This window comes from Paraburkholderia sp. (genome assembly GCF_036488795.1).
GTDB lineage: Bacteria > Pseudomonadota > Gammaproteobacteria > Burkholderiales > Burkholderiaceae > Paraburkholderia.
The window spans coordinates 1-56,653 of sequence record NZ_DASXHA010000139.1 but is presented as its reverse complement, the minus strand read 5'-3'; the positions used below and the strand labels follow the sequence as shown (position 1 = coordinate 56,653).

The 56,653-nt window shown below is 63.6% G+C and carries 52 protein-coding genes and 1 pseudogene (1 of these 53 cut by a window edge); 15 read left to right on the top strand and 38 right to left on the bottom strand.

The window, feature by feature from the left end; translation table 11 throughout:
- The 5 genes from rodA to VGH41_RS20505 all read right to left on the bottom strand — a co-directional run.
- Window positions 1-861: the 5' portion of a rod shape-determining protein RodA gene (gene rodA / locus VGH41_RS20525; RefSeq protein ID WP_331599383.1), read on the bottom strand. The gene continues 288 nt to the left of window position 1, outside the view; 861 of the gene's 1,149 nt are visible here — the first part of the coding sequence; its start codon is at window positions 859-861; its stop codon lies off the left edge, out of view.
- 10 nt (window positions 862-871) lie between these two features.
- The gene (gene mrdA, locus VGH41_RS20520; protein ID WP_331599381.1) at window positions 872-3,226 is read right to left on the bottom strand and encodes a penicillin-binding protein 2; all 2,355 of its coding nucleotides are present in this window, start codon (window positions 3,224-3,226) and stop codon (window positions 872-874) included.
- A 153-nt stretch (window positions 3,227-3,379) separates the two neighbouring features.
- Complete coding sequence (gene mreD, locus VGH41_RS20515; protein ID WP_331599380.1) at window positions 3,380-3,892, bottom strand: rod shape-determining protein MreD; 513 nt, start codon at window positions 3,890-3,892, stop codon at window positions 3,380-3,382.
- On the bottom strand, window positions 3,889-5,001 hold the full coding sequence (gene mreC, locus VGH41_RS20510) for a rod shape-determining protein MreC (protein WP_331599379.1): 1,113 nt from the start codon (window positions 4,999-5,001) through the stop codon (window positions 3,889-3,891). The genes mreD and mreC overlap by 4 nt, the downstream gene beginning before the upstream one ends.
- A gap of 155 nt (window positions 5,002-5,156) precedes the next feature.
- Window positions 5,157-6,200 (bottom strand): rod shape-determining protein, encoded by a 1,044-nt coding sequence (locus VGH41_RS20505; protein ID WP_004189550.1) that lies wholly within the window; start codon window positions 6,198-6,200, stop codon window positions 5,157-5,159.
- A gap of 377 nt (window positions 6,201-6,577) precedes the next feature.
- Between VGH41_RS20505 and gatC the strand changes: the two genes are divergently transcribed.
- From gatC to VGH41_RS20480, 5 genes are all read left to right on the top strand, one after another.
- Window positions 6,578-6,877 (top strand): Asp-tRNA(Asn)/Glu-tRNA(Gln) amidotransferase subunit GatC, encoded by a 300-nt coding sequence (gene gatC / locus VGH41_RS20500; RefSeq protein ID WP_331599378.1) that lies wholly within the window; start codon window positions 6,578-6,580, stop codon window positions 6,875-6,877.
- An 88-nt stretch (window positions 6,878-6,965) separates the two neighbouring features.
- Window positions 6,966-8,453, top strand: coding sequence for an Asp-tRNA(Asn)/Glu-tRNA(Gln) amidotransferase subunit GatA (gatA, locus tag VGH41_RS20495; RefSeq protein WP_331599377.1), 1,488 nt, complete (start codon window positions 6,966-6,968; stop codon window positions 8,451-8,453).
- 2 nt (window positions 8,454-8,455) lie between these two features.
- Window positions 8,456-9,931 (top strand): Asp-tRNA(Asn)/Glu-tRNA(Gln) amidotransferase subunit GatB, encoded by a 1,476-nt coding sequence (gene gatB / locus VGH41_RS20490; RefSeq protein WP_331599375.1) that lies wholly within the window; start codon window positions 8,456-8,458, stop codon window positions 9,929-9,931.
- Window positions 9,932-10,068: 137 nt separating this feature from the next.
- Window positions 10,069-10,905 carry a PPK2 family polyphosphate kinase gene (locus VGH41_RS20485; protein ID WP_331599374.1) on the top strand — a complete coding sequence of 279 codons (837 nt, stop codon included), beginning with the start codon at window positions 10,069-10,071 and terminating at the stop codon, window positions 10,903-10,905.
- An 81-nt stretch (window positions 10,906-10,986) separates the two neighbouring features.
- Window positions 10,987-11,766: an exodeoxyribonuclease III gene (locus VGH41_RS20480; RefSeq protein WP_331599373.1), complete on the top strand. Its 780-nt coding sequence runs from the start codon at window positions 10,987-10,989 to the stop codon at window positions 11,764-11,766.
- Window positions 11,767-11,800: 34 nt separating this feature from the next.
- Here the strand turns inward: VGH41_RS20480 and VGH41_RS20475 are convergent, their stop codons facing one another.
- From VGH41_RS20475 to argB, 8 genes are all read right to left on the bottom strand, one after another.
- Window positions 11,801-13,039, bottom strand: coding sequence for a M48 family metallopeptidase (locus VGH41_RS20475; protein WP_331599371.1), 1,239 nt, complete (start codon window positions 13,037-13,039; stop codon window positions 11,801-11,803).
- A 32-nt stretch (window positions 13,040-13,071) separates the two neighbouring features.
- A complete protein-coding gene (locus tag VGH41_RS20470) occupies window positions 13,072-14,466 on the bottom strand; it encodes an AmpG family muropeptide MFS transporter (protein ID WP_331599369.1) in 1,395 nt (464 codons plus the stop codon).
- A gap of 14 nt (window positions 14,467-14,480) precedes the next feature.
- Window positions 14,481-15,089 carry a methionine biosynthesis protein MetW gene (metW, locus tag VGH41_RS20465; RefSeq protein ID WP_331599367.1) on the bottom strand — a complete coding sequence of 203 codons (609 nt, stop codon included), beginning with the start codon at window positions 15,087-15,089 and terminating at the stop codon, window positions 14,481-14,483.
- Complete coding sequence (gene metX / locus VGH41_RS20460) at window positions 15,086-16,231, bottom strand: homoserine O-succinyltransferase MetX (protein ID WP_331599366.1); 1,146 nt, start codon at window positions 16,229-16,231, stop codon at window positions 15,086-15,088. The genes metW and metX overlap by 4 nt, the downstream gene beginning before the upstream one ends.
- A gap of 259 nt (window positions 16,232-16,490) precedes the next feature.
- The gene (locus tag VGH41_RS20455) at window positions 16,491-17,066 is read right to left on the bottom strand and encodes an HdeD family acid-resistance protein (protein WP_331599365.1); all 576 of its coding nucleotides are present in this window, start codon (window positions 17,064-17,066) and stop codon (window positions 16,491-16,493) included.
- 93 nt (window positions 17,067-17,159) lie between these two features.
- Entirely contained in the window at window positions 17,160-17,873 is a 714-nt protein-coding gene (gene slmA, locus VGH41_RS20450) for a nucleoid occlusion factor SlmA (protein WP_331599364.1), read from the bottom strand.
- On the bottom strand, window positions 17,840-18,640 hold the full coding sequence (locus VGH41_RS20445; RefSeq protein WP_331599363.1) for a pyrimidine 5'-nucleotidase: 801 nt from the start codon (window positions 18,638-18,640) through the stop codon (window positions 17,840-17,842). The genes slmA and VGH41_RS20445 overlap by 34 nt, the downstream gene beginning before the upstream one ends.
- Before the next feature lie 162 nt (window positions 18,641-18,802).
- Window positions 18,803-19,702, bottom strand: a complete 900-nt coding sequence (gene argB / locus VGH41_RS20440; protein ID WP_074301089.1) for an acetylglutamate kinase — start codon at window positions 19,700-19,702, stop codon at window positions 18,803-18,805.
- A gap of 275 nt (window positions 19,703-19,977) precedes the next feature.
- Here argB and VGH41_RS20435 point away from each other — a divergent pair, with 275 nt between their 5' ends.
- Window positions 19,978-20,211 (top strand): cysteine-rich CWC family protein, encoded by a 234-nt coding sequence (locus VGH41_RS20435; protein ID WP_331599362.1) that lies wholly within the window; start codon window positions 19,978-19,980, stop codon window positions 20,209-20,211.
- Window positions 20,212-20,304: 93 nt separating this feature from the next.
- On the opposite strand, the gene VGH41_RS20430 is transcribed toward VGH41_RS20435, so the two are convergent.
- The gene (locus VGH41_RS20430) at window positions 20,305-21,939 is read right to left on the bottom strand and encodes a hypothetical protein (protein ID WP_331599361.1); all 1,635 of its coding nucleotides are present in this window, start codon (window positions 21,937-21,939) and stop codon (window positions 20,305-20,307) included.
- Between the two features lie 103 nt (window positions 21,940-22,042).
- Between VGH41_RS20430 and VGH41_RS20425 the strand changes: the two genes are divergently transcribed.
- Both VGH41_RS20425 and VGH41_RS20420 read left to right on the top strand, forming a co-directional pair.
- Window positions 22,043-23,353 (top strand): ATP-binding protein, encoded by a 1,311-nt coding sequence (locus tag VGH41_RS20425; RefSeq protein WP_331599360.1) that lies wholly within the window; start codon window positions 22,043-22,045, stop codon window positions 23,351-23,353.
- Window positions 23,350-23,892, top strand: coding sequence for a response regulator transcription factor (locus VGH41_RS20420; protein WP_331599359.1), 543 nt, complete (start codon window positions 23,350-23,352; stop codon window positions 23,890-23,892). Before VGH41_RS20425 ends, VGH41_RS20420 begins: the two co-directional genes overlap by 4 nt.
- Window positions 23,893-24,095: 203 nt before the next feature.
- Here the strand turns inward: VGH41_RS20420 and hslU are convergent, their stop codons facing one another.
- From hslU to VGH41_RS20375, 9 genes are all read right to left on the bottom strand, one after another.
- Window positions 24,096-25,442, bottom strand: a complete 1,347-nt coding sequence (gene hslU, locus VGH41_RS20415) for an ATP-dependent protease ATPase subunit HslU (protein WP_331599358.1) — start codon at window positions 25,440-25,442, stop codon at window positions 24,096-24,098.
- A gap of 15 nt (window positions 25,443-25,457) precedes the next feature.
- A complete protein-coding gene (gene hslV / locus VGH41_RS20410; protein WP_331599357.1) occupies window positions 25,458-25,994 on the bottom strand; it encodes an ATP-dependent protease subunit HslV in 537 nt (178 codons plus the stop codon).
- A gap of 381 nt (window positions 25,995-26,375) precedes the next feature.
- Window positions 26,376-26,795, bottom strand: a complete 420-nt coding sequence (gene dksA, locus VGH41_RS20405; protein WP_090680821.1) for an RNA polymerase-binding protein DksA — start codon at window positions 26,793-26,795, stop codon at window positions 26,376-26,378.
- 566 nt (window positions 26,796-27,361) lie between these two features.
- Entirely contained in the window at window positions 27,362-28,459 is a 1,098-nt protein-coding gene (locus tag VGH41_RS20400) for a GTP-binding protein (RefSeq protein ID WP_331599355.1), read from the bottom strand.
- A 175-nt stretch (window positions 28,460-28,634) separates the two neighbouring features.
- On the bottom strand, window positions 28,635-29,837 hold the full coding sequence (locus VGH41_RS20395) for a class I SAM-dependent rRNA methyltransferase (protein ID WP_331599354.1): 1,203 nt from the start codon (window positions 29,835-29,837) through the stop codon (window positions 28,635-28,637).
- A gap of 120 nt (window positions 29,838-29,957) precedes the next feature.
- Window positions 29,958-30,881 (bottom strand): tyrosine recombinase XerC, encoded by a 924-nt coding sequence (gene xerC / locus VGH41_RS20390; RefSeq protein WP_331599353.1) that lies wholly within the window; start codon window positions 30,879-30,881, stop codon window positions 29,958-29,960.
- A 36-nt stretch (window positions 30,882-30,917) separates the two neighbouring features.
- Window positions 30,918-31,631 (bottom strand): DUF484 family protein, encoded by a 714-nt coding sequence (locus tag VGH41_RS20385; protein WP_331599351.1) that lies wholly within the window; start codon window positions 31,629-31,631, stop codon window positions 30,918-30,920.
- A gap of 95 nt (window positions 31,632-31,726) precedes the next feature.
- On the bottom strand, window positions 31,727-32,590 hold the full coding sequence (dapF, locus tag VGH41_RS20380; protein ID WP_331599350.1) for a diaminopimelate epimerase: 864 nt from the start codon (window positions 32,588-32,590) through the stop codon (window positions 31,727-31,729).
- Between the two features lie 78 nt (window positions 32,591-32,668).
- Entirely contained in the window at window positions 32,669-33,553 is an 885-nt protein-coding gene (locus tag VGH41_RS20375; protein WP_331599349.1) for a lipid A biosynthesis lauroyl acyltransferase, read from the bottom strand.
- Window positions 33,554-33,825: 272 nt separating this feature from the next.
- Between VGH41_RS20375 and metK the strand changes: the two genes are divergently transcribed.
- Complete coding sequence (gene metK, locus VGH41_RS20370; protein WP_331599348.1) at window positions 33,826-35,013, top strand: methionine adenosyltransferase; 1,188 nt, start codon at window positions 33,826-33,828, stop codon at window positions 35,011-35,013.
- Window positions 35,014-35,172: 159 nt separating this feature from the next.
- Here the strand turns inward: metK and VGH41_RS20365 are convergent, their stop codons facing one another.
- A complete protein-coding gene (locus VGH41_RS20365; protein WP_331599347.1) occupies window positions 35,173-35,526 on the bottom strand; it encodes a hypothetical protein in 354 nt (117 codons plus the stop codon).
- A 425-nt stretch (window positions 35,527-35,951) separates the two neighbouring features.
- Between VGH41_RS20365 and VGH41_RS20360 the strand changes: the two genes are divergently transcribed.
- On the top strand, window positions 35,952-36,713 hold the full coding sequence (locus VGH41_RS20360) for a phytanoyl-CoA dioxygenase family protein (RefSeq protein ID WP_331599345.1): 762 nt from the start codon (window positions 35,952-35,954) through the stop codon (window positions 36,711-36,713).
- Window positions 36,714-36,834: 121 nt separating this feature from the next.
- Here the strand turns inward: VGH41_RS20360 and VGH41_RS20355 are convergent, their stop codons facing one another.
- Entirely contained in the window at window positions 36,835-37,041 is a 207-nt protein-coding gene (locus VGH41_RS20355) for a DUF3185 family protein (RefSeq protein ID WP_331599344.1), read from the bottom strand.
- A gap of 215 nt (window positions 37,042-37,256) precedes the next feature.
- On the opposite strand from VGH41_RS20355, the gene mgrA reads away from it, so the two are divergent.
- Window positions 37,257-38,300 carry an L-glyceraldehyde 3-phosphate reductase gene (mgrA, locus tag VGH41_RS20350; RefSeq protein WP_331599343.1) on the top strand — a complete coding sequence of 348 codons (1,044 nt, stop codon included), beginning with the start codon at window positions 37,257-37,259 and terminating at the stop codon, window positions 38,298-38,300.
- A 164-nt stretch (window positions 38,301-38,464) separates the two neighbouring features.
- Window positions 38,465-39,499: a fatty acid desaturase gene (locus VGH41_RS20345; RefSeq protein ID WP_331599342.1), complete on the top strand. Its 1,035-nt coding sequence runs from the start codon at window positions 38,465-38,467 to the stop codon at window positions 39,497-39,499.
- 20 nt (window positions 39,500-39,519) lie between these two features.
- On the opposite strand, the gene VGH41_RS20340 is transcribed toward VGH41_RS20345, so the two are convergent.
- On the bottom strand, window positions 39,520-39,705 hold the full coding sequence (locus VGH41_RS20340) for a hypothetical protein (protein ID WP_331599341.1): 186 nt from the start codon (window positions 39,703-39,705) through the stop codon (window positions 39,520-39,522).
- 262 nt (window positions 39,706-39,967) lie between these two features.
- Window positions 39,968-41,236: an MFS transporter gene (locus VGH41_RS20335; RefSeq protein ID WP_331599340.1), complete on the bottom strand. Its 1,269-nt coding sequence runs from the start codon at window positions 41,234-41,236 to the stop codon at window positions 39,968-39,970.
- Window positions 41,237-41,698: 462 nt separating this feature from the next.
- Here VGH41_RS20335 and VGH41_RS20330 point away from each other — a divergent pair, with 462 nt between their 5' ends.
- The gene (locus VGH41_RS20330) at window positions 41,699-41,911 is read left to right on the top strand and encodes a hypothetical protein (RefSeq protein ID WP_331599389.1); all 213 of its coding nucleotides are present in this window, start codon (window positions 41,699-41,701) and stop codon (window positions 41,909-41,911) included.
- A 69-nt stretch (window positions 41,912-41,980) separates the two neighbouring features.
- Window positions 41,981-43,009 (top strand): serine/threonine protein kinase, encoded by a 1,029-nt coding sequence (locus tag VGH41_RS20325; protein ID WP_331599388.1) that lies wholly within the window; start codon window positions 41,981-41,983, stop codon window positions 43,007-43,009.
- A gap of 45 nt (window positions 43,010-43,054) precedes the next feature.
- On the opposite strand, the gene VGH41_RS20320 is transcribed toward VGH41_RS20325, so the two are convergent.
- Entirely contained in the window at window positions 43,055-44,956 is a 1,902-nt protein-coding gene (locus tag VGH41_RS20320) for a DUF3857 and transglutaminase domain-containing protein (RefSeq protein ID WP_331599339.1), read from the bottom strand.
- 420 nt (window positions 44,957-45,376) lie between these two features.
- Here VGH41_RS20320 and VGH41_RS20315 point away from each other — a divergent pair, with 420 nt between their 5' ends.
- Window positions 45,377-46,117, top strand: coding sequence for a PepSY-associated TM helix domain-containing protein (locus tag VGH41_RS20315; RefSeq protein WP_331599338.1), 741 nt, complete (start codon window positions 45,377-45,379; stop codon window positions 46,115-46,117).
- A gap of 83 nt (window positions 46,118-46,200) precedes the next feature.
- On the opposite strand, the gene VGH41_RS20310 is transcribed toward VGH41_RS20315, so the two are convergent.
- From VGH41_RS20310 to VGH41_RS20265, 10 genes and pseudogenes are all read right to left on the bottom strand, one after another.
- Window positions 46,201-46,428 (bottom strand): helix-turn-helix domain-containing protein, encoded by a 228-nt coding sequence (locus VGH41_RS20310; protein WP_414696687.1) that lies wholly within the window; start codon window positions 46,426-46,428, stop codon window positions 46,201-46,203.
- A gap of 157 nt (window positions 46,429-46,585) precedes the next feature.
- A pseudogene (locus VGH41_RS20305) lies at window positions 46,586-46,891 on the bottom strand (type II toxin-antitoxin system RelE/ParE family toxin); the annotation flags it as partial.
- A 211-nt stretch (window positions 46,892-47,102) separates the two neighbouring features.
- Window positions 47,103-48,125, bottom strand: a complete 1,023-nt coding sequence (locus VGH41_RS20300) for an XdhC family protein (RefSeq protein WP_331599335.1) — start codon at window positions 48,123-48,125, stop codon at window positions 47,103-47,105.
- Entirely contained in the window at window positions 48,098-48,697 is a 600-nt protein-coding gene (locus tag VGH41_RS20295) for a carbon monoxide dehydrogenase subunit G (protein WP_331599334.1), read from the bottom strand. The genes VGH41_RS20300 and VGH41_RS20295 overlap by 28 nt, the downstream gene beginning before the upstream one ends.
- Window positions 48,688-49,938, bottom strand: a complete 1,251-nt coding sequence (locus tag VGH41_RS20290) for a VWA domain-containing protein (protein ID WP_331599333.1) — start codon at window positions 49,936-49,938, stop codon at window positions 48,688-48,690. Before VGH41_RS20290 ends, VGH41_RS20295 begins: the two co-directional genes overlap by 10 nt.
- Before the next feature lie 5 nt (window positions 49,939-49,943).
- Window positions 49,944-50,831 (bottom strand): MoxR family ATPase, encoded by an 888-nt coding sequence (locus VGH41_RS20285; protein ID WP_331599332.1) that lies wholly within the window; start codon window positions 50,829-50,831, stop codon window positions 49,944-49,946.
- A 144-nt stretch (window positions 50,832-50,975) separates the two neighbouring features.
- Window positions 50,976-51,773, bottom strand: coding sequence for a xanthine dehydrogenase family protein subunit M (locus tag VGH41_RS20280; protein WP_331599331.1), 798 nt, complete (start codon window positions 51,771-51,773; stop codon window positions 50,976-50,978).
- A 14-nt stretch (window positions 51,774-51,787) separates the two neighbouring features.
- A complete protein-coding gene (locus VGH41_RS20275; protein ID WP_331599330.1) occupies window positions 51,788-54,169 on the bottom strand; it encodes a xanthine dehydrogenase family protein molybdopterin-binding subunit in 2,382 nt (793 codons plus the stop codon).
- A gap of 10 nt (window positions 54,170-54,179) precedes the next feature.
- Window positions 54,180-54,692, bottom strand: a complete 513-nt coding sequence (locus VGH41_RS20270; protein ID WP_331599329.1) for a (2Fe-2S)-binding protein — start codon at window positions 54,690-54,692, stop codon at window positions 54,180-54,182.
- A 336-nt stretch (window positions 54,693-55,028) separates the two neighbouring features.
- Window positions 55,029-56,429, bottom strand: a complete 1,401-nt coding sequence (locus tag VGH41_RS20265; protein WP_331599328.1) for an amino acid permease — start codon at window positions 56,427-56,429, stop codon at window positions 55,029-55,031.
- Between the last annotated feature and the right edge of the window lie 224 nt (window positions 56,430-56,653).

Sequence of the window (56,653 nt, the reverse complement as noted above, 5' to 3'; positions counted from 1 at the left end):
CCCGAATTCCTCGGAGAACACGGCGAAAATAAAGTCGGTGTGCTTCTCTGGAATGAATTCGAGGTGAGCTTGCGTGCCCTTCAACCAGCCCTTGCCGAGCGGACCGCCGGAGCCGATCGCAATCACCGCCTGAATGGTGTGGAAGCCCTTGCCGAGCGGATCTGACGTCGGATCGAGCAGCGTGCAGATACGGTGTTTCTGATAGTCGTGCATGAGCGGCCACTGCACTTCAGGCTGACAGATCTTGTCCTGAAACACTGCAATCGAGGTGACGGCGATGACGCCCGCAATCAGCACCGGAACGATCAGCTTGAAGCTGAGCCCGGCGAAGTAGATGACGAACAGGCCAGCCGCGAATACCAGCACCGCGGTGCCGAGGTCGGGCTGCTTGGCGATCAGGCCCACCGGCACGGCGAGGATCAGCAGGCCGACCAGAAAGTCGTACCAGCGCATCACGCCTTCGCGACGCTGGTAGTACCACGCCAGCATCAGGGGTGTGGCGATCTTCATGATCTCGGACGGCTGGATGACCACGCCGACGTTGATCCAGCGCTTCGCGCCTTTGCGCGTGAGGCCGAATAACGCCACGGCCACCAGCAACGCTATGCCGAAGGTGTAGAGCGGGACCGCGAAGCGCATCAGCGTGGTAGGCGGCACGTTGGCCAGCGCCCACATGAGCACGAAGGTCAGCATGATGTTGCGCAGCTGATCTTCGACCTTGCCCGGCATGTCGAGCGTGGCGCTGTACAGCGTGACGATGCCGACGCACATCAGCAGAAACACCGCCAGTGCGAGCGGGCGGTCGAAGCCGATGAACATCTTCTTGATGCGGTCGAGCCAGGCGCGCTTGTCGAATTGCATGCCTTTCTCCTTACTCGTCGATGCCGCCGGAGACCGGCTGGCGAGGTGACGTGGGCTGAATGCTGTCGTCGCGCGACGGCGCAGCGGCGGTGGGGGTCGAGTCGCTGGCCGGGCGCGGACGATGCGGTCCGGACTTGCGCGGCACAGTCGTCTTCGGCGGCGCCGATGCAGACGTCGCCACCGTGGCCACGATAGCGGCAGAGGCGCCCGGCGCGATGACGGTGGACCCGGCAGGTGCGGCCGGCGCGACTGCGGACGCCGCCGATGCGGCACCGGCGGCGGAGGCGCCCGAAGCCGCGCCCGCGGCCGCTACATTCGACGCGGCGCCGGGTATCGGCAAGGCCGTGAAGCCGGCGGCGACCGAAGCCGGCTGGGCGATTTCAACGGCAGTCGGCGCGGAGCCGATCACCGGCGCGGAGGCATCTTCCGTGGCGGACGCGGCGGCCGCAACGGCTGCCGCTGCGGCGCCGGGCTTCTGCTTGTCGACCAGGTAATAGTCCAGCACGCGGCGTGCAATCGGACCCGCCGATTCCGCACCCCAGCCGCCGTTCTCGACGATCAGCGCGAGCGCGATCTTCGGATTGTCGGCCGGCGCGAACGCGATAAACAGCGCGTGGTCGCGCAGATGCTCGGCAACCGCGTGACCCTTGTAGTTCGCGCCCTGCAGCGAATAGACCTGCGCCGTCCCCGTTTTGCCGGCCGCCTGGTAAGGCGCGCCGATGAACAGCTTGGACGCCGTGCCGTTGGTGACCACCCCGACCATCGCGCGCTTGATGATGTCGATATCCGACTGCGCCACGTTGATGCGGCCATCGTCCTTGGGCACGGTCAGACGCGTGTCCTTGCTGATCGGGTTTTCGATTTCCTTCACGAGGTGAGGCTTCATCACGACGCCGTTGTTGGCGAGCGTGGCCACCGCGTGCGCGAGTTGCAGGATCGTGAACGAGTTGTAGCCCTGGCCGATTCCGAGACTGATCGTCTCGCCTTCGTACCAGCGCTGCTGTTCCGGCTTGCGGTAGGCTTTGCGCTTCCAGTCGGTGGAAGGAAGAATGCCCTTCGCTTCGCCGGCAATGTCGATACCGGTGATCTGGCCAAAGCCCCACGGCTTCATGAAATTGGCGATTGCATTCACGCCCAGGTCGTGCGCGAGCATGTAGAAGTACGTGTCGTTCGACACTACGATGGCGCGGTTCATGTCGACCCAGCCCTGGCCCGAGCGCACGTCGTTGCGGAATGTGTGACCGCCGAATGTGTAGAAGCCCGGATCCTGGAAGCCCCAGCTCGGCGTGCGCTTGTGCAGCGTCAGCGCGGCGAGCGCCATGAACGGCTTATACGTCGAGCCCGGCGGATAGGTACCGTGCAACGGCCGGTTCAACAACGGGTGATCCGGCGAGTTGTTCAGATCGTCCCAGGTCTGCTGGTCGATGCCGTCCACGAACGAGTTCGGATCGAAACTCGGCGCCGAGACGAACGCGAGCACGTCGCCGGTCGCCGGCTCGATCGCCACCAATGCGCCGCGTTTGCCGGCAAACGCCTGCTCGGCGACCTGCTGCAGACCGATATCCAGCGACAGCACGAGGTTGTTGCCCGGCGTGGCCTGGGTGCGCGACAGCGTGCGCACCGGACGTCCGCCGGCGGTGACTTCGACTTCTTCGAAACCGGTCTGGCCGTGCAGTTCGGTCTCGTAGCTCTGCTCGACGCCGATCTTGCCGATGTAGTCCGTGCCCTTGTAGTTGTTCGCGTCGAGACGCGGATCGTAGTGATCCGGATCGCTGTCGTTCTGGTCGCTGGCGTCGTCGATCTTTTCCTGATCGCGTTGCGAGATACGACCGATGTAGCCGATCACGTGAGCCGCGGTCGGCCCGAGCGGGTATTGGCGGAACAGGCGCGCGCGCACTTCGACGCCCGGAAAGCGGAAGCGCTGCGCGGTGAAGCGCGCCACTTCGTCGTCGGTGAGGCGCGTGCGGATCGGCAAGCTTTCGAAATTCTTCGAATCTTCCTGCAGCTTCTTGAAGCGGCGGCGGTCGCGGGCGTCGATGGTAATGACGGTCGACAGATTGTCGATCACATTGTCCAGCGTGTCGTTGAGCTTCGACGGCGTGATTTCCAGCGTGTAAGCCGAATAGTTCTTCGCCAGCACGACGCCGTTGCGGTCCGTGATGATGCCGCGGTTAGGCACGATCGGCGCGACGGAGATACGGTTCTCGTCGGCCTGCAGCGAGTACTTGCTGTAGTGCCAGACCTGCAGGAACAGGAAGCGGAACACGATCAGCCCGAAGCAGACGAACACGAACAGGCCCGCCGCCGCGACGCGCAGGCGGAACTTCGAGAGCTGTTGCTGGGTGTCCTTGAATTCTGCAGCCATGCGTTTGGTCAAATGGCCGCGAGGCGGCCGTGATAGAAGTGTGGGCCGCCGGCGGCGGCCGGAAGGCTTGAGCAGAACGGCTCGAGCCGGCCTGGCGAACACGGGTTGAGCAAGTTCAGCGTGTTCAAGGAGGGGCTCGCCGCGCGCGCTGCGCTAAATGGGACGAGTGTCGTCCGGATCGGCCGGACGGCGCTGCGGCATCAGCAGCAGCACACTCGCGATGGGCCAGAGGGCTGCTTCGACGAAACCGTCGATCAGATAGCCCCACCCAGGAAAGGCCGCGCCCATCAATAGACGGATCACGAACGGCACGAGTTGCGCGATCACGAACAGCGGCATCACCGCGAAAGTCTGCACGCCCATGGACATCCACAGCACGCGCCGGTGAATGGTGATCGCACCGTATGACAGCAGCGTATAGGCAAGCGCATGCTCACCGAGCAGGCTGGCATTGTGCACGTCCATCAGGATGCCGAGCATGAACGCGATGCCCATGCCCACCTTGCGCGGCTGATGCACATTCCAGAACAGCAGCACCAGCGCGACGAAGTCGGGCACGCCGATCAGGCGCCCCCAAGGCATCAGATTCAGCAGAAAGGCGGCGGCCAGGCTGAACGAGATGAAGTACGGATTGACCGGCTGCAGGATGTATTGCGGGCGGTTCAAGGCTTGACTCCTTGCGCGGCCGGTTGCTTCGCGGTCTTTTCGGCGGCCGGCTTCTTCTCGACAGCCGCAGGTTTCTGTGCAGCGGGCTTCGCCGCCGCAGCGGCGGACGCCGGCGTGGCGGCCCTGGCGTTTTTATCCGCGGCGGGTTTTTCGGTGGCGCCTTTCTCGGGAGCGGTTTTGTCGCCTGGCTTGGGTGTGCCCTTGGCACCCTTCTTCGCCTTGGCGTCCTTCGCGGCGCTGGCTGCGTCCGGTTCGTCAGCGGGGCGCGGCAGCACGTTATTCAGATAGTGCAGCACCAGCAACTGGCGAGCGCCGCGCACCGGCGCGACCGGCAGGCAAACCACGCGGGCGAATGCGGTATCCGCCTGTTTGTCCACCCTGACGACCTTGGCCACCGGCAAGCCGGGCGGATAGGTGCCGTCCAGCCCGCTTGTCACGAGTTCGTCACCGGTCTGCAGATCCGCGCTGATCGGCACGAAGCGAAGGTCGAGGGTATCGCCCTTCGGTGTACCGTAGATCACGCTGCGCAGGCCGGTGCGCACCACCTGTACCGGCACCGCCTGATCCTTGTCGGTCAGCAGCGTGACTTCTGCCTGCAGCGGGAACACCCGGGTCACCTGGCCAATCACGCCGTCTTCATTGACGACCGGCGAACCATTCTGGATGCCTTGCTGCGCGCCACGGCCAATGATGACCTTCTGCGTGAACGGGTCGCGCGTGTCGTACTGGATTTCAGCCGGGATCGATTGAGTCGTCATGCGCTGCGACAGTTGCAGCAGCGAGCGCAGATGGGCGTTTTCGGCATTCAGCTCGGCCGCCGTATTGGCTTGCAGGGAGAGCTGGAGATTCTTCTTGCGCAACGTGTCGTTTTCACCGCGCAGCGTGGCGCTGGTGACGGCCAGATCCGCCGCACCCATGAACATGTCGCGCGGCACCAGCGCCGCACGTTGCAACGGATAGAGACCCGTGCCGAGCACACCGCGAAGGATTTCGAGCGTCTTGAAGCGCGCGTCGGAGATCAGCAATGCGAGCGCAAGCAGCACGAAAAAAATCAGCCGTGCGAGTGCGGATGGGCCTTGCTTGAATAGAGGCGGCGGACTGTATTCCATGGTCGGCGCCGGGGGCGTGAGCGGTTGGGTGTAACGGCGGCGCGAACGGGCGCGCGCTTCAGCGCGGGGCGGCTGGGACCGCCAGCCGTAGACGGGCCGGCCCCAGGGAGGCTAGCCGTCCGATCCGCGCTGCTGACATGGAGACGAGCTCTCGCTTACTCGTACGAGAAGATGCTGCCGAGCTTGTCCATGCGCTCGAGGGCCATGCCCGAGCCGCGCACGACGCAAGTCAGCGGGTCTTCGGCGACCAGCACCGGCAGGCCGGTTTCTTCGGCGAGCAGGCGGTCGAGGTCGCGCAGGAGTGCGCCGCCGCCCGTCAACATCATGCCGCGTTCGGCGATGTCCGCGCCGAGTTCCGGCGGCGTCTGCTCGAGCGCGATCTTCACCGACGACACGATCTGGTTCAGCGGATCCGTCAGCGCTTCGAGGATTTCGTTGCTGGAGATGGTGAAGCTGCGCGGAATGCCTTCCGACAGATTACGGCCCTTCACTTCCATTTCCTTGACTTCCGAGCCCGGGAACGCGGAGCCGATCTCCTTCTTGATGGCTTCGGCGGTCTGTTCGCCGATCAGCATGCCGTAGTTGCGGCGGATGTAATTGACGATGGCTTCGTCGAACTTGTCGCCGCCGACCCGCACCGAACCCTTGTACACGATGCCGCCCAGCGAGATCACGCCGACTTCCGTCGTGCCGCCGCCGATGTCTACGACCATCGAACCGGTCGCTTCTGAGACCGGCAGGCCGGCGCCGATTGCCGCAGCCATGGGCTCTTCAATGAGATAAACCTGCGAGGCGCCTGCGCCGTGTGCCGCTTCCTTGATGGCGCGGCGTTCCACCTGGGTCGAACCGCACGGCACGCAGATGATGATGCGCGGCGACGGCGAGAACATGCGCGATTCGTGAGCTGTCTTGATGAACTGCTTGATCATCTGCTCGGTGACGGTGAAGTCGGCGATCACGCCGTCCTTCATGGGCCGGATGGCTTCGATATTGCCCGGCACCTTGCCAAGCATTTGCTTGGCCTCCTTGCCGACTGCCTGGATGGTTTTCTTGCCGTTGGGACCGCCTTCCTGGCGGATAGAAACGACCGACGGTTCGTCAAGAACGATGCCCTTGCCACGCATATAGATGAGCGTGTTGGCGGTGCCGAGGTCAATCGCCAGATCGTTAGAGAAGTAGCTGCGCAAAAAACCGAACATTCAAAATCCTGTCTCGCTTGGGGCCGGGGCCTCGCAAAAGAATGCGCAGGGCGGCAGCGGAAAAAATAACAGCTTCAACCGGGCGGATACCGCGCCACAGAGGCTTGAAGCTGCGAGGGAATCTACCGGAGGCCGAAACAAAGCCCGTTTATCTCTGAATCATTTGTGGGAAATGACCAGAAAGGCCTTGGTAAGTCGGTCCGGGTTTGGGTCGAACGCGTAATGATACCTTATAATTTTGGTTGATTTGAAGGAAACGGTAGGCACTTTTCGCCACCGCTGGCCCCTTTTTCGAGGCCTCCCTCCAGTGACGTAACCCGCTGTCGTAGCATTGTTTTTCCGCGCTGCGGCGGTCCACCACATTTTCCGGTGACTGCATGGCTCTGACCCTGACCGATGTTAAGCGCATCGCGCATCTCGCGCGGCTCGAACTGGCCGACGCCGACGCTGAACACACGCTTGCCCAGCTCAATGACTTCTTCGGCCTCGTCGAGCAGATGCAGGCCGTCGATACCACCGGCATCGCACCGCTCGCCCATCCAATCGAACAAATCGAAGACGTCGCGCTGCGTCTGCGTGAAGACGCCGTAACGGAAGTGGTGCAGCGCGAAGACTTCCAGCGTCCCGCCCCCGCGGTGCAGGACGGCCTGTATCTGGTGCCGAAGGTCATTGAATAACGTGGGTCGCGAGACCCGAGGCCGGCGCTGGCCGAACGCCTCCACGGTAGTGCTGCCCGGCGCTGCCGCGCTCTTCAGGAATAACGCAATGCATGAAAAAAGCTTGACCGAACTACGGTCCGCGCTGGCTGCGAAGGAAGTCTCCGCGGTCGAACTGGCGCAGCTCTATCTCAAGCGGATCGACGCAGCCCAAGGCCTGAACGCCTTCGTCCAGGTCGATCCCGAACTCACCCTCGCACAGGCCAAAGCGGCGGATGCGCTGTTGCACACGGGCCACGCCGGCGCGCTGGTCGGCTTACCCATCGCGCATAAGGACGTGTTCGTGACGAAGGGCTGGCGGTCGGCCGCCGGCTCGAAGATGCTCGCCAGCTATACGAGCCCGTTCGACGCCACCATCGTCGAGCGGTTGAATCGCGCCGGCATGGTGTGCGTCGGCAAGACCAATATGGACGAGTTCGCCATGGGCTCGTCGAACGAGAATTCGTACTTCGGCCCGGTGCAGAACCCGTGGGACACCAAAGCGGTGCCGGGCGGCTCGTCGGGCGGCTCCGCGGCGGCCGTGGCCGCGCGCCTCGCGCCGGCTGCGAGCGGCACGGACACGGGCGGCTCGATCCGCCAGCCGGCGTCGTTCTCGGGCATTACCGGCATCAAGCCGACTTATGGCCGCGTGTCGCGCTACGGCATGATCGCGTTCGCCTCGTCGCTGGACCAGGCCGGCCCGATGGCGCAAAACGCCGCGGACTGCGCGCTGTTGCTCAACGCCATGGCCGGCTTCGACCCGCACGATTCGACCAGCCTCGAACGCGAAGATGAAGATTACACGCGCTATCTCGGCCAGAACTGGTCGGCTGATGGCGCGGGCAAGCCGCTCGCCGGTCTGCGCATCGGTTTGCCGAAGGAATATTTCGGCGCGGGCCTCGCGGACGACGTGCGCGCTGCCATCGATACCGCGCTGAAGCAATACGAAGCGCTCGGCGCCACCCTCGTCGAGGTCTCGCTGCCGAAGACCGAGTTGTCGATCCCGGTGTACTACGTGATCGCCCCGGCGGAAGCCTCGTCGAACCTGTCGCGTTTCGACGGCGTGCGCTACGGCCATCGCGCGGCGGAATATCGTGATCTGATCGACATGTACAAGAAGTCGCGTGCCGAAGGCTTCGGTCCCGAAGTGAAGCGCCGCATTCTGGTCGGCGCGTATGTGCTGTCGCATGGCTACTACGACGCGTACTACCTGCAGGCGCAGAAGATCCGCCGCATCATCGCGAATGATTTCCAGCAGGCGTTCAGCCAGTGCGACGTGATCATGGGACCGGTGGCGCCGTCGGTGGCGTGGGATCTGGGCGCGAAGGGCGACGATCCGGTGCAGATGTATCTGGCCGATATCTACACGCTGTCGGTGAGCCTCGCGGGTTTGCCCGGCATGAGCGTGCCCTGCGGTTTCGGCGCGGGCGCGAATGCGCGGCGTCCGGTGGGCCTGCAGATCATCGGCAACTATTTCAACGAAGCCCGCATGCTGCAGGTTGCGGACGCGTTCCAGCGCGCGACCGACTGGCATCGTCAAGCACCGGCAGGAGTGTGAATATGGCTAAACAATGGGAAGTCGTGATCGGTCTCGAGACGCACACGCAACTGTCGACCGTCTCGAAGATTTTCTCGGGCGCCGCCACGCAGTTCGGCGCCGCTCCTAACACGCAAGCCTGCCCCGTCGATCTGGCGTTGCCGGGCACGCTGCCGGTGATGAACCGCGGCGCCGTGCAGCGCGCCATCGAATTCGGCCTGGCAATCGGCGCAACCATCGCGCCGCGCAGCATCTTCGCGCGCAAGAACTACTTCTACCCGGATCTGCCGAAGGGCTATCAGATCAGCCAGTACGAGATTCCGGTCGTGCAAGGCGGTCAGATCACCATCCAGGTGCCGGCCAATGAAAAGGCCGGTAAGGAAGCGTACGAGAAGACCGTCAATCTGACGCGCGCCCACCTCGAAGAAGACGCGGGCAAGTCCTTGCACGAAGACTTCGCCGGCATGACCGGCATCGACCTGAACCGCGCCGGCACGCCGCTGCTCGAAATCGTCACCGAACCGGAAATGCGCAGCGCGGCCGAGGCGGTGGCTTACGCCAAGACGCTGCATACGCTCGTCACGTGGCTTGGCATCTGCGACGGCAACATGCAGGAAGGCTCGTTCCGTTGCGACGCGAACGTATCGGTGCGACCGCTTGGCCAGGCGGAATTCGGCACACGCGCCGAGATCAAGAACCTGAACTCGTTCCGCTTCCTCGAAGAAGCGATCCAGTACGAAGTGCGGCGCCAGATCGAACTGATCGAGGACGGCGGCACGGTGGTGCAGGAAACCCGTCTGTACGATCCGGACAAGCGCGAAACGCGCTCCATGCGCAGCAAGGAAGACGCGCACGACTACCGCTACTTCCCTGATCCAGATCTGATGCCGCTGGTGATCGACGCGGCGTGGGTCGCGCGCGTAAAGGCCGACATGCCGGAGCTGCCCGTCGCGATCCAGCAGCGCCTTGTCGAGCAATACGGGCTCACGCCGTACGACGCCGGCGTGCTGACGTCAAGCAAGGCGATGGCCGCCTACTACGAAGCCGTCGTTGCCAAAGTGGGCGCGGCGCAGGCCAAGGTCGCAGCGAACTGGATGATGGGCGAGGTTTCGTCGCTGTTGAACCGCGAAGGTCTCGACATTGGCGACAGCCCGGTGTCCGCCGCACAGCTAGCGCTGGTGTTGCAACGCATCGCCGACGGTACGATTTCGAACAAGATCGCGAAGGAAATTTTCGTCGCCATCTGGGAAGAAAAGGCCACCGACGAAGCCGCTGCAGACCGCATCATCGAAGCCAAGGGTCTCAAGCAGATTTCCGATACCGGCGCGCTGGAAGCGATCATCGACGAAGTGCTCGCGGCCAATCAGAAGTCGGTCGAGGAATTCCGCGCCGGCAAGGAAAAGGCGTTCAACGCGCTGATCGGCCAGGCCATGAAGGCCACCAGGGGCAAGGCGAATCCGCAGCAGGTCAACGAACTGCTGAAGAAAAAGCTGTCCTGAATCAAGTGATGCAAAGTGCCGGAGCCTGCGCGTAGGTCAGCGCAACGCTGCGGTCTTAACGGGCTGTTGCCGGACGCAAGTGGGGCAGCGGCCCGTTTCATTTCCAACACGTCTAGGCTAATCACCGGAGGCATTGCATGGCCAGGAAGCCGGAACTCGACGATTTCCGCGTGCCGTATTTCGATACCAAAAAGATCGAAAAATTCGCGCTTGCCGATTTCGATCCCAGCGCAAAGCCGTTTTCGACTGGCTCGAAAGAAGGCGATCGGGACAGGCTCTCCCAGATCGGCGCAAAGCTCGACGCTTTGCAGGAGTGCCTGCACGCACAGCAGTTGCAGCGTGTGCTGCTGGTGCTGCAAGGCATGGACACGAGCGGCAAGGACGGCACGGTTCGCGCCGTGTTTCACGAGGTCGATCCGCTTGGCCTGCGCATCGTGCCGTTCAAGGCGCCGACCGCGAACGAACTGGCGCACGACTTTCTGTGGCGCGTGCACGCGCAGGCGCCGTCGGCCGGTGAATTGACCATCTTCAACCGCAGCCATTACGAAGACGTGCTGGTGCCGGTGGTACTCGGACAGCTGGACAACGACGCACGCGAGCAACGTTACCGCCAGATTCGCGGTTTCGAAGCGTTGCTGGCCGAAACCGGCACGACGATCATCAAATGCATGCTGCATATTTCGAAGGACGAGCAGCGCGGGCGCCTGCAAGCGCGCATCGACGATCCGACCAGGCACTGGAAATTCGACGTCTCCGATCTCGAAGCGCGCAAGCAGTGGGATCAGTATCAGGCGGCGTATCACGACGCGCTGATGGCCACCTCGACGCCTTACGCGCCGTGGTACGTGATCCCTGCCAATTCGAAGACGCATCGCAATGTGATGGTGGCGGAGCTGTTGCTGCGCACTTTCGAGGGTCTCAAGCTCGAATATCCGCCCGCGAAGGAATCGCTCAAGGGCGTGAAAGTGGAGTGAGGCCGGTGGCGTCTGGAAGTAACGGCCGCCTGCTCCAGGCCAAACCATCAATCAATAACGAATCAACCAAAAGGGAACGACATGTTGCGTGTGATTACCGCCAACCTGAACGGCATCCGCTCCGCGGCGAAGAAGGGCTTTTTCGAATGGTTCGGTGAACAGAAGGCGGATGTGCTGTGCGTGCAGGAAATCAAATGCTCGCAAGACGACATGACGCCGGAATTCCTCGCTCCGCATAATTTCACCGGCTATTTCCAGCACGCGGTGAAAAAGGGCTACAGCGGCGCGGGCGTGTACACGCGTCACGAACCGGACGAAGTGGTGATCGGCTTCGGCAGTGAAGAGTTCGATCCGGAAGGGCGTTACGTCGAGTTGCGTTTCGGCAAGTTGTCGGTGGTGTCGGTGTATGTGCCGTCAGGTTCGAGCGGCGATGACCGTCAACAGGCCAAATACCGCTTCATGGACGAGTTCATGCCGCACCTCGCCGAGCTTGCACAGGAACGCGAAGTGATCGTGTGTGGCGATGTGAACATCGTCCACAAGGAAATCGACATCAAGAACTGGAAAAGCAACCAGAAGAATTCGGGTTGCCTGCCGGAAGAGCGCGCGTGGCTGGACAAGCTGTTCGACGAGGTCGGTTATGTGGACGTGTTCCGTACGCTGGATCAACGGCCCGAACAGTACACGTGGTGGAGCAATCGCGGCCAGGCGTATGCGAAGAACGTCGGGTGGCGGATCGACTATCAGATCGCCACGCCCGGCATTGCCGGCAAGGCAAAGCGCACCGACGTGTTCCGCGACATCAAGTTCAGCGACCATGCGCCGTTGACGGTCGACTACGACCACAAGCTCAAGAAGTAAGCGGGTTTCCCGGCGCCGCCGCGCGCCGCGCGCCTCAGTCGCCGCGGCTTGGTCCGCGCCGCGGACGGCCCATGCCCGCATAGTCGGGCAGGGCATCCACCGGCTTGCCGATGGCTTTCGCGTAGAGCATCAGCATGTCCGGCAGCCGCTTCATGATGTCCTGGCGGCGCGCCGGCGTGTACGGGTGCACGTAAATGTAGCCCTGCTCATGATTGGCGCGCGTCGCCGCCGCCAGTTTGTCCCACAACGTGATGGCGGCGCGCGGGTCGTAGCCGGCGCGTGAAGCGATGTCGCTGCCGATCACGTCCGCTTCGGTTTCGTCGGTGCTCTCGTATTTCATTTCGAGCAGCTGCGAACCGATGCCCAGCGGCGCTGCGCCCAGATCGGCGAGTCCGAACAACTGGGGAATCGTCCCCGAAGAATCGAGTTGCGCGGCTTGCTGTTCACCGAGGCGTTCGCGTGCATGCTCGCGTAGCGCGTGGGCAATCTCGTGGCCGAGCAGCATGCCGAGCTCGTTGTCGTTCAGGCGCACGCGGTCCAGCAACCCGCCATAGATCACGATCTTGCCGCCCGGCAGGCAATACATGCGAATGTCGGGCGAACGGATCACCGCAATGTCCCACTTCCAGTTCTTCGCCCGCTCGTTCCACTTCAGCGAGTACGGAATCAGCTTGTCCAGAATCGTGCGAACGCGGATGACGCGCGCGTCGGTATCCGGATAAAGCCGATCGGCATGCTGGGCGCCGTAAACGATCTGCTGAAACTCCTCGGCGGCCTGCGCTTCCAGAACGGGCGACGGAATCAGATTGCGGAACACCGTATAGCTGCCGAAATGCAGTTGCTGGTTCGGTGCGTAGGAGGGTGATGGATGCGTGTCGGAAGCCGCCGCCGGTGCGCCGGCGCGTGCCGGCTGTCTGGCGGTGACCGGCGCGCCCGGCTGCGCCGTGGACGCTGCAGGTGTGGATGTGGCGGCGGGTGCACTGCTGCTGCCTGCGGCACTTGCGTTCGCGCTTGCGCCGCTAGCGGGGTTCGCTGCCGTAGAGGCGGGCGTTTCCATGCTCACGCCGTTCGACGCCGCCTTCGCCCCCGCCGGCACAGGAACCGACGCCGACGCCGACGTCGGCGCCGACGCTGACGTGCTGGCCGCGGCAGCGGGCAGCGCCGTCGCGTAGGCGGCGAGAGGCGTCGCAAGCAGGCTGCTGCCGCTGCAGAGGAGGACAAGCGCCGCGCGTAGCCCGAGGCGCGAAGCGGGCGCAATCCTGCGAGGCCGCATTAAGGCTGGCGCTCGCCGAGCCGCACCACCGCTCATGACCTCGTTCTCCACGGCGCGATGCGCAGCAACAGCAGCATGCCGGGCAGCGCCAGCGCGGTACAGGCGAGGAAATAGTCGAACCAGCCGATCTGCGCCACCACATACCCGCTCGCTGCCGAGGCCAGCGTACGCGGTACCGAGGCGAGACTCGTGAAGAGCGCAAACTGCGTGGCGGTGTAGCGCGGATCAGTCGTGCTGGCGATGTACGCGGTGAAGGCGGCCATGGTCAGGCCGGTCGCGAAGGTTTCGAGCCCGTAGACGAGCGCGAGTGCAACGGACCGCGCATCGAGCTGCACGGTCCAGTCAATGCCGAAGAGGGCCAACAGCTTTGTCACCGCCTGGCTCGTATAGACGGCGAAATCGTAGATGGCGGCCAGCCCCGGCGCTGCCGGTCCGAGATGCGCGAGCCAGGCAAAGCCGAGCGTCGACAGCATCTGCAGGAATCCGAACACCCACAGCCCGCGGCCGATGCCGATGCGCATCATCCACAGGCCGCCGATGATCCCGCCCGCGAGGCTCGCACCAAACGCGGTGGTTTTGGCGATCACGCCGATCTGCGTGCGCGAATAACCGATGTCGAGGAAGAACGAGGTCGACAGGTTGGTCGCCATCGTGTCGCCGAGCTTGTACAGAAAGATGAAGCCGAGCACCAGCAGCGCACCGCGCCAGCCGTCGCGCTGAATGAATTCGCGGAACGGTTCGACGATCGCTTCGCGCAGGTTTTTCGGCGGCGCGCCGTGCACTTCGGGTTCGCGCACGAGGAGCGTCATGATCATGCCCGGCACCATGAAGGCGGCCGTCACGATGAACACGGTGGTCCACGGCAAGTGGTCGGACAGAATCAGCGCCAGCGAACCCGGCACGAGCGCAGCAATCTTGTAAGCGTTCACGTGCACGGCGTTGCCCAGACCCTGTTCCGGATCGGTCAGCAGTTCACGCCGGTAGGCATCAATGGAAATGTCCTGGCTCGCGCCGAAGAAGGCCACCAGCGCGGTGAGGGCGGCGACGGTCCAGATGGAATCGCGCGGCGACACGAAACCGAGCGTGGCGATCGCGCCGGCGACCAGAATCTGCGTGACGAGCATCCAGCCGCGCCGGCGCCCCGGCCGCCAGCCGGGCAGACGCGGTACATAGCGGTCCATCAGCGGCGCCCAGACGAATTTCCACGTGTACGGGAACTGGATCAGCGCAAACAGCCCGATTTCCTTCAGATTGACGCCCTCGGAGCGCAGCCATGCCTGCACCAGATAGACGAGCGTGAACAGCGGCAATCCCGACGTGAAGCCGAGAAAGACGCAGATCAGCATGTGCGTGTTCAGAAATGCACGCCAGCCGGGATGTTCAACGTGAGCGGTAAGAGCGGGCGCCTCGTGCGGCGGGTTCGACATGTGATTGAGTGGCGTTAGCTTTTCTTGACGCGATAGACCGCAAGACTACCACGCCAGTTCGCCCCCCAACGCACCGCCTGGCCGCCGTGCAGCACGACCCGGTCGAGAATTTCGATGCCGACCTCCGGCGCCAGCGCCTCGAAGTCCTTGATGGTCAGCACCCGCACGTTCGGCGTGTTGTGCCACTGATAAGGCAGCGATTTCGACACCGGCATACGGCCCTGCAGCACCGACAGGCGGTGCGCCCAATAGCCGAAATTCGGAAACGAAACGATGCACTCCTTGCCGACCCGCACCGTCTCGCGCAGGATCGCCGCGGTCTGATGAATGGTCTGCAAGGTTTGCGACAGGATGGCGAAATCGAAGCTGCCGTCTTCGAACAGGCGCAAACCGTCTTCCAGATTCTGCTGAATCACGTTGACGCCGTTTTTGGTGGACGCGAGCACGCCGGCGTCGTTGATTTCGATGCCGTAGCCCGACACTTCCAGCTCTTCGGTGAGCAGGGACAGCAGCGAGCCGTCGCCGCAGCCCAGGTCGAGCACGGTCGCGCGCGGTTCGACCCAGCGGGCGATGGCGCGGAAGTCAGGCCGCAGCGCAAGATAATCGAGAGCGCGCTGGTTCATGCGTTCACCTCGGTGGCAATACGTTCGTAATAGGCGCGCATCAGGTTGTGATAGCGCGCGTCGTCGAGCAGGAAGGCATCGTGGCCGTGCGGTGCGTCGATTTCCGCGTAGGTGACCTGGCGCTTGTGATCCAGCAACGCTTTCACCAGTTCGCGCGAGCGGGCCGGCGCGAAACGCCAGTCGGTCGTGAAGCTGGCAATCAGATATTTCGCCGTGGTGTGGCCGACCGCCCTGGTCAGATCGCCGTCGAAGGCTTTGGCCGGGTCGAAATAGTCGAGCGCACGGGTGATCAGCAGGTAGGTGTTGGCGTCGAAGTAGTCGGCGAATTTGTCGCCCTGATAGCGCAGGTACGATTCCACTTCGAATTCGACGTCGAAATTGAAGTTGTACGCGTCCAGCGCGCCTTCCGCCCGGCGCAGCGAGCGGCCGAATTTCTCGGCCATGTCGTCGTCGGACAGGTAGGTGATGTGGCCGATCATGCGCGCGACGCGCAGCCCGCGCTTCGGCTTCACACCGTGCGCGTAGTAGTTGCCGCCGTGAAAGTCAGGGTCCGACAGGATCGCCGAGCGCGCCACTTCGTTGAACGCGATGTTCTGCGCCGACAACTTGGGCGTCGACGCCACCACGATGCAATGGCCGACGCGCTGCGGATACATCATGCTCCACGCGAGCGCCTGCATGCCGCCCAGGCTGCCGCCCATCACCGCCGCAAAACGTTCGATGCCGAACGTGTCGGCCACCCGCACCTGCGCGTTCACCCAGTCTTCCACCGTCACGACCGGAAAGCTCGCGCCGTAGGGCTCGCCGGTGGCGGGATTGATGCTCATCGGGCCGGTCGAGCCGAAACACGAGCCCAGATTGTTCACGCCGATCACGAAGAACCTGTCGGTGTCGAGCGGCTTGCCCGGTCCGACCATGTTGTCCCACCAGCCGACGTTTTTCGGGTCGTCTTCATAGATGCCCGCCACGTGATGCGAGGCGTTCAGCGCGTGACATACCAGCACGGCATTGCTGCGCGCGGCGTTGAGGGTGCCGTAGGTTTCGACCATCAGGTCGTAACCGGCGAGCGAGCTGCCGTTCTGCATGAGCAGCGGCTCGGAGAAATGCATTTTCTGGGGAGCGACGATACCGATCGATTCCATTCATTCCGCCTTCTACAGGGGCGGCTAAATGGTGTCGGCGAGGCACGGAGAGAGACGATGTGCGCGGCTGACGACCTCTTTAGCCGCATTTATAGTGAACCGCCGGAACACCTTCCGGCTGGTTCGCGCGCCCGCAATCGAGTCAGCAAATCGGCGCGTGGATGACTACATGAAGCGCAAAGTATAGCGGAAAATTCAGCGCGGCAGCGGCGTGCGCGGTCAGTCGCGTGTGCCGCCGGGCCGCTGCTGCGAAGGCCGCTCAGACGCCCGAACGATGGCGGAAGCGCCGCAACTGGATGGCCGCGAACAGCATCAGGAAGCCGTAGAAGATCGCGTAGGTGCCGATCAGCCAGATCAGCGACAAGGCGCCCGCACCCGGATAGGCCAGGATGAACAGCCCGACCGCCGCCGACAGCAAGCCCGACAGCCCGATCACCCATGGATGGGCATTGGCGTGCCGGTACTGGATGGCATAAATGATCTCGAAGATGCCGACCGCGAGGGCCCAGGCGCCGATGATCATCACGAGGATGATGGCGGTCTCGTTCGGCCAGAACAACGCGATGAGCCCCGCGATAACGCCGATCAGCCCGACGAACGCATACGCCCAACGCCGCCTGCCGCCGCCGCGCACGCCGTAGACGAGCGCGAAAGCGCCGTCGACGATTGCATAGGCGCCCCACACCAGCGCGAGCGTCGTGATGGTGAAGCCGGGCCACGCGAACGCGAGGATGCCGAACAGGATGGCGGCGATGCCGCGCACGGCGAGCCATCCCCAATGGGCGGAGAGCGAATTCAGACCAGGCGGCAAAGCAGACAGAATGGGACGATTCATGGCGCGCTTGCTCCCAATGATCAGGACTTCGACAGGACGCACACTCGTTGCCGCACAGCGACTAGTCGGGCGAGCATGCACGACTCCAGCGGACTACTGAAGAATCAATCTTAGCTGAGCGTCGGCGTGGTCGGCGGGATTGCGTGCAAAGCCGCTGCGCACATAACGATGCCAGCGGCCAATGATGTAGCTGAGCAAAAGGCTCGCACGTATCGCGGGATCGTAATCCGACGGCAGCGGCACGAGCGTGTCTTGCGCTGGCGCACCGCTTTGAGGATGGGCATGGGCCTGCGCCTGCGCCTGCGCATTGGCGTCCATCAGGCCAAGCCGCAAACATTGCTTGAGCGACGCTTCGACACGCTCGAGCAACTGGTTGACGCGTTCGGTGAGCCGCTCGTGTTCGCCCACCAGGGCTTCGCATGTCAGCACGCGCGTCATGCCGGGATTTTTGGCGGAAAAACTGAGCAGCATCAACGCGATCGAACGGGCCTGGAGCACGCCGTTCGGCTCTTTGGTCACGATCTGGTTGATCAGCCCGAAGATGGACTGTTCGATGAACTCGATCAATGCCTCGAACATTTGCGCCTTGCTGGCGAAATGCCGGTAGAGCGCCGCCTCCGATACGCCGAGACGCCCCGCCAGCGCCGCGGTGGTGATCTTCTCGTTCTTCGGCGCCTCCAGCATGGTCGCGAGCGTCTGCAGGATATGGACGCGACGCTCGCCCGGTTTCAGGCGTGCGGCGCGGGTGCTGGTCGTGGCTGGCTGCTCTTCGGTTACGGCTTCGTCATGCTTGTGATCCGGTTGCATGTCTGTCGTCCCTTCGGTCGCACCGGGCGATTGCCCGATCCAAGCGATTTTAGCGAACGAATGCGACGGTCGACATAGTGCGGACGGCCAGTGCCCGGCAAACGGCCGGGCAGGCCTTCCACGCGCGCCTGACTCGGCAGATGCCCGACGATCCACACCGTGCGGATGCCCAGTCGCCGATAGTTCTTCAGATGCGAGCGGGTATCTTCGACGAGGATGGCATCGGCGAGCGGCACCTGTGCGTCGCGCATCGCCCGGCGCAGCATGCTCGCGTCGGGTTTCGCACGCCAGCCGCGTCGATCGCGCATGTGCTCGATGGCGATTACGCGCTCGAACAGCCGCTCGATGCCCAGTTCCACCAGCACGTCGCGCGCATAGGCTTCCGGCGCGTTGGTCAGCACGATCTTACGGCCCGGCAGCCCGGCGATGAGACGCGCGAGGCCGCGCTCGCTGCGCAGCATCGAACGCAGATCGGGGAAGTCGTGCACCACCTTCAGGAAATGGTGCGGGTCGATTGGATGATGGCGCGCGAGGCCGAGCAGCGTCGCGCCGTAGCGCTGCGTGTAGCCGGTGCGCAGGCGGTTGGCTTCGGCGCGATCCACCTGCAGCGTGTCGATGATGTACTGCGTCATCGCTTTATTGATGGCCGGAAAGATCGCGTACGACGCGTGATGCAGCGTGTTGTCGAGATCGAACAGCCAGACCGGACTGCCGCCTGCGACGTGAGGCCGACGGCGTTTAGCGTGTCTGGAAGGGAAGGTGCGCATGAGGGTGAAAAGCCGGACCGGGTTCGTGGCGCCGCTGCTTTGAATCAGCGAGCGGGCGCCAGCAATTCATCATGCTTGCGGCGGGAGAAAAAGGGAATAGCGCGGGACAGACCCGCGGCACGCGCGGCACACGATGACTGCGTGCCGCGCTTCGAAGCATGCTTAATGGGAGCGGATCATCGTGCCGAACGGCTGTTCGGTCAGGATTTCGAGCAGTACCGAGTGTTCGATCCGGCCGTCGATGATGTGCACCGAGCGCACGCCGCTCTTCGCCGCGTCGAGCGCCGAGGAGATCTTCGGCAGCATGCCGCCGGAGATGGTGCCGTCGGCGAACAGCGAGTCGATTTCCCGCGCGGACAGATCGGTCAGCAGGTTGCCTTCCTTGTCCATCACGCCGGGGATGTTGGTCATCATCACGAGTTTTTCGGCATTCAGCACGACCGCCAGCTTGCCCGCGACCAGATCCGCGTTGATGTTGTACGACAGGCCGTCTTCGCCGAAACCGATGGGCGAAATGACCGGAATGAACGCGTCGTCCTGCAGCGCTTTCACGACGGCCGGGTTGATGGCCTCGACTTCGCCGACCTGGCCGATGTCGACATACTGGCCGGGGTTTTCACGATCCGGCATCAGCATCTTGCGTGCGTGAATCAGGCCGCCGTCTTTGCCGGTCAGACCCACGGCATGGCCGCCGAAGTGGTTGATCAGCGTGACGATGTCCTGCTGCACTTCGCCGCCGAGCACCCATTCGACGACTTCCATCGTCTCTTCGTCCGTGACGCGCATGCCCTGGATGAAGGTGCCTTGCTTGCCGATTTTCTTGAGTGCCTGGTCGATCTGCGGACCGCCACCGTGCACGATGACCGGGTTGATACCGACCAGCTTCAGCAGAATCACGTCGCGCGCGAAGCCTTGCTTCAGACGCTCTTCGGTCATCGCATTGCCGCCGTATTTGATGACCACGGTTTTACCGTGATATTGGCGAATGTAGGGCAGCGCCTCGGCCAGAATTTCAGCCTTCAGGGTGGGCGCGATCTGCGAGAGGTCGGGAATTTCGGACATGGCGGCAGGGCTCGGGCACGGAACAGTTGAAACACGGCGAATTGTACAGGACTGGCGCGGTGCAACAGGGTTTTCCACACCTGGCCGAACGGCCAGCGTTGGTGCGATGCCGCAGTGCGCAATGAACGGCTGGGACACGGGGCCGACAGGGGGCGCGCAACGCGACGGCGCGCGGGTGGTGCCGTGGCAGAGGCCCGCAAGCGACGCTTTCTTTAGTTTCGGTGGACGTGGCATCATTTCCTTACCGGATGTCCGGTGATACGTCCTGGATCGTTATGAATCCGCTTACCTCCAAAGTGGCTGCCAGGAGTGCGCGCTGCCCGCGTTGCGGCAACGCTTTCGACTGCGGGATGCGAACCCAGCCGGCCGCGGCCTGCTGGTGCAAATCGATGCCTGCCTTGCCCGCTGACCGGCTGGAGCCGGGCGGCCGCTGCCTGTGTCCGGAGTGTCTCGCGGCTGAAATTGCCAGGGTTCACGTTGCAGGCGAGCCAGGCGCAGGAACGAACTGAGCGGCTAACCTTGTGGCACCTTCGCCTCAGCTTCCTGCAGCTTTCTGCAGCGGCCTGCAGCGGTCTGCAGCAGCCTGAGGCGCCCAATGGACGCTAAGCTCCGCGCAATGCAAGCGCCGCCAGATCCCGCGCAACGACTTCCAGCACCGGTTCCCATTGGCCGAACTGCGGCTGGCGGTACAGCGTGACGTCCGGATACCAGGGGCTGTCGCGTCGCTCCAGCAGCCATGTCCAGTGCGGATTGACGTCGAGCAGTACCCACGTGCGCCGGCCAATCGCGCCGCTCAGATGCGCCACCGAAGTACAGACGGTGATCACCAGATCGAGCGCGCTGACAAAGGCCGCGGTGTCGTCGAAATTGCTCAGCCCGGCGCTGTAGTCGCTCATCTCCAGGCCGGCTGCACGGGCAGCGGCGACGTCGGCCGCTGCGCCATGCTGCAACGAATAGAACGCCACGCCATCGATTGCCGCGAAGGCGTTTGCGTAACGCTCCCAGCCCACACGCCGGAACGGATTGCGCTGGTGATTCAGACTGCCGGTCCACGCGAGGCCGACTTTGAGCCGCTTTTCGCCGGCGAGGCGTGCCCGCCAGGACGCGCTGGCCCCGGCATCCGGATGCAGGTAAGGCACCGCGCCCGGAACCGTATCTGCGCGGGTGCCGAGCACATACGGCACGCTCAGCAGCGGAATCTCGTAGTCGAATGGCGGCAGCGACTCGACACCGCCGCCCGCCGAATAACCGTCTACGTGTTGTGCGAGGCTGCGCTCGAGAAGCGCGCCCATCTGTGGAAACGAATTCCACAGAATCCGCCCGCCTTCCGCGTGAACCCGCGCGGCAAGCTGCGGGACGAAACGGCAGCACTGCAGCAGGTCGCCCATGCCCTGTTCGCCCCAGAGCAGCAGCGTTTTGCCTGCGAGCGGCTCACCCTGCCATTGCGGGACAGGCATCGCGGGACGGTTGCCGCCCAGTTCCAGCGAGCCTTGCCAGCGCGCCTCGTGGGCTGACCAGCCGCGTTCATGCGCGCCGCGCACCAGGTAGAGCATGGCCAGATTGCAACGCAGTGTCGCGTCGTTGGGCGCGCGTTCGCAGGCGGCTTCGGCGAGCCGCCCGGCGTCGTCCCAGCGTTGCGCTTCCTTGAGCGCCAGCGCATAGTTGTTCAGCGCCATCGGACTGTCCGGCGCCAGTTCAAGAGCGCGCTGGCCTGCGGCTAATGCGCGCGGCAGATTCATCGCGAAGCGGCTCGCCTGGGCCAGATTGGTCCACGCGTCGCTATTGGCGGGATCGGCGGTGACGGCGCTTTCCAGCAGCGCAACCTGCTCGGCGACGTCGCCCCCCGTTATCGCAAGTGCGCCGGCCAGATTGTTGCGCAACTGCGGCAGTTCGGGATCCAGAACGAGTGCGCGACGATACGCCGCAATTGCATCATGGTGACGAGTCACCATCTGCAGCGCGTAGCCCAGCTGAAAGCTCGCGAAGGCATTATGGGGTTGGAGTTGGGCAATAATGGCGGCGAGTGCGATGGCGTCGTGATGGCGGTGTTGCTGCAGCAGCCCGGCGATGACCGGACTGATTGCCCCATGGTCGAGCGCCTGCAGCAAGGTGGCGGCCTCCAGCCAGATAGAGCGCGCTTCGGCCAGGCCGTTTTGCTGCGCGGCGGCAGCACGCTGCAGATAGGTCAGGAAGGCGGGCCACGCAGGGTGGCCGGGGTCGGAAATCAAACGCGGCATGGATTTGTCCGGGCGCTGTATCGCAAATCTGGTCTGGCAGGCGATGGTATCGCCCAAGCCCCGCGCTGCATCTCGGACAACTCCGAACAGGTAAACTCGTTTCATGCATCGTATAACCAATACCGGCCGGGTCAACCTGGGACATCTGTTCTGGCTGCGCAGTCTGGCGATCATCGGCCAGCTGATGACCATTGCGGCGGTCCAGATTTTTATCGGCGTGCACTTGCCGCTGCCGGCCATGCTGCTCGTGATCGGCCTCGAAGTGATCTTCAACGGCCTGACGTGGATTCGCGTCGCAAAACAGCGCCCCGAATCCAGTCTCGAACTGTTCGGGCAGCTCTGGGTCGACCTCGGCGCGTTGTCTGCCTTGTTGTTTCTTTCCGGCGGCACGACCAATCCATTTGTGTCGTTGTACCTGCCGTCTCTGGCGATCGCCGCGGCCGTGTTGCCGTGGCATCTGATGTTGTGGCTCGCCGCGTTTGCCGTGGCCTGCTACGGAGTACTCGGTTTCGATTCGGTGCCGCTGAATCTCGACAATCCGGCCAATCTGTTCGAGTACTACCGCGCCGGGATGTGGGTGAACTTCACGGTCAGCGTTGGGCTGATCGCATGGTTCGTCGCGCGGATGTCGCGGGCCTTGCGTCTGCGCGACGCCGCGCTGGGCGATGCGCAACAGCGGCTGCTGCGCGACGAGCGCGCGGTGGCGCTCGGCGTGCAGGCGGCGACGGTCGCGCACGAGATCGGTACGCCGCTATCGACGATTGCGATGCTCTCCGAAGAATTGCGCGACGCCGCGCGCAGCGACAAGGGCCTCGCTCCCTACACGGCAGATCTCGAATTGCTCGAGCAGCAAATGTCGCTGTGTACCTCGGCGCTGGCACGGCTGCGCTCGCGGGCATCGACGCCGGGCAGCCGGCAGCCGGTCGGCGAATGGCTCGAATCGTTCGCGCAGCAGTGGCGGCTGCGGCATCCGCACGTCAAGTTCGAGCGGCTCGGCACGCCGCCCCCCGGGCTTATCCTTGACGATACCGTCGCGGTCAGCCAGATTCTCACGATCCTGCTCGACAACGCCGCGCGCGCCAGCCGCGATCACGTGACGCTGGCGGCGACGCTCTCGCCGCAGGGCGACGGAATCGTTTTCGAAGTGTGCGACGCCGGCCCCGGCATCCCGGCGTCATTGCGCGGCTCGCTCGGGGCGATGCCGGTCGACAGTACTCAGGGCGGCCATGGCGTCGGGTTGTATCTGGCGTTTTCGGCGGCGGCGCGGCTCGGCGGCTCGATCGAATTGACCGACGTGAGCGGCATCAAGCCGCCAGGCACCCGCGCGGTGCTGCGGCTACCGGTGGCGGGCCATCAATCATCAGATGCGGGCCAACAGGGCGCCGCGTCAAACAATACGGAGAAACAGGCATGAGCGATATGAATTTTCTGGTGATCGACGACGACGAAGTGTTCTCCGGCATCCTCGCACGCGGACTGACGCGACGCGGCTATACGGTGGCGGAGGCGCATAACGCCGACGAGGCGATCAAGCTCGCGAATCAGCAGAAGTTCGGGCAAATCACGGTGGATTTGCACCTGGGCAATGATTCTGGACTGACGCTGGTAGCGCCTTTGCGCGAGTTGCAGCCGGATGCGCGGATGCTGGTGCTCACCGGTTACGCGAGCATTGCCACGGCGGTGCAGGCAGTGAAAGACGGCGCCGACAACTACCTCGCGAAGCCGGCCAACGTCGAGACGATTCTCTCGGCACTGCAAAGCGAAGCGAGCGCGATTCAGGCCGACGAGGCGATCGAGCACCCCACGCCGCTTTCGGTGGCGCGGCTGGAGTGGGAGCACATCCAGCGCGTGCTGGCCGAGCACGGCGGCAACATTTCCGCCACGGCGCGCGCGTTGAACATGCACCGCCGGACCTTGCAGCGCAAGCTGGCGAAGCGTCCGGTAAAGCAGTAGGCGACGCGCGCGGCTTTTGCGGTGCGGCAGGGACGGAAATGAATAAGGGCGGTCTTCTGCAAGACCGCCCTTTGCTTTGCTTCACGCCATGCTCCGCCCGCTGCGGCGAATCGTTGCGTCTAGTCGTTCTGGTGAGTGAAGCCGGTGCTATTCATGAAACTCTTTTCGGCATCCAGAACCGCAACATGGTCAGCGTTATAGCGTCACAGGACGTAGCGCGACAGGTCCTCGTCTTCCGCGACTTCGTTCAGTGCGCGATCCACATAGGCCGCGTCGATCCTGACGGTGCTGCCCGCATGATTGCCGGCTGCAAACGACACTTCTTCGAGCAGCTTTTCGATCACCGTATAGAGCCGGCGCGCACCGATATTCTCGGTCTTCTCGTTTACCGAGAAGGCGATTTCCGCGAGGCGGCGGATGCCGTCCTCGGCGAAGTCGAGGTGCACGTCTTCGGTCGCGAGCAGTGCTTGGTATTGCTTGACGAGGCTTGCGTCGGTGGAGACCAGAATTGATTCGAAGTCCTTCACCGACAGCGAGTCGAGTTCGACGCGAATCGGGAAGCGGCCCTGCAGTTCGGGGATCAGGTCGCTCGGCTTCGCGAGGTGAAAGGCGCCGCTGGCGATGAACAGAATGTGATCGGTTTTCACCATGCCGTACTTGGTGTTGATCGTCGTGCCTTCGACGAGCGGCAGCAAATCGCGCTGCACGCCCTGACGCGATACTTCTCCGCCGCCGGCTTCGCTGCGCGAAGCGATCTTGTCGATTTCGTCGAGGAACACAATGCCGTTTTGCTCGACATTCTGCACGGCCCTGGTCTTCACTTCCTCGTCGTTGAGCATCTTGGCGGCTTCTTCATCCGTCAGGACCTTCAGCGCTTCCTTGACCTTCAGCTTGCGACGTGTTTTCTTGCCGCCGCCGATATTGGCGAACATCGACCGGATCTGCTCGGTCATGTCTTCCATGCCGGGCGGCCCCATGATGTCCATGCCCACTTGCGGCAGCTCGACGTCGAGTTCGATTTCCTTGTCGTCCAGCAGGCCCTCGCGCAGGCGCTTGCGGAACGTCTGGCGTGTGCTGCTGCCTTCGTCCGCGGTGTCGGCCGCGCTCGAGCTGGTGCCGAAGCCGGCCGGCCGCGCGCTGGGCAGCAGGATGTCGAGAATGCGGTCTTCCGCCTGGTCTTCGGCCTTGGTGCGCACCTTGCGCATTTCGGTCTCGCGCGTCTGTTTGACCGAGATTTCAATCAGGTCGCGTACGATGCTGTCCACATCGCGGCCCACGTAGCCCACTTCCGTGAACTTGGTGGCTTCGATCTTGATGAACGGCGCGTCCGCGAGCTTGGCCAGACGCCGGGCGATTTCCGTCTTGCCGACGCCGGTCGGTCCGATCATCAGAATGTTCTTCGGCGTGATTTCCTGGCGCAGCGGCTCGCCAACCTGCTGACGGCGCCAGCGGTTGCGTAGCGCGACGGCTACGGCTTTCTTCGCGCGGCCCTGGCCGATGATGTGCTTGTCGAGTTCCGAGACGATCTCGGCGGGAGTCATGGTGCTCATCGTGGGTCCTTGTCCTTAGCCGATTGTCTCGATAACGCGGTTGTGATTCGTGTAGATGCACATGTCGCCGGCAATCTCCAATGATTTTTCGACGATCTCGCGCGGCGACAATTCAGTGTTGTCGGTGAGCGCCTTGGCCGCGGCCTGCGCGTACGCGCCGCCGGAGCCGATTGCGCAGATGCCGCCCTCCGGGTCGAGCACGTCGCCGTTGCCGGTGATGACGAGCGTGGTGTGCGCGTCCGCGGCAATCAGCATGGCTTCCAGCCGGCGCAGCATGCGGTCGGTGCGCCAGTCTTTGGCGAGTTCGACGGCCGAGCGCGTCAGGTTGCCCTGGTGTTTTTCGAGCTTCGCTTCGAAGCGGTCGAGCAGCGAGAAGGCGTCAGCCGTGCCGCCGGCAAATCCAACCAGCACCTGGCCGTTATAGATGCGCCGGACCTTCCTGGCGCCGCCTTTCATGACGATATTGCCTAATGTGACCTGGCCATCGCCGCCGAGGGCGACCTGGTCGCCGCGCCGCACGGAGACGATCGTCGTGCCGTGAAATTGCTCCATATGCGTTCCTTTTGCAAAACAGGTAGGACAGGGAAGCGCCGAAGCGCTGCCGCTTGAATCCGATCGAGCGGACGGTGCGCGCCATCGAGCCGTTATCAAGCTGTCGGAACCAGTTAGACGGCGGCGGGCGCGCTCGTGCAACGCATGTCCGGTTTATTTTAGGGCGTGCGCGGTCATATCAAGAGCTAGCCGGATGGCCTAAGCCGAAAAACCCGGCAAAAGCCGGATCAGGGGGGGAATATGGCACCGCCAGGCGCCGCTCGGGGGCCGCGCGGATGGCAGCAAGAACCCCGAAGCAAAAGAAAAAAGGCGCACAGTTCACCGTGCGCCTCTCGACGAAGCAGCGTAATAGGGCGCGGGCCCGAGCCGCGCCGCGGGCGATCAGTCGCCGAACAGCTTCTGGCGCAGTTCGCGGCGTTCCTGCGCTTCGAGCGACAGGGTGGCCGTGGGCCGGGCGAGCATACGCGGAATGCCAATTGGCTCACCGGTTTCTTCGCACCAGCCGTATTCGCCCGATTCAATCCGCGCAAGCGATTGCTGGACTTTCTTCAGCAGCTTGCGTTCGCGGTCGCGCGTGCGCAGTTCCAGCGCATGCTCTTCCTCGATCGTCGCGCGATCGGCCGGGTCCGGCACAATCACGGTTTCGCGGAGGTTTTCGGTCGTCTGGCCAGCATTGCGGAGAATTTCCGCCTGCAGCTGTTCAAGCTTGTTCTTGAAGAAAGCGAGCTGATCCTCGTTCATGTAATCCTTGTCGCTCATCTTCAGGATTTCGGCTTCGGTCAAGAGTCGTTTCGTCGTCATCTGGCGTGCTTCTTCAATGTGAGGCAAAACTCTTACAGGTTGCCCGCACTTCCGTGTTGCCCGCAAAGGCGCCTCGAATACGCTCTTCGAGCGCAGGCGAACACGGACGGTGGGCTGTCGTGACGCCGAAGCGTCGGGCGCTGATGCGGGGCCGAACTCCTCTGGAAACGATCTTCAAATGCTCCTGAGGCAATGCTTTACCAGCGGCGTGCCTCCCGAGGCGATACGCCAGCCAGCTTCTCGGCGTGCTGCTTCCCGGACAAGGTTTTCCGGCGCCGTGTCAGGCCCGGCGCGGATTACGCGCTAACCGGGCAATCGTTCTCATTCTCCAGTGGGCACGTATTGTAACTGAATCAGAATCCGGCACGGCAAGCAGGAGAATTCCGGCCCGTTGCCCGCCGATATCCTGAAAATATAACGCGCGCACGGCTAAAAAGCGATGGGCGCGCACGTTTCCTGCAACAGGGTTTTCACGCGCTTTACATGATTTGTATGTCTTCAACGCGCTTTCGGCCGGGTCGGGACGTTTCCCGACCCGGCAGCAGCTTTCATTCCCGCATTGACGCTCAGGCGAGGCAGGCGCTCAGACCGTCGGTGATCAGGTCTTGCGGCAGTTCGATGCCGATGAACACCATCTTGCTGTTCTTCTTTTCGACCGGCTGCCACTTCGCGGCGAGGTCGCTGCCCATCATCTGATGGACGCCCTGGAACACCACCTTGCGGTCGACGCCCTTCATGTAGAGCACGCCCTTGTAGCGCAACAGGCGCTCGCCATAGATCTGCAGAATGCCGCCGAGAAAATCTTCCAGCTTGTTCGGATCGAACGGCCGCTCGCTGCGAAACACGAACGATTTGATCTTGTCGTCGTGATGCGCGTGGTGGTGATGCGCGTGGTCATGTCCTTCGTGATCGCACTGACCGTGCTCGTGATCGCAATTTGCGTGGTCGTCACTGTGGTCATGATCGTGGCCGTGATCATGCGCGTGATCGTGGTGCGCATGGTCGTGCTCGTCTTCGGCGAGGAAGTCCGGGTCGATCTCGAGCTTGGCGTTCAGGTTGAAGCCGCGCAGGTCGAAGATTTCCTTGATGTCGGCCTCGCCGAAGTTCACCACCTTGATGGCTGCCCGCGGGTTCATGTGCAGCAGGCGATGGCGCAGGTCGCCCATGGTCTTTTCGTCGATCAGATCCGACTTTGTGATGAACAGGCGGTCGGCGAAACCGACCTGGCGCTGCACCACTTCGTGCTCGTCCAGCTGGTGACCGGCGTGCTTCGCGTCGACCAGCGTGATGATCGCGTCGAGCAGGAATTCGTCGGCAATTTCGTTATCCATAAAGAACGTCTGCGCGACCGGGCCCGGATTCGCGAGGCCCGTGGTTTCGATCACGACACGGTCGAAATCCAGCTCGCCAGCCTGCTTTTTCGCTGCCAGATCGCTCAGCACGCGCGCCAGATCGCCGCGGATCGTACAGCAGATGCAGCCGTTGCTCATCTGGATGATCTGCTCGTTGGCGTCCTGGACGAGAATTTCGTTGTCGATGTTTTCTTCGCCGAACTCGTTCTCGATCACGGCGATCTTCATGCCGTGCTTTTCATTCAGGATGCGCTTGAGCAGCGTGGTTTTGCCGCTGCCGAGGAAGCCGGTCAGGATAGTGACGGGAATCATGGTGGTCGCCTGTATTGTTCGTAAATCGGAGTGCTGCGTCGAAGGCGGCGGGCAGGCCCGCGTCGTTCGAGCTGATCGGTTATTGAAACATATCTGTCAAGCCACTGCTGGCGGCGCGTCGCAAACCAGGGTGCGAACCCGCCACCGCGCGGAAATATTCCGAAACTATGGGCGATCAGGCGATTTGCAACAATAGGCCTTTCAGATACTCGCCTTCCGGGAATGCCGTCAGCAACGGATGATCGACTCCGGCGCCAAGCCGCTTCAGGATGCGCGCGTCGACGCGCGCATCGGCGGCCGCGCCGGCGACGATCTTCTGGAACAGCTCGGCATCGATCGCGCCCGAGCATGAGTACGTGAAGAGCAGGCCGCCCGGGCGCAGAAGCTTGAGGCCGGTCAGGTTGATGTCCTTGTAGGCGCGCGAGGCGCGGTCCACGTGCTCGCGCGACGGCGCGAATTTCGGCGGATCCAGCACCACCAGGTCGAAACGCTCGCCTTCGTCGTGCAAGCGGCGCAGCGTCTTGAACGCGTCGGCGTCGAGCCAGCTCGCGCGTCCCGCGTCGAACCCGTTGGCGGCGACGTTCTGCTGCGCGAGCGCCAGCGCCTCGCCGGACGAATCGATCGACACCACGCGCCTCGCGCCGCCCCTGAGCGCCGCCAGCGAAAAGCCGCCGGTATAGCAAAAGCAGTTCAGCACTTCGCGATCTTGCGCGAGCTGCTGCACGAGCGCCCGGTTGTCGCGCTGATCGACGTAAAAGCCGGTCTTGTGGCCATTGCGCACATCCACGTGATAGCGCACGCCGTTTTCCATGGCGATCAGCGGGTCCGACGGCGGATCGCCCGCCAGCACGCCGGTGACCTGTTCGAGGCCTTCCTTTTCGCGGATCGACACGTCCGAGCGTTCGTAGACGTTCGGGCAGCCGGTCGCGTCGATCAACGCGGCGACGATCGCCTCTTTCCACGCCTCGACGCCCGTGGCCATGAACTGGCAGACGAGCTGGCTGCGCTGCCCGGCCGCGTCAGCGACGTAGTGATCGACGATCAGCCCGGGCAATCCGTCCGCTTCGCCGAAGATGAGCCGTATGGCGCCCGTGTCGTGGATCATCGCGCGGCGGTGTTCGACGGCGCGCTGCACGCGGCGTTTGAAGAAGGCGTGGTCGATCGGCTCGGCCTCGTCGAAGCTCCAGACCCGTGCGCGAATCTGCGAATGCGGGCTGTAGGCAGCGCGTGCCAGGAAGCGGCCGTCGTAGGAGCGCACGAGCACGGTGGCGCCCGCCGCCGGCTTGCCGTCGACGCGGTCAATGGCCGTCGCATAAACCCATGGATGGCGGCGCAGCAGCGACTTTTCTTTCGACGGTTTGAGCGTAACGGTATTCATGACTTCACTTCGTGAGGGTTTCAGCAGAACAATCTGCCGCACAAGACGGCGAGATGGATGGCAGCGAACTATCCGGCGCGGCCTTCGGCGGCTTGCCAATGCGCCTCGAGACGGGCCGTCTCAGTCGCGTTTTTTGGCGCGCGGATGCGCCTGATCGTAGACGTGCGCCAGATGCTGGAAATCAAGCCCGGTATAAACCTGGGTCGCGGTGATGCTGGCGTGGCCGAGCAGCTCCTGCACGGCGCGCAGATCGCCGCTGGACTGCAGCACATGCGTGGCGAACGAGTGACGCAGCACGTGCGGATGGACGTTGGCGGGAATGCCGGCGACCAGCGCCATGCGTTTCACGCGTTCGCGCACGATGTTCGGCGACATCCGGTTGCCGCGCACCGACAGGAACAGCGGATGCGGATCGTGTTTGACGAATTCTCCGCGCACTTCGAGCCACGCGCGCAAGGCGTCGAGCGCCTTGCTGCCGACCGGCACGACGCGGCGCCGGTTGCCCTTGCCGAGCACCTCGACTTCCGCCGAATCGAGCTTGAGCCAGCCGGCGGAACGATAGCCGTCGGCATCGGCGAAGCGGGCGTCGAGGCCGACCAGTTCGGCGAGGCGCAGGCCCGACGAATAAAACAGTTCGAGGATGGCGTGATCGCGCAGCCCTTCGGGGGTGCCGGCGGCGGGCGCTTCCATCAGCCGGTTGGCGTCGTCGACCGAGAGTGCTTTGGGCAGCGTTTTCGGCTGCTTCGGCGCCCGCACCGTCGCGACCGGATTGGCCGGCAGATCGACGCGTCCGGCAAGCCACCGGTAAAACGCGCGCCACGCCGACAGGCGATGACTGATCGAGCGTGCCGTCAGACCGCCGGCGTGCGCTCTGGACACCGCGCCGCGAATGTCGGTTGCGCTCAGGCTTTCGAGCGGCCGGCCCTTGGCCAGCTGCTTCAATTCATCCAGCTCGTGCGTGTAGCCGCGCAGCGTATGCGCCGAGAGCCGCCGCTCGTGTTCGAGGTTCGACAGGTAGTCGGCGATCGGGTCGGCAGTGGTCACGTGGTGGGCGCGGCGTTCGGGCCGTGGCGGTTGGGTTTAACGCGGCAGCAGGCGGCTCAGCGCCGCACTGGCGAGCGCGGCGATCTGCGTGAGGAAGTCGGTGGCCATGCCGTCGTGAAAGCGGCGCGCATCGGGCGAGCCCATCACCAGCAAACCGAAGGTCGGGGCATCTTCCTTGCCATTGGGGTCGCGCAGCGCCAGCAGTGCAATCGATTCGGTCGACGGCGCGGCTTCGGGTGCGCCGCTGCCTTCCGCGGGCACGGCCATGACCGCCGGCGCAAGCCATTGTGCGGCTTCGAAGCCGGTATTGGCGCCGCAGTAAGGCGTAGCCAGGCTATTCGCGAAGATGCGTACTTCCTCTCCGACGTGGCGCGCGAAGTCGGCCTGGGTGTACGGCTCGGCGACATCCCATACGCGCAGTGCCGCTTGCGGCATGTCGAAAATGTCGCGCAAACCGGTGGCGATCGTGCGCGGCAGCGCATAGGGATCGCGCTCGGCTAGCACGAGCGTGGTCCAGCGGTTGAACTTGGACGCGATGCTGTCGTTCTCGTGGCCATAACGCAGCAGTTCGGCAAGACGCCGTTCGAGCACCTTGTTCTTGTCGCGCAGCATTTCCATCTGCCGTTCCTGCAGCGAGACCGCGGCTTTGCCGTGCGGGTTCGCGAGCCGGATTGTCGCGAGCATTTCCGCGTGTTCGGCGAAGAATTCGGGGTTGGCAAGCAGGTATTCGGCGACTTCGCGATCGTTCATGGTTTCGGCTAAAGGACTACGCCCTCAGAGGGGCGAATCGGTCAATAAGGTCGGCAATGCAACGGCTCATTCAGCGGGCGGGCAGGACAAGTGACTCAGTCGGCCAATTCGATTTCGCCTTCGAAGACGGTGGCGGCCGGACCCGCCATCAGGAGCGGCGCGGTGTCATGTTCGCCGTTCCAGGAAATGGTCAGGGTACCGCCGTGGGTGTGCACTTTCACCGGCGAATCGAGCAGACCGCGGCGGATGCCGGCCGCGACCGCGGCGCAGGCGCCTGTGCCGCACGCCAGGGTTTCGCCGGCGCCGCGCTCGTAGACGCGCAGTTTGACCTCGTTGCGCGCGACGATCTGCATGAAGCCGGCGTTCACTTTCTGCGGAAAACGCGCGTGACGTTCTATCACCGGACCGTCCACCCGCACCGGGAACGCTTCGACGTCGTCTACCACTTGCACCGCGTGCGGATTGCCCATTGAAACGACCGAAATCCAGCGCGTGGCGCCGTTCACGTCGAGCGGCCAGAGCGTGTCGCCGCCTTCGCGGCGGCCTTCGAGGCCGCTCGGGTCGAACGGCACACGGGCCGGTTCGAACACGGGCGCGCCCATGTCGACCATCACCTCGCCGTTCTCCTGCATCGTCAAGGTAATCACGCCGTTTTGCACCTGGACGCGCACGCTGCGCTTGTCGGTGAGGCGCGTGTCGCGCACGAACTTGACGAAGCAGCGTGCGCCGTTGCCGCAGTGCTCGACCTCGCCGCCGTCGCAATTGAAGATGCGGTACCTGAAATCCACACCTTCGATGGTCGGCTTTTCAACCAGCAGCAGTTGATCCGCGCCGACACCGAAGTGCCGGTCGGCGAGCGCGCGCACCTGCTCCGCGCTCAGCTTGAGCGGCTGCGTAAAGCCGTCGAGCACGACAAAGTCGTTGCCCGCGCCGTGCATCTTGGTGAATTTCAGTTTCATCTCGCTATTGTAAGTGACTCGCACAGCGGTGCGTCGAACGCCGCTTCGGATTGCTCAGATGTTTGCCGCACCCACGCTTCAGTACACGCTCGGTACGCCCGGCGGCCGCGTCTTGAAGCGCTTGTGCACCCAATAATACTGTTCCGGCATATGGGGAATCTGCTCTTCGAGAAACGCGTTCATGCGGCGCGCGTCGACTTCGTCGTCGCCGGTGGGGTAGTTTTCCCACCGCTTGAACACCTTGAGGCGGTAGCCCTTGTAGTTCGGCAGCACTTCGCCTATGAACGGTACCACCTGCGCCTGACCCACCTTTGCGAGCCGTCCGACCGCCGTGAGCGTGCAGGTCGGCACGCCGAAAAACGGCACGAAGGTCGAGTTGCGCATGCCGTAGTCCATGTCCGCGCCAAGCATCACCGGCTTCCGGTCGCGCAGCCAGCGCAGCACGATGCGCGCACTGTCGGCGCGGCTCGCCATGTCCGCGCCGAAGCGGGCGCGCGCCGCCTTGGCGACTTCTTCGAGCTCGGGGTTCGACATGGGCTGATACAGCGAGCCGCATTGGCGCTTCAACGAATAGTTCAGGAAGATCGAACCGGCCTCGATGCCCACGAAGTGAAAGCCGAGAAACAGCGTGGGCGGTAGATTCGGGTCGGTGAGGTCGATCGCGCTATCGAGCTGGATCAGCTTTTCGAGCTTTTTTGCCGAACCGAACCACTGAACGCTGCGCTCCAGATAGCTGCGGATGGCGTGCCGGAAATGCTTTTGCGCCACTTCTTCACGGCGTGCCTCGTCCCATTCGGGAAAGCACAGTTTCAGGTTGATATGGACGATGCGCCTGCGCCGGCTGGGGATCTGATAGAGGAGCCAGCCGAGCCCGTCGCCGAGGCGGGCGATGAGGCCGTAAGGCAAAAGCGCGAAAAGTTTCAGCAGCCCGATGGCGAATTTCGCTCCGAGACGGCTCAGCATGCCGGGGCTCCGCAGTGTGCGCTGGCCGACACTGCAGTCAAGAAAAGGAACGAGTCGAGATACAACACGCGTGGGTACTCTGTGACAAATGTAGGAAGTCGCTATAATAAGGGCTTCGCCGAGTTAATAGACAACTTGCGGGGCGAAGCTGATTGGCGCGATCCACGGATCTGCGCCGAACGGTCAGGAAATCCGCTAAAGCGTCGCCGCTTCAGGCTTCCGAAGCTGGCTACGTGAAACTCAACCGTAACCACATAACAGGAGTCTGCAACGTGGCAAACGACTATCTCTTCACCTCCGAATCCGTTTCCGAAGGCCATCCGGACAAGGTCGCGGACCAAATCTCCGACGCCATCCTCGACGCCATCCTCGCGCAGGACAAATACTCGCGCGTTGCCGCTGAAACGCTGTGCAACACGGGTCTGGTCGTGCTGGCCGGTGAAATCACCACTACGGCAAACGTGGATTACATCCAGGTTGCGCGTAACACCATCAAGCGTATCGGTTACGACAACACGGACTACGGCATCGACTACCGCGGTTGCGCGGTGCTCGTCGCGTACGACAAGCAGTCGCCGGACATCGCGCAGGGCGTCGACCGTGCACACGACAACAACCTCGATCAGGGCGCGGGTGACCAGGGCCTGATGTTCGGCTATGCGTGTGAAGAAACCCCGGAACTGATGCCGCTGCCGATCCACCTGTCGCACCGTCTGGTCGAGCGTCAGGCCAACCTGCGCCGCGACGGCCGCTTGCCCTGGCTGCGTCCGGATGCGAAGTCGCAGGTCACGGTGCGCTACGTCGACGGCAAGCCGCATGCTATCGACACCGTCGTGCTGTCCACGCAGCATTCGCCGGACATCGACCTGAACACGTTGCGCGAAGCCGTGATCGAAGAAGTCATCAAGCCGACCCTGCCGGCCGAGCTGATCAAGGGCGACATCAAGTTCCTGGTGAACCCGACTGGCCGCTTCGTGATTGGCGGCCCGCAAGGCGATTGCGGCCTGACGGGCCGCAAGATCATCGTCGACACGTACGGCGGTGCTGCTCCGCACGGCGGCGGCGCTTTCTCGGGCAAGGATCCGTCGAAGGTCGACCGTTCGGCCGCTTATGCCGGCCGTTACGTGGCGAAGAACATCGTCGCCGCGGGTCTGGCTTCGCGCTGCCTGATTCAGGTGTCGTACGCCATTGGCGTGGCCCAGCCTACCTCGGTCATGGTCAACACGTTCGGCACGGGCCGGGTGTCGGATGCAACGATCACGCGTCTGGTGCAGGAACACTTCGATCTGCGTCCGAAGGGCATCATCCAGATGCTGGACCTGCTGCGTCCGATCTACGAGAAGAGCGCCGCTTACGGCCACTTCGGCCGCGAAGAGCCGGAATTCACGTGGGAAGCGACCGACAAGGCGCTTGCCCTGGCTGAAGCTGCAGGTACGGAACCGGTGGTTGCACTCGCTTAAGCGAGCTTGTAAGCCGGCGCCTCTGCTGCCGTAAAAAAAGCCCCGCACGGTGTCGCACCGTGCGGGGCTTTTCTATTGTCTGACGTAAACACCGCCATCGACCCGCGACGAACCGCAGCGGTGTATTTCCCGCGAACGCAGGCTACTTCTACTTCTGGCTCAGCGGCTCGCGAAGCCGAACCAGCCTTCGCAATTGGCGGCCATCCTGCGTGGACGGCGGCTCGTGCTGCGCGGTGCGGCAATGCGCGGCGCAGCCAGGGCGCGCAGCGGCGTCGGCTTGCGCAACAGTGTGCGCAGCGAGAACCGTCGGGACCCGGCCTGCGAGCGCAGCGCCGTAAAGAAAGTCTGGAACCAGGTACGGATGCCGTCGACCGGACGGGCTTCACGCCACTGCCCGGCCAGCGCGCGGGTGCGAGTGGCATGGTGGCGCAATGCGCGCATCACATGGCGGCGCGCGGGACGCGCGGCCTTCAGGGCGGCGCGGGAAAGACGGGTGCTCAGGAGAGTGTGCATGGCTTGGAGAATAGGCGGCGGGTCGCGCGGAGGAAGGTGCTGAAAAAATGAGCACCAAATGTGCCAGCGGGCGTGGTACGCAAGCCTGGTAACTGACCGGATGTGGCGGCAACGGCCTGTTCAGGCCGGGCGCACGGGGAAACAGCGGGAATTGCAATCAACATGGGTGCAGGCTACACGCGAATCGTGACGTCAGAAAGTCCGTTTTAACCCTCGCGCATAAGGGTTTTCGCGGGGAGTCGATGCATCCGGCCCCGTCAGTTATGATCGAAAGGCGTGCAGTGCCGCCCCCGAAACGGGCATGACGGCTTCGCCGAAAACTGGCGGTCACGAGCGGCACCGCAGGAAAAGCGGCGCAGCCGTTCACGCCCGTTTTACAATTCAGGATCAGCCAGCAGAAGTACTGGAAATACCCAGGAATACCCATGTCAGTCCAATCAAAGAAAGAACAAATCCAGATGTTGCGGGAGCAGGGCTTTGTCGTCGTTTCGGGACTGGTGTCGCCGGAACGCTGCGATCAAATGAAGCAGGTCGCACGGCAGCAGTTGCAGGAAGCGGCGCCGCTCGTCGAATTTGAAGCCGATCTCCAGTATCCGGGTGCGCCGGAGTCCAAGCATGCGCCCGGTGGTCACACCGTGCGGCGGCTGCTTGACGCTTACGGGCGTCATCCTGCGTTTGCGCAATGGGCCACGGCGCCGGAAATCCGCGGCTGGATGGAACTGTACTTCGGTGAAGAGCCGCGCCTGTCGCGAGCGCATCACAACTGCATGATGACCAAGCACCCCGCGTACGGCAGCTTGACCGGCTGGCATCGCGACGTGCGCTACTGGTCTTTCGAGCGGGACGATCTGGTTTCAGTATGGCTGGCCCTCGGTCCGGAGACGGTGGAAAACGGCGCGCTGTGGTTCGTGCCGCAGTCGCACAACGCGACGTTTACGTCCGACCGGTTTGATGAAGCGAAGTTTTTCCGCTCGGATCTGCCGGAAAACCAGGCGTTGATCCAGAAGGCCGTGTCGCCGGAACTCAAGCCCGGCGACGTGGTGTTCTTCCACTGCAACACGTTGCATTCGGCCGGCCAGAATCTCTCTGACGAAGTGAAGTTTTCACTCGTGTACACGTACCACGGAGCGAGCAATGTGCCGTTACCGGGTTCGCGCTCGGCGTCGAAGCCGGAAGTGGCATTCTGATCCGGTTGATGCCCGGTTGATGCCCGGTTGACGAAGCGGGCCTCGCATCTGGCCCGCCTGAACCGCATACCTGCGCCGCACGAGCTGAACACCTGCTACACGGGCATCGTACGCGGAGCGTTTAGCGCTTACCGCCCGAAGTCGCCAGCCCGATCAGCCCCGCCAGCGTGGCCACCACGCCGCCCGCAATCAGGTAAATGGCCTTGTTGCTCGGCGAACCCGTGAAAACGCGCGACACGTCGCTACTCAGCGAATGGAACGCCTGGCCGCCGAAGTACAGCAGCACCACGCCGCCAACAATCAACGCGAGCGAAATCGCTTTAGTCATAAATTTCCTCCTGTAGACAAGTCGTCGCAGTGTAGGGGAGCGCCAGCGGGCCGTCCATTTGCGTCCCGCATAATGGGCGCCTGCAATCCGTTCGACGATTCGCTAAGATAGTTGGTTCGTCTCACCCGCACTGAACCGCGCTCCGCCGCATTATAAAAATCGACACTGCGGCCGCCCGGCGACCTTTCCTTCCGTTTTCATCAGGGATTCAAGCAATGGCTTACGAAGCAGCTTCAGCACGCTATTCGGACATGCAGTACCGCGTTTGCGGCAAGTCGGGTCTTAAACTGCCGGCGCTATCGCTCGGCTTGTGGCACAACTTCGGCGATACGACGCCGCTGTCCACCCAGCGTGAAATCCTGCGCACGGCGTTTGATCTGGGCATCACGCACTTCGATCTCGCCAACAACTACGGGCCGCCGTACGGCAGCGCCGAAACCAATTTCGGGCGCCTGTTCAAGGAAGATTTCAAACCGTATCGCGACGAACTGCTGATCTCGTCGAAGGCCGGCTGGGATATGTGGCCGGGCCCGTACGGGCAGGGCGGCGGCTCGCGCAAATACGTACTCGCGAGCCTCGACCAGAGCCTGCAGCGCATGGGGCTCGAGTACGTCGATATTTTTTATTCGCATCGCTTCGACGCTGATACGCCGCTCGAAGAAACCGCCGGCGCTCTGGCCACCGCGGTGCAACAGGGCAAGGCGCTCTACGTCGGCATCTCGTCCTACTCGGCGGCCAAGACGCGCGAGATGGCGAAGCTGCTCGCCGAATACAAGGTGCCGCTGCTGATTCATCAGCCGGCGTACAACATGCTGAACCGCTGGATCGAGCATGACCTGCTGGACACGCTGGAAGATCTCGGCACGGGCAGCATCGCCTTCACGCCACTGGCGCAGGGGTTGTTGACCGGCAAGTATCTGAACGGCGTGCCTGGCGACGCCCGTGTCAACAAACCGGGCGGCGACTCGCTCAAGCAGGATCATCTGAGCGCGCAGAACATCGAGCATGTGCGCAAGCTCAACGACATCGCCCAGCGTCGCGGCCAGAGTCTCGCGCAAATGGCGCTCGCGTGGACCCTGCGCGGTGGACGCGTCACCTCGGCGCTGATCGGCGCAAGCAAGCCGGAGCAGGTTATCGAAAATGCGGGTGCGTTGAAAAACCTGGAGTTCTCGAAAGAGGAACTGGCGGAGATCGACCGCTACGCGACTGAAGGCGGCGTGAACCTGTGGGAGAAGCCGTCTACGGATCAGGCAGTCTGACCACCGGGTAGGCCTCACACGTTGCTCAGGAAAGCCGCCGTAAGGCGGCTTTCCGCTTGATGGGCGCGAGCTTTGGGCGATGCACGGTTGGCCAGGCGGACGATTCTTCCCGCTGTCACGCAGCGCTGCTAACGTCGCGGCGATATCGTCCCGGCGGAGGAAAGATGGACTCACCCGCGGCTGCCCAGGCCGAAGTGGCAACGCGTGCGACGGTGGCGGAGTGCGCGCCACCGCGTTTGGCACAACGCAAGAAGCAACGCGTCGCTATCGACGCCCGAGCCAACCTCATCCTGCTGGCCGTGGTGACGCTGGCAGCTGTGCTGCAGCTGTTCGCGTTGCCTTACCTGCTGCATCACTGGGGCGCGCCCGCGATGCTGCTGATCGCGCCTCTGGTGGTGCTGACGCCGACACACTGGGGACTGATCCACGAGGCGATTCACGGACAACTGTTTGCCAGGCGGCAGCTAAACGAAGCCGCCGCGCGCGCACTGGCGATTGCCTTCGCGCTGCCGTTCGATGCCGTACGTTTCGGACACCTGATGCATCACCGCTTTACGCGTGAGCCGTTCGATCGTCCTGATGTGCTCGATGCGACGCAGCCGCGTTGGCGTGCGCGGTTGACCTATTACGGACGCCTGCTCGGCGGCCTTTACTTCGCCGAACTCGGCTTGCCGCTGCTGGCGTGTGTGCCCGCGCGACGGGCGAGCGCGCTGGTAGCGCGCGGCGTCGGCGCGCAAGGCTCGGTCGGTGCCAACGTGCAGCGGCTCTTTGCCGGTTTTGCAGCTGATCCGAGACGCCGCGCGCGCATCCGGCGCGACGCGTTGTTGAGCATCGGGCTGTTTGCGCTTGCGTTCTATCTTTACGGTGTCTGGTGGCCGGTGCTGGCCGTGACGATGTATCTGCGAGGGGTGTGGCTCTCACTAGCAGATAATCTGCCGCATTACGGCGTGGCGCTCGAGGAACCGGGACGCGCGCGTAACTTTCGTGTGTCGCGAATATGGCAAGGTGTGCTGATGAATCATCATCTACACCGATTGCATCATCAGCATCCCACCTTGCCCTGGACGGCGCTCCCCGCGCTTGAGCGTGACCTGCACGACGCGCAGGACATAACCGGCGAATCAGGCAAATCCGCCTATTTTCGTAGCGCATTGCGTCAGTTCAAGTGGCCAGGACCGCTCGACGCGACGACGCAGTGAGGCACGTGCCGTCCGCGCAGCTAGACAAGCGCCGGCAGCCCTTCCACCAGCAGAAATGCGACTCCCACACCCATTAGCGCCCCGATCAGCCGGAACATGTTATGCCTGAGTTCCGTCTTGCAGGGTAGCGCGCCGACGAACAGCGCGCCCGCTAGCGCCATCGGAATGATCAGAACGAAGTCGGCGATAGTAAAGTAGGTCGTCATGCTCGTCTCCTTATGGTGTATTCGCGGTGTCAGCGGCGGTTTTTTTACGGGTAATAGGGCTGCCACGCTTGATCTGAGTATAGGCGACGGTACAGCTCCCGTAGGTACGGATTGCTGCGCTGCGTTGTCTATTCGCAGGCCGCTGAAGGCGCGCCGGGCGGGACTTTGCGGGCTCGTCCAGGGGCCCGCGAAGGTGTGGATGACGGTGACGCGCGCTTACATCATGCTTTCGTCGAGGGCGTGAATGCCGCCTCGTCACCGGTTATGCGGCGCCGATCCGCTCACGACCGCGCAACCACAGCGAAACGACCAACCCGAGTGTCAGCAGGACGCCGACCAGTCCGGCGACACCGTTCCACCCGTGCGCCGTCCAGAAACGCCCGCCGTACGAACCGACGACGCTCGAGCCGAGGTAATACGAGAGCAGGTACAGCGCGGCGGCCTGGCCTTTGGCTTCTTTCGCGAGCCGTCCGACCCAGCCGCTGGCCACCGCGTGACCCGCAAAAAAGCCGAACGTCACACACGCGATACCGGCGGCGATTGCCGCGATTGGATGCAGCATCGTGAGTCCAAGGCCGATCAGCATGATGACGATGCCGCCGCTCAGCACGCGTGCGCGGCCGAACGTGTCGGCCATGCGGCCCGACCACGGCGACGCGACCACGCCCGTCAGATACACGACGAAGATGCCGCCGATTGCAGTCTGGTTCAGCTGGTAGGGAGGCGCGAGCAGCCGGTAGCCGATGTAGTTGTAGAGCGTGACAAAGCTGCCCATCAGCACGAACGCCATCACGAACAACGGGGGCAAGCCTGGACGCCTGAATTGCCGTGCGAGCGCAGCCCAGTGATGCGTGAAGCCGAGACCGCGGCGCGGTACGAAGTGGCGCGACGGCGGCAACAGCGCGCGGAACGCGAGCATCGAAAGAATGCCGAGCACGCCAATCGTGCCGATGGCGACACGCCACGAAAACAGATCCGCCACGATGCCGGTGATCACCCGTCCGGCCATGCCGCCGATCGCCGTACCGCCCACATACAGCCCCATGGCGAGTCCGAGTCCGTCAGGGTGCACCTCTTCCGCGAGATAGGCCATCGCCACGGCGGGCACGCCGCCCAGCGCAAGCCCTTCGAGCGCACGCAAGAGCAGCAGCTGATGCCACTGCGGCGCCACGGACACCGCGACGGTCAGCAGCGCCGAAACGGTCAGTGAAAGGGTCATTAACCGATGGCGGCTCCAGCCCTCGGAGATGAAGCCGGCGAAGAACACCGCGAAGGCGAGCATGGCTGTCGTCAGCGAGAGCGACAGACTGCTTTGTGCGGGACTCACGTCGAACGCGGCGGAGAACGCCGGCAGCAGCGGCTGCACGCAGTAGAGCAGCGAAAAGGTGGCGTAGCCCGCGAACAGCAGCGCGACGCTGGCGCGCCAGTATGCGTGCGTGCCGCGTTCCAGATAAGGGACGCCGGAGGCCGACGCCGAGGAAGGAGGAACAGCTGATGAAGCAGTCCGGTGGGATTCCGGCGATGCGGTCACGAAACAATCTCCTTACACGATGCGAAATCCTGCACGATACCGCGAATGCGCGCGCGACGCCTCCGGGCCGGGCAAATCAGGCACGCTGCCTGCGTCGTCCATGCTGTGCCCAATCTGCATGTCCTGCATGTCGAAAAACCGCAAACGTTTGATGCAGATGATTTAATTGCAGCGCCGCGCCAGGGTTTATGATGGCTTCATCTTGATGCGTTAAAGTAGGGCCACAGGTTTTGCGTTTAGTGGGTACATGTAGAGGGAATTCGTTGAAGTGAGGGGTCATGTGCCCTTAATTTTTACTTTCCCCCCACGCGTAAAACGGCAACAATGATCTGGACCAGCGCCCCATGCGACGCGGAACGGAATCAGGTGCGCGCGCAACGTTTCAGCGAAGCGGCGCTTTTTATCATCACATCGACCGGCACGATTGTCATAAAGCCGGCTATGGGAGAACGGGGAAATATCATGCAAGTCGGTTCTATTGTCCGATCCGTGCATATCGCCGTGCCTCAAGGCGCACGCGGGATCGTCATGCGCATTCTGGGCGACATGGCGATGGTGGCCTGGTATGCCGGTGAGCCCGGCACGTCGACGCAACTCAATACGGAACCCTTTTTCCTCGAAGACCTGATCGACACGGGTGAACTCGTGCGGCCGTCCAGCGCGCAGGTGCACTGAACGTAGTGTATGCCCGGCGTGATTGCCGTCACGCTCGTCTTTGACGGCGGCGCGGCGCACAATGCGGGCATGAACGACGAAACCCAGAATCATCAGGACGGTGCCGGCGGTACCGTGCCTTTCGCCCGGCTGACGCCGGAATGTGTGCTCGACGCTATCGACAGCGTGCTGAGCACGGTGGGCGTGCGCACCGACGGGCGCATGCTGCCACTCAACAGCTACGAAAACCGCGTCTATCAGATCGGCGTGGAAGACGGTCCGCCCGTCGTCGCGAAGTTCTATCGGCCGGCGCGCTGGACCGACGAAGCGATTCTCGAAGAGCACGCATTCGTCGCGGAACTTGCCGCGCGCGAAATTCCAGCGGTCCCGGCGCGCGTTTTCGAAGGCCGCTCACTGCATACGTTCGGTGATTTTCGCTTCTCCATCTTCGAGCGGCGCGGCGGTCGTGCGCCGGATCTCGACCGGCGCGATACGCTCGAATGGCTCGGCCGTTTCATCGGACGCATTCACGCGGTCGGGCAGACGCAGGACTACACGGCGCGTCCCACGCTCGATCTGCAAACCTTCGGTTTTGAGCCGCGCGACTTTCTGCTTTCGCACCGCTTCGTGCCAGACGATGTGCGCACCGCCTGGGAAACCGTGGTGAATCTGGCGCTAGACGGCGTAGAGCGCGCGTTCGAGCGGGCTGGTGACATACGCGCCATCCGCATGCACGGCGATTGCCATCCGAGCAACGTGTTGTGGACCGACGCGGGTCCGCATTTCGTCGACTTCGACGATAGCCGCATGGGTCCGGCGGTGCAGGATCTGTGGCTGCTGCTGCCGGGCGAGCGCGGCGAGGCGTCGCGCGCGCTGACCGACCTGCTGGCGGGATACGAGGACTTCTGCGAGTTCGAGCCGCGCGAACTGCATCTGATCGAAGCGTTGCGTACGTTGCGGCTCATCCACTATCAGGCGTGGCTCGCGCGCCGTTGGGACGATCCCGCATTTCCCGCGGCGTTCCCGTGGTTCAACACTCAACGCTATTGGGAAGACCGCATCCTGGAGATGCGCGAGCAGCTTGGGGCGATGCAGGAAGGGCCGCTCTGGCCGGTTTGATGCGCGGCGCGCGGCGGTTACGGGCCGCCTCCGGCAGCAGCGCCCTTACTGCGTGAACGCCGCCACGTTCGACGGCTCGATCAGCTTCGACTTGACAATGACCTCTGCCCGCACGTCGCGTTCGACTGCTTCGATGGCCGGGCGCATGTGCGCGAAGTCGTCGGGCGTGCACACGTCGCTGTCGAAATGCGTGCTGCCGTCGCGCGTCATCGTGACGACGTTGCTCAGCGGATCGAACGTGTACTCCGAGCGGAAATCGATGTAGCGGTCCTGCGCCTGGGTTGCCTCGGGCATGTCGAGCACGCGGAAATTCGGCGGCAGCGAGATGCGCGCGCGCTCATGCAGCTCGAGGTTGCGGCACACGAATGGCTGGGTACGCTGCCGCTCGCCCAACCAGTACTGCGTATCCGCGCTGAAACCGCCGGCGAGGCTCGTCAGCGCAGGAATGGACGCCGCCGTCCCGGGCACGACGAGGCTTTCGATGGTGCCTTTCATGGTGATGGTCAGCGGGCCGTCGGTCGCGCTGAGGTCGCTCGTGGACAGGGTTGCCGTGCCGTTCAGATTCGCGCTGCGCAACTCCGCCTGGATGGATTCCTCGCGCTGCGCCGGCGTTTGCATGCGCAGCATCGCGCGCCCCTGCTCGGCTGACCAGCCGGACGCGTCGAGCCGGTATTCGAAGCTCGCGGAGCCGTCCGGCGCCACCGTGATGGACAGATCCGTACGGTGCGCCATCTCGGCGGTCGGCGGGGTCTGTGCCAGCCGGCCCTCGTTGACGAGCAGTGCGGGCCGGTTCATATCGGACGAGGGCAGGAAGCCGAAGGCCACGTTCGACGCCGTCGAATCCGCATACAACTGCAAGTCGGGCAGCCACGTAATGATGTGATTGATGACGCCGTAACCCGGCACGCTCGGCAGCGTGTAGATCGTGCCGCTGCTGATCAACGCCGGTTCATTGCGGATGCCTACGGCATCGAGCAGAGCGCCATATAGCGCGACGTGATCCTTGCAGTCGCCATAGCGGTTCGCGAGAATCGCACTCGCGCGATGCGGCACGACCGCGCCGCGTCCGACGTTGATCGCCACATAGCGCACATTGCGCCGTACCCAGTCGTAGAGTGCCTTGGCCTTCGCACGCTGCGACGTTTCGTGTGCAGTGACCGATTGCGCAAGCTGGACGAGCGCCGGGTCATGTGCGCTCGGATCCTCCGCGGACGCGCGATAGGTCGCGGCAAATGCGGCGTAATCCGCGAAGGTCGACACCATCAGCCGGTCGCCATACGACACGTACGCCACCGAGCCACGTTCGAGCCGGCTGAAATGTGCCTTGTCGTAGCGGAATTCATAGCGCGTGCGGCCGTCGTGCGTCACCGGCGACACTGCAGTGAAGCCTCGGGCATCCGAATAGAGCGGCTTGCCGGCGGGCAGGTCGTAGATCAGGCGGAAGTTGTGCGTGGGGGCGAGATCGGGCGGGGTGAAATCGCTGAATTCTCCGGCCACGATGGGCACCTTCTGCGTCTTCCGATACGTCAGGTGCACACGCGAGCCCGGCTCGACCGCCGGAAACACGATCACCTTTTCCTGGATGTCCTGAAACATCGGTGCGTCGAACGAGCGGGCTTCCTGGACGTCGCGAATCTCATCGGGCCGCACGTCGTGACGCACGCCATCTGCACCGGTCGTATAAGCCTCGATGATCTGCACGTCCGCCATGTTGCGGTTGAACCAGATGTATTGCTGCGCTACGCGGGCGACGCCGGCCTCGTTATTCACGTGCAAGGTCATGCTGTCGAGCTTGGTGTACGAACCGTCTTCGTTGACAGTGAAGGTCTGGGTTTCGCCCTCGTTCGTGTAGGGATCGTCCGGCTTGCCGGAGACGCTCGCGTTGACGGCGCATGCGCTTGCAAGGCAGCCGGCAATCGCAATACAAACGAGCAAAAAAAGGCGCATGGTGGGTTCAGGGATCCGAACGAATCGTTGACGGGTGCGTTGAAGGGTTCGCGCCACTCAGCGTCGGTTTACAGAAGCCGCTTGTCAAGCGGGCGGCGCGCATCCAGGTGCACAGACGAAATGGACGCCTGGCGCGGTGGTCCTGGTTACTGCAGTGAATCTGACGTAACAGTCCGCGATTGAGCATTTCACGCGACTATGCAATCATAGTCATTACTGTTTTGAAAGGTTTCGCCAGCCTTCTGTCACGGCCTGTTTGCCACGGTTTGCCGCGACAGCCAGCCCGCCTTTCCAGCATTGCCCGCCATTCATCGAAGTTTACCCAAACCGTTTTGTCCGACCGCAGTGCGAACGTGCGTCGCTTCGCCGCGCGCTGAGCAGGTCTTAACTTTTGATCGCCCGCTGAGCCTGGAGCTTGATTTGAACGCGCCCGAATCGATTGAACTGAACCCGGCCGGGTACACCGGCACCCAGCGCAACACCGCCTCGCCGGCAGCATCCGGCGGGTTGCTCGACGACGCTCAACAGGCCGCACGGCGCCAGCGTTCGCGGCGCGCCAGCTTCATCAAGTGGCTGCGCAAGGTGCATGGCTGGGTTGGCCTGTGGGGCGCGGTGCTCGGGCTATTGTTCGGCGTAACGGGCTTCATGCTGAATCACCGCGCCGGCCCGCTCAAAGTGCCGACGGGCGAACCGCAGGTCGAGCAGATGCAGGTGCCGTTGCCGAAGCAAAAGCTCTCCTCGCCGATGGAAATGGCGAAGTGGCTCAAAGATGAATTGAAGCTCGACGGCAAACCGGGCAAGCCGCGCCGTGAACCGGCGCACCCGGTGGCCTGGGGGGACCGCAGCACGATGCAGCCGGAGTTCTGGCAGGTTGGTATTGCCGGCCCTTCGCAGAATGTGCAGGCCGAGTATTGGGTGGGTAACGGTTATGTGTCGGTCAAGCGGACGCAGAACTCGTTTCTCGCGACCTTGAACAACCTGCATAAGGGTGTGGGACTGAGCATGGGCTGGGTGCTGCTCGTGGATACCCTCGCAGGCAGCATTATCTTGTTGTCGCTCACGGGTGTGCTGCTGTGGACCGAACTCAACAAGCGTCGCACGGTGGGCGTGGTGCTGGTGCTTGGGTCTATCACGGCAGCGGTGGCGTGCGGGCTGATGTGATTTGACGCATGCACGCCGGATGACATCACAGTGCGTGCCGGTCCCAATGCGCGGCAATCGCTTGACTGCGTGGGCCCGGTTGTCTAAGCAGGCGCGTTCCGGTCTTCACTTGCGGCTCCGAACGGGCTGATTTTTACATCGCCCTCAGGAAAGCGCGCGAGGAGGATCAGTTCGCCGCCCAACGCTTGAATGTGGTCACGCAGCGTGGAGATATACATGTCCGTTCGCTGCTCGAGTTTGGCAATGCTCGGCTGCTTCACGTTCAGCAGATTGGCCAGTTCTTCCTGAGAGAGGCCACGCGCGCGGCGCATTTCGGCGAGCGCCATTTCGACGAGCATCTGGTTTGCTCGCGCCTTCGATTCGGCTCGCGCTTCCGGGGACATTTTTGCCCGCAATTCCGAGAATTTCTTCACCATCGTTTGCTCCTTCCAGATTCAACCTCGCGAGATGCTCGCGATACAGCGCATCGGCGCGCGGGACATTCATTGCATACCAGCGTTCGTTGCCGGTCTTGTCGCCACCGAGCAGCAGAATGCCGACGCGACGTGGATCGAACGCATACAGAACACGGTACGGTCTGCCCGCATGCTGCACTCTCAATTCGCGCATGCGGCCGTATTGCGAGCCCTTGATCTGGCTGCAATATGGATAGGGCAGTTCCGGTCCGACACACTCGAGCAACGTAACTGCAGCGTCGACCGACTTCTGCTCCGCTTCCGTCAAGCCGTCCCACCACGTACCAAACAGGTCGGTGTATTCGATGTCCCATGTCATGGAATATAGCCTCCAAAGAATATTCCGTCAAAGGAATAATTTTGCGATTGCCTGCGTGTGAGGCGGACGCAGCGCCGTGCGTCACGGCATCCGCCATGCGAGCAGATTGCCCGGCTGCGAAGCAGCCGGGCATGAGGCCATGCTAGGGATTTGCGGGAGTGTTACCAGTCAGCCGAACGGCCGACGTTGGGGGCGAGAGACCAGTCCGGACCTACACGCTACAAGCCGTGCCGCCGCTGGCCGCGATTTCGCGGGCAGCCTTTGCGCCTTCCACCTGCAGCAGGGTCGGCAGCGACACGCCGTTCTTCGCCGCCGTCACTGCGGCCAGAATCGACACTGCGATTTCCGGCGGCGTCCGGCTGCCAATGTAAATGCCGACCGGCCCATGCAGCCGCGCGAGTTCGGTATCGTTCAAGTCGAATTCCTTGAGCCGCTCGCGCCGCGCGGCGTTGTTGCGTCGCGAACCCAGCGCGCCGACGTAGAAAGCCGGCGTCTTCAACGCTTCCATCAGCGCGAGGTCGTCGAGCTTCGGATCGTGCGTCAGGGCAATCACCGCGCAGCGCTCGTCGAGCTTCATGTCCAGAACGGTGTCGTCGGGCATGGTGCGCACGATCTTCGTGCCGGGCACATCCCATTCGTCGGTGTACTCTTCGCGCGGATCACACACGGTCACCTGATAATCGAGCCCCACTGCGATATGGCACAGGTAGCGCGACAACTGCCCGGCGCCGATCACGAGCATCCGGTAGCGCGGGCCGTGAATGGTCAGCAGGCGCGTTTCGTCGAAGTCGACGCCGTCGGTGGCCTGGGCAGCGTCGAGTTGCACTGCGCCCGTCACCATATCCACGCGGCGCGCAATCAGGCGGCCGTCTTCCACGGCCTCGCACAATTGCGCCATGCCGCTTGCGAGGCTCAACGGTTCGAGCACCAGCTGGATGGTGCCGCCGCACGGCAAGCCAAAGCGATGCGCCTCTTCCGCCGTGATGCCGTACTTGACCGCCTCGGGCAGCGTCTGCTCGATACCGCGCTGCCTCACGCGCTCAATCAGATCGTCTTCGATGCAGCCGCCCGACACCGATCCCACCACCAGGCCGTCGTCCCGCACCGCCAGCATTGCACCTTCAGGGCGGGGCGACGAGCCCCACGTTTTCACCACCGTCACCAGTAGCGCGCGATGTCCCTGCTCCAGCCAGCGTGCACTGGACTTCAGGACTTCGAGATCCACGCTGTCCATGATTTCTTCCTCTTCGTTTGATCCGCTGGATCCGTCTGATCTGCTGGCTCTGCCTGTTCACCGTCAGCGTCAGAATCCGCGGCCTCGGTTGATGCTGTTTCCACAGGCAACCCGGCTTCAGCTTCACCTGGGCCCGTCACCTGCGCATTGAAATTCTTGAAAAACTCACTAGCCAGCTTGCGCGCCGCGCCGTCGACGAGGCGTGAGCCGATCTGCGCCAATTTGCCGCCCACCTGCGCACTGGCCGTGTAGGAAAGTCGGGTTGCCTCGTCGCCATCCGGTTCGAGGGTCACGCGCGTGGTGCCTTTGCCGAAACCGGCCGCGCCGCCCTGACCTTCGAACACGATCGTATAGGTATGAGGTGCGTTGACATCGGTCAGTTCCATACGACCCTTGAAGCGCGCCTTGACCGGCCCGACCGACGCGCTCAGCGACACCACGTACGCATTTTCTCCGTCGGCTTCGATGCTGTCGCAGCCGGGAATCGAGGCACGCAGGACGGCCGTATCGTTCAACGCGTCCCATGTGCGCTGCTGGGACACAGGCAGCGTGTAGGTTTCGCTCAATTCCATGGCGTGACTCCTCCTGGTGTTCCGGCTGATGCGGTAGCGCGAGGGGCGCGCGTCAGTTGCGCCAGATCGCGGCCGAATGCAGCCAGGCATTCGAGATTATGAACTGGCCGGTGCGAATCGATATGGGGCAGGATCGCCGCCACGCCGCGCGCCTTTGGTGAAAAGCCGCTGTACCGCAGCAGCGGATTGAGCCAGACGATGCGGTGGGCGAAGCGGCGCAGCCGCGCCATTTCGGTTTCGAGCAGGTCAATTGCTTCGTGGTCGAGGCCGTCCGTGACGAGCAGCACGGTGGCCCTGCCGCTCAAGACGCGCCGTGCCCAGCGACGGTTGAATTCAGCCAGCGCCGGCCCGATGCGCGTGCCGCCCGACCAGTCCACCACCTGATCGGCCAGGGCGGCGATTGCCACATCGGGGTCGCGCTCGCGCAACGCGCGCGTCGCATTGGTCAGACGCGTGCCGAACAGGAATACCTGCAGGCGTTCGCGCGATTGCAACAATGCGTGGCAGAAATACAGAACGGCGCGCGAGTAAGCGCTCATCGAACCGGAGATGTCGAGCAGCAGCACCAGCGGCGGTTTGCGCTCGGTTACGGCGCGGTACTTCCAGACGGTCCAGTCGCCGCCTGAGCGAACCGCGTGGCGCGCGCTCGCGCGCAGATCGGCGTGCGTGCCGTGCGATGCGGTCTTGAGCCGCCGCGTCGGCTCGGTGGCGAGCGGCAGACGCTGACCGCGGATCACGTGGCGCAGCGTGCGCCATTCGTCGGCGCTCAGCGTGTCGAAATCACGGTGACGCAGCCGCTCTTCCGCGCTGAAGGTGACGTGCGCGCGCAGTTCGTGCTGCTCGGTTTCGGGGGTGGCACGCGCGCCGCGCGAAGCGGGCTGACGCGCCGCGAGCGCGTCGGCGAGCCGGTTGTTGCGTTTGGGCGGCGGCAGGCCGTTACGGACCTTGGGCAACAGCAGCGCGCGCAGCTTGCCTTCCCAGTCGGGATCGCGCCAGAACAGGTTGAACGCGGCATCGAACAGCTCGCGTTCGTCGGGCGCGGAGACCAGCAACGTGGCGAGTGCGGCGCGCACATCGTCGCGTCGGTCGAGATCGATCCAGTGCAAGGCGGCGATGGCATCCACCGCTTGCGAAGGTGTCATCGGCAAACCCGCGCCGCGCAACACCCGCACGAAATGCACGACATTGCGGGCCAGTGTGGGCGCGCTCTCGGGGGAGGGCTGCGGCGGAATGGCGCGCATCGTCATCATTCCGGCAGCGTCAGACACTGTGCGATCTGCGCGGCGTCGACTCGCGCCAGATCGTCCTGATACTTCAGCAGCACGCCGAGCGTGTTTTGTACCGACTGCGGATCGAGTTCCGTGACGCTCAAGGCAGCGAGCGCGCGGCACCAGTCGATCGTTTCCGCAATCCCCGGAGCCTTGAACAGATCCATGCCGCGCAACCGATGCACGAAATCGACGGCGCGGCGCTGCAATTCCTCGCTGGTTTCCGGGGCCCGCGCGGCCACGATCGCCAGTTCGCGATCCCGCTCCGGATAGTCGATCCATTGGTACAGACAGCGGCGTTTCAATGCGTCGTGGACTTCGCGCGTGCGGTTCGACGTCATCACGACGAGCGGCGGCTGATCGGCGCGGACCGTGCCGTACTCGGGAATCGACACCTGGAAGTCCGACAGAAGTTCGAGCAGGAAGGCTTCGAACGGCTCGTCGGCGCGGTCTATTTCGTCAATCAGCAGCACGCGCCGGGCGCCGGGATTTTTTTCGTCGGGCATCAGTGCCTGCAGTAACGGGCGCTTGAGCAGGAATTCGCTGCGATAAAGCGTGTCGTTGCCCGGCCGCTCGCCGGCGGCTTCCGCGAGGCGCAGCGCCATGATCTGACGTGGATAGTCCCACTCGTAGAGGGCACTGGCCGTGTCGAGTCCCTCGTAGCACTGCAGACGCAGCATCGAAGTACCGAGCATGCCTGCCGCGGCCTTGGCCAGTTCGGTTTTGCCGACGCCCGGCTCGCCTTCGACGAACAACGGCCGCTCCATGCGCAACGCGAGATACAGCGCGGTCGCCAGTTCGCGGTTCGCGAAATAGCCTTGAGCGGCGAGTGCGGCAAGGGTGTCGTCGATTGAAGCGGGCTGCATGATTCTCCTCGCGCACGGGCTCTGACGCGGCCTGCTGTGGCCAGGCGAGGCCTGGCCACGCAAGGCCGGCTGCACTAAAACCAGGCGGCCCGGACGCGCCGGGCCACGTGTTGCATCCAGCGCGCTGCTGCGTGAGCGTCGGGCTCAGCCGTTGGCCGTGGCCACGGCGCGCGCCGCGAGCACCGGAATCAGATGCGCGCGATACTCGGCGCTCGCGTGCATATCGGTGTTCAGCTCATCGGCGGAAATGCTGACCGCACGCGCCGCCGCGGGCGAGAAATCTGCCGTGAGCGCCGTCTCCAGATCCGTCGCGCGAAATACTGACGAACCCGCTCCGGTCACCGCGACGCGCACGCCATCCGCGTGTTTTGCGACGAACACGCCGACGAGCGCGAAGTGCGAGGCCGGATTGCGGAATTTTTCGTAGGCCGAGCGCTCGGCGAGCGGAAACTCCACGGCGGTGATCAGTTCGTCGGGCGCGAGCGCGGTTTCGTACATGCCCACGAAGAAGTCGTCCGCCTTGATGCGGCGCCGGTCCGTGACGACGGTTGCGCCCAACGCCATCACCGCGGCTGGATAGCATGCCGCCGGATCGTTGTTGGCGAGCGAGCCGCCGATCGTGCCGAGCGCGCGCACCTGGCGGTCGCCAATATGCGCGGCCAACCCGGCAAGCCCCGGCAATACGCGCTGGATCTCCGGGTGATCCGCGACATCCGCGTGGCACACGGCCGCGCCGATGCTGACGGTTTGCGCGTCGACGCGAATCTCCTTGAGCGCGGCAATGCGCGTGACGTCGATCAGCTTGGAAGGCTGCGCGAGACGCAGACGCATGGTCGGCAGCAGGCTTTGGCCGCCTGCGAGGAATTTGGCGTCGCTGTCGCCGGCGAGCGCTGCAACCGCCGCTTTCGGGTCGGCCGCACGTTGATAGTCGAATGCGTACATGTCGGCTGCTCCGTTCAAGGTTGTTGGGCGGCGCGGATTGCGGACCACACGCGATGCGGCGTGGCAGGCATCTGCAGATCCGTCACGCCGAGCGGCGCGAGGGCGTCGATGATCGCGTTGATCACCGCCGGCGGCGAGCCGATCGCGCCCGCTTCGCCGCAGCCCTTCACGCCGAGGGGATTGTGCGTACACGGCGTGCCCTTGGCGGTTTCCACGGTGAAGCTGGGCAGATCCGAAGCGCGTGGCATCGCGTAGTCCATGTACGAGCCGGACAGCAACTGGCCGCTGTCGTTGTCGTACACGCAGCGCTCGAGCATGGCCTGACCGATCCCTTGCCCCAGGCCGCCATGCACCTGACCCTCGACGATCATCGGATTGATGACGTTGCCGAAATCGTCGACCGCGGTGAACTGCTGGATGCGGCACTCGCCGGTGTCGGTGTCCACTTCCACTTCGCAGATGTAGGCGCCGGACGGATAGGTGAAGTTGGTCGGATCGTAGAACGCGCTTTCGTCGAGGCCCGGTTCGAGCTTGTCGAGCGGATAGTTGTGCGGCACGTACGCGGCGAGCGAGATATCCGCGAAGGCCCTGGTTCGATCCGTGCCGGCCACGCGGAACACGCCATCCTTGAACTCGATGTCTTCCGCCGCCGCCTCCAGCAGATGCGCGGCGATCTTCTTCGCTTTGGCTTCGATCTTGTCGAGCGCCTTCATGATGGCCGAGCCGCCCACCGATATCGAGCGGGAGCCATACGTGCCCATGCCGAATGGAATGCGCCCGGTGTCGCCGTGCACGATCTCGACATTCGCAAGCGGAATGCCGAGCCGGTCCGCGACCACCTGCGCGAAGGTGGTCTCGTGTCCTTGCCCATGGCTATGCGAGCCGGTGAATACGGTCACGGAGCCGGTTGGATGGACACGCACTTCGCCTGCCTCGAACAGGCCCGCACGCGCGCCAAGCGCGCCGGCGATGTTCGACGGCGCGAGGCCGCACGCTTCGATGTAGCAGGAATAACCGAGTCCGCGCCGCTTGCCGTTCTTTTCGGATTCCTGCCGACGCGCGGCGAATCCTTTGACGTCGGCGAGTTCGAGTGCACGGGCGAGGATGGGTTCGTAGTCGCCGGTGTCATACGTGAGGCCAACCGGCGTCGCATACGGGAAGCTGCGAATGAAGTTGCGGCGGCGGATCTCCGCGGGATCGAGTTTCATCTCGCGCGCCGCCGTTTCGACCAGCCGCTCCACCACATAGGTGGCTTCGGGCCGACCGGCGCCGCGATAGGCATCGACGGGGACCGTGTTGGTGAAGACCGCCTTGACTTCGGCGTAGATGGCGGGCGTGGCGTACTGACCAGCCAGCAGCGTCGCGTAGAGGATGGTCGGCACGCTCGAAGCAAACGTCGACAGGTACGCACCCATGTTGGCGATGGTGTGCACGCGCATGGCGAGGAACTTGCCGTCGGCGTCCATGGCCAGTTCGGCTTTGGTTACGTGATCGCGGCCGTGCGCATCCGAGACGAACGCCTCCGAACGTTCGGCCGTCCATTTCACCGGCCGGCGGATTTTCTTCGACGCCCAGGTGAGCGCCACGTCCTCGGCATACAGAAAGATCTTCGAGCCGAAGCCGCCGCCGACATCCGGCGCAATCACGCGCAGCTTCGATTCGGGCAAGGACAGCACGAAGGCGGCCATCAACAGCCGCTCGACGTGTGGGTTCTGGTTCGCCACGTACACCGTGTAGCTGTCGTCCTGCGGCGACCAGCTTGCATTCACCGCACGCGGTTCGATGGCGTTCGGGATCAGGCGGTTGTTGACGATATCGAGCGTCGTCACGTGTGCGGCTTTGGCGAAAGCGGCGTCGGTCGCCGCCTTGTCGCCGTGGCCCCATGTGTAGCAGACATTGTCGGGCACCTCGTCATGCACCGCGGGCTGGCCGGCGTCGGCGGCGTGCGCGGTGTCCACGACGGCGGGCAGCACGTCGTAATCCACTTCGATCAGCTCGGCGGCGTCTTTTGCGGCCTTGACCGAGTCGGCGATCACGAGCGCCACCTGGTCCCCCACATGGCGGGCCTTGGTGTGGGCGATGACCGGATGCGGCGGCTCGTTCATCGGCTTGCCGTCGACGCTATGAATCAGCCAGCCGCATGGCAGGCCGCCCACGTGGTCGGCGGCCATATCCGCGCCGGTGAAAACTGCCACTACGCCGGGCGACTGCTTTGCCGCGGCCGTATCGACGCTTTTGATCCGTGCATGCGCGTACGGCGAGCGCAGGAACACGGCGTAGGTTTGCTGCGGGAGCACGACATCGTCGGTGTACTGACCATTGCCGGTCAGGAAACGGTAGTCTTCCTTGCGCTGGACGGAAGCGCCAATCAGCGGATGCGGGTCGGGTGCGTTCATCGTCGTCTCCTCAGGCGGTCGCGCCGGCAGTTGCCAGGGTAGCGGCGCCGGAGTCGGCTTTCATGCCGGCAGCGCCTTCGAGCACGGCTTTGACGATGTTGTGATACCCCGTACAGCGACACAGATTGCCGTCGAGCTGGGCACGAACGTCTGCTTCGGTGAGATCAGGCTGGCGCTGGACGAGCGAGGTCGCGCTCATCACCATCCCGGGTGTGCAGAACCCGCACTGCAGTCCGTGGCAGGCGCGAAACGCGGCTTGCATGGGATGCAGCTCGCCGTCTTTGGCGAGACCCTCGATGGTCATGATCTGAGCACCTTCCGCTTGCACGGCGAGGATATTGCACGATTTGATCGCGCGTCCGTTCAGATGGACCGTGCACGCTCCGCACTGCGCGGTGTCGCAGCCAATGTGCGTGCCGGTGAGTCGAAGTTGCTCGCGGAGGAACTGGACAAGCAGGGTGTGCGGTTCGATTGCGGCGGTAACGGGCGCGCCGTTCACCGTCAGACTGATGCTGATCGCCATGAACTGTCTCCTTTGTCGACCGGAGTTGGCGCTTTAGCGCTTACTCTGGTCGCATGCAACTTGGTTGCTAGGGGGATCAAGACCGGCGCGGGCCCAATTTCACTACCTTCTGCCTGCCTGCTGGGGGCTCGCTTCGGTTTGTGCTTTTTATGGTTCCAGCGAAAAGTAAAGCACAAATCGGGGACGGCTGCTATTCGGGGAAATTGGCCGAGGGATGGGCGTGGGGGGGCACGCTGCGTGAGCAGCGTGCCTTTTTTGGAGGAAAGCGTACGGAAGGCCAGTGCCCGGCGTTCAGCTTGACGCCTGGCGCCGCTCAGCAACCCTCAGTCGCTTTTCTCACTGCCCGCCATGCGCGAGCTTCGAATGTCGCCGCGAGTAGCCAAAGTAGATCACCATGCCGATCAGCAGCCAGATCACGAACGCGACCCACGTGATCAGTTGCAGGTTGACCATCAGGAACAGGCACGAAGCCACCGCGAGCACCGGCACGACCGGCACGCCCGGGCAGCGGAAGGCGCGCGGCAACTCCGGATGCGTTTTGCGCAGGACCAGCACGGCAATCGAGACCATCGAAAAAGCCGCCAGCGTGCCGATATTGATCAGTTCGGCGAGCACGTTGAGCGGCACCAGCGCGCCGATCAGCCCGAAGAAAATGCCGACCAGCCAGGTGGTGAGGAACGGCGTCGCAAAACGCGGATGTACGCGTGACAGCCTGGCGGGCAGCAGCCCGTCGCGCGACATGGCGAAGATCACCCGCGTCTGGCCGTAGGCCATCACCAGAATCACGGTGAGCATGCCGAGCACCGCGCCCAGATCGATGAAGCCGGCGACCCATTTCTCGCCCGCCACTTGCAGCGCGTACGACACCGGGTGCGAGATGCTGGCGAATTGCGCCGACGGCACGATGCCCGTCACGACGGCCGCGACCGCCACATACAGCACCGCGCACACGCCGAGCGACGCGATGATGCCGATCGGCAGATCGCGCTTCGGATTTTTCACCTCTTCCGCCGCCGACGAAACCGAATCGAAACCGATAAACGCGAAGAACATCACTGCCGCCGCGCCGAACACGCCGCTCCAGCCGTTCGGCATGAACGGATGCCAGTTGGCCGGCGTCACATGAAAGACGCCTACGCCGATCACCAGCAACACGACGATCACCTTGATCGCGACCATGATGTTGTTGATGCGCGCGGACTCGCGGATGCCGACCGACAGCAGCGCCGTGATCGCCATCATCACGAGGAAGGCGGGCAGGTTGAAGAAAGTCTCATGGCCGGGCAGCGCGCCCGGCGCAGCCGACAGCGCCACCGGCAATGCGATGCCGAAGCCCGACAGCAACGATTGCAGATAGCCCGACCAGCCGACTGACACCGCGGACGTGGCAAGCCCGTATTCGAGCATCAGGTCCCAGCCGATGATCCACGCGGCCAGTTCGCCGAGCGTCGCATACGAATAGGTGTAGATCGAGCCGGCGACCGGAATGGTCGACGCGAACTCGGCGTAGGCCAGCGCCGCAAAACCGCAGGCGACAGCCGCAATGAGGAACGAGAGCATCAGCGCCGGGCCGGCCTGAACCGCGCCGGTGCCGGTCAGGACGAAAATGCCGGTGCCGATGATGGCGCCGACCCCGAGGAACGTGAGGTCGAGCGCGCCGAGGGCCTTCTTCAGGCCAGCGCCGCGAGCACTGGCCGCGAGCATATGCTCGACGCTTTTCTTGCGAAACAGGGACATTGGCGTGGGCCTCCGGTAATGCACGCATCTTGCGCGCCGAATGTCGGGAAACCCAGCATTTTAGCGGATGCGCGACCCGGCCCCGTGGCTGGACGGCAAGGACCGGCGCGGCTCTGCGGACAAACATAACCAGGATAAAGGGCTTTTCAGTCACGACGAAGCTTACCGCTCAGTAATGGAGCATGGCTTTTCGCGACAGTGGCCGGCTTGGGCGGGAATTGCTT

What these genes read in the sequence shown, in the direction of transcription:
- mrdA (WP_331599381.1), bottom strand. Translation starts at nt 3,226, where the DNA reads ATGGCTGCAGAATTCAAGGACACCCAGCAACAGCTCTCGAAGTTCCGC.
- mreC (WP_331599379.1), bottom strand. Translation starts at nt 5,001, where the DNA reads ATGGAATACAGTCCGCCGCCTCTATTCAAGCAAGGCCCATCCGCACTC.
- VGH41_RS20505 (WP_004189550.1), bottom strand. Translation starts at nt 6,200, where the DNA reads ATGTTCGGTTTTTTGCGCAGCTACTTCTCTAACGATCTGGCGATTGAC.
- gatC (WP_331599378.1), top strand. Translation starts at nt 6,578, where the DNA reads ATGGCTCTGACCCTGACCGATGTTAAGCGCATCGCGCATCTCGCGCGG.
- gatA (WP_331599377.1), top strand. Translation starts at nt 6,966, where the DNA reads ATGCATGAAAAAAGCTTGACCGAACTACGGTCCGCGCTGGCTGCGAAG.
- gatB (WP_331599375.1), top strand. Translation starts at nt 8,456, where the DNA reads ATGGCTAAACAATGGGAAGTCGTGATCGGTCTCGAGACGCACACGCAA.
- VGH41_RS20485 (WP_331599374.1), top strand. Translation starts at nt 10,069, where the DNA reads ATGGCCAGGAAGCCGGAACTCGACGATTTCCGCGTGCCGTATTTCGAT.
- VGH41_RS20480 (WP_331599373.1), top strand. Translation starts at nt 10,987, where the DNA reads ATGTTGCGTGTGATTACCGCCAACCTGAACGGCATCCGCTCCGCGGCG.
- VGH41_RS20475 (WP_331599371.1), bottom strand. Translation starts at nt 13,039, where the DNA reads ATGCGGCCTCGCAGGATTGCGCCCGCTTCGCGCCTCGGGCTACGCGCG.
- VGH41_RS20470 (WP_331599369.1), bottom strand. Translation starts at nt 14,466, where the DNA reads ATGTCGAACCCGCCGCACGAGGCGCCCGCTCTTACCGCTCACGTTGAA.
- metW (WP_331599367.1), bottom strand. Translation starts at nt 15,089, where the DNA reads ATGAACCAGCGCGCTCTCGATTATCTTGCGCTGCGGCCTGACTTCCGC.
- metX (WP_331599366.1), bottom strand. Translation starts at nt 16,231, where the DNA reads ATGGAATCGATCGGTATCGTCGCTCCCCAGAAAATGCATTTCTCCGAG.
- VGH41_RS20455 (WP_331599365.1), bottom strand. Translation starts at nt 17,066, where the DNA reads ATGAATCGTCCCATTCTGTCTGCTTTGCCGCCTGGTCTGAATTCGCTC.
- slmA (WP_331599364.1), bottom strand. Translation starts at nt 17,873, where the DNA reads ATGCAACCGGATCACAAGCATGACGAAGCCGTAACCGAAGAGCAGCCA.
- VGH41_RS20445 (WP_331599363.1), bottom strand. Translation starts at nt 18,640, where the DNA reads ATGCGCACCTTCCCTTCCAGACACGCTAAACGCCGTCGGCCTCACGTC.
- argB (WP_074301089.1), bottom strand. Translation starts at nt 19,702, where the DNA reads ATGTCCGAAATTCCCGACCTCTCGCAGATCGCGCCCACCCTGAAGGCT.
- VGH41_RS20435 (WP_331599362.1), top strand. Translation starts at nt 19,978, where the DNA reads ATGAATCCGCTTACCTCCAAAGTGGCTGCCAGGAGTGCGCGCTGCCCG.
- VGH41_RS20430 (WP_331599361.1), bottom strand. Translation starts at nt 21,939, where the DNA reads ATGCCGCGTTTGATTTCCGACCCCGGCCACCCTGCGTGGCCCGCCTTC.
- VGH41_RS20425 (WP_331599360.1), top strand. Translation starts at nt 22,043, where the DNA reads ATGCATCGTATAACCAATACCGGCCGGGTCAACCTGGGACATCTGTTC.
- VGH41_RS20420 (WP_331599359.1), top strand. Translation starts at nt 23,350, where the DNA reads ATGAGCGATATGAATTTTCTGGTGATCGACGACGACGAAGTGTTCTCC.
- hslU (WP_331599358.1), bottom strand. Translation starts at nt 25,442, where the DNA reads ATGAGCACCATGACTCCCGCCGAGATCGTCTCGGAACTCGACAAGCAC.
- hslV (WP_331599357.1), bottom strand. Translation starts at nt 25,994, where the DNA reads ATGGAGCAATTTCACGGCACGACGATCGTCTCCGTGCGGCGCGGCGAC.
- dksA (WP_090680821.1), bottom strand. Translation starts at nt 26,795, where the DNA reads ATGACGACGAAACGACTCTTGACCGAAGCCGAAATCCTGAAGATGAGC.
- VGH41_RS20400 (WP_331599355.1), bottom strand. Translation starts at nt 28,459, where the DNA reads ATGATTCCCGTCACTATCCTGACCGGCTTCCTCGGCAGCGGCAAAACC.
- VGH41_RS20395 (WP_331599354.1), bottom strand. Translation starts at nt 29,837, where the DNA reads ATGAATACCGTTACGCTCAAACCGTCGAAAGAAAAGTCGCTGCTGCGC.
- VGH41_RS20385 (WP_331599351.1), bottom strand. Translation starts at nt 31,631, where the DNA reads ATGAACGATCGCGAAGTCGCCGAATACCTGCTTGCCAACCCCGAATTC.
- dapF (WP_331599350.1), bottom strand. Translation starts at nt 32,590, where the DNA reads ATGAAACTGAAATTCACCAAGATGCACGGCGCGGGCAACGACTTTGTC.
- VGH41_RS20375 (WP_331599349.1), bottom strand. Translation starts at nt 33,553, where the DNA reads ATGCTGAGCCGTCTCGGAGCGAAATTCGCCATCGGGCTGCTGAAACTT.
- VGH41_RS20365 (WP_331599347.1), bottom strand. Translation starts at nt 35,526, where the DNA reads ATGCACACTCTCCTGAGCACCCGTCTTTCCCGCGCCGCCCTGAAGGCC.
- VGH41_RS20360 (WP_331599345.1), top strand. Translation starts at nt 35,952, where the DNA reads ATGTCAGTCCAATCAAAGAAAGAACAAATCCAGATGTTGCGGGAGCAG.
- VGH41_RS20355 (WP_331599344.1), bottom strand. Translation starts at nt 37,041, where the DNA reads ATGACTAAAGCGATTTCGCTCGCGTTGATTGTTGGCGGCGTGGTGCTG.
- mgrA (WP_331599343.1), top strand. Translation starts at nt 37,257, where the DNA reads ATGGCTTACGAAGCAGCTTCAGCACGCTATTCGGACATGCAGTACCGC.
- VGH41_RS20345 (WP_331599342.1), top strand. Translation starts at nt 38,465, where the DNA reads ATGGACTCACCCGCGGCTGCCCAGGCCGAAGTGGCAACGCGTGCGACG.
- VGH41_RS20340 (WP_331599341.1), bottom strand. Translation starts at nt 39,705, where the DNA reads ATGACGACCTACTTTACTATCGCCGACTTCGTTCTGATCATTCCGATG.
- VGH41_RS20330 (WP_331599389.1), top strand. Translation starts at nt 41,699, where the DNA reads ATGCAAGTCGGTTCTATTGTCCGATCCGTGCATATCGCCGTGCCTCAA.
- VGH41_RS20325 (WP_331599388.1), top strand. Translation starts at nt 41,981, where the DNA reads ATGAACGACGAAACCCAGAATCATCAGGACGGTGCCGGCGGTACCGTG.
- VGH41_RS20320 (WP_331599339.1), bottom strand. Translation starts at nt 44,956, where the DNA reads ATGCGCCTTTTTTTGCTCGTTTGTATTGCGATTGCCGGCTGCCTTGCA.
- VGH41_RS20310 (WP_414696687.1), bottom strand. Translation starts at nt 46,428, where the DNA reads ATGCGCCGCGCGCGTGGCCTCTCTCAGGAAGAACTGGCCAATCTGCTG.
- VGH41_RS20300 (WP_331599335.1), bottom strand. Translation starts at nt 48,125, where the DNA reads ATGGACAGCGTGGATCTCGAAGTCCTGAAGTCCAGTGCACGCTGGCTG.
- VGH41_RS20295 (WP_331599334.1), bottom strand. Translation starts at nt 48,697, where the DNA reads ATGGAATTGAGCGAAACCTACACGCTGCCTGTGTCCCAGCAGCGCACA.
- VGH41_RS20290 (WP_331599333.1), bottom strand. Translation starts at nt 49,938, where the DNA reads ATGCGCGCCATTCCGCCGCAGCCCTCCCCCGAGAGCGCGCCCACACTG.
- VGH41_RS20285 (WP_331599332.1), bottom strand. Translation starts at nt 50,831, where the DNA reads ATGCAGCCCGCTTCAATCGACGACACCCTTGCCGCACTCGCCGCTCAA.
- VGH41_RS20280 (WP_331599331.1), bottom strand. Translation starts at nt 51,773, where the DNA reads ATGTACGCATTCGACTATCAACGTGCGGCCGACCCGAAAGCGGCGGTT.
- VGH41_RS20275 (WP_331599330.1), bottom strand. Translation starts at nt 54,169, where the DNA reads ATGAACGCACCCGACCCGCATCCGCTGATTGGCGCTTCCGTCCAGCGC.
- VGH41_RS20270 (WP_331599329.1), bottom strand. Translation starts at nt 54,692, where the DNA reads ATGGCGATCAGCATCAGTCTGACGGTGAACGGCGCGCCCGTTACCGCC.
- VGH41_RS20265 (WP_331599328.1), bottom strand. Translation starts at nt 56,429, where the DNA reads ATGTCCCTGTTTCGCAAGAAAAGCGTCGAGCATATGCTCGCGGCCAGT.